The organism is Neptunomonas phycophila (genome assembly GCF_001922575.1).
GTDB classification, from domain to species: Bacteria; Pseudomonadota; Gammaproteobacteria; order Pseudomonadales; family Balneatricaceae; genus Neptunomonas; species Neptunomonas phycophila.
Genome location: NZ_MRCI01000002.1, coordinates 56932 through 114602, shown reverse-complemented (window position 1 = coordinate 114602; position 57671 = coordinate 56932). Strand labels below are relative to the sequence as shown.

The window sequence follows — 57671 nt, the reverse complement described above, 5'->3', positions numbered from 1 at the left end:
GCAAAATAGCCTTACCATTAAATTCATTAGCCAAATCGAGCGCTCGGTTGAGTGTTCGGTTGGCTACGGTAATCTCTTTAACACCCGCATTGTGGAGGTGTCTAGCAACAAGCTCGATTGTCTCACCGGCACCAATTAGTAGAGCGCGACTATCACCTAAATCCGAAAATATATGCTGCGCCAAACTCACCGCAGCATAAGCGACAGACACCGGGTTTTCGCCAATAGCGGTGTCGGTACGCACTTTTTTGGCCACGGAAAAGGTCTGCTGAAACAGCCGGCCAAGCTCAGAACCTAAAAAGCCACTTTCTTGTGATAGCGTATAAGCGGACTTAAGCTGGCCTAAAATCTGAGGCTCGCCCAATACTAACGAATCTAACCCACTGGCAACGCGCATCATATGTCGAGCGGCTTCATCATCCCAATGTGCATAAACACACTGTTCCAAATCGTTATCCGATACGCCGTGATAATTACCTAACCACTGTAGTATAGCCTGTATGCCTTTTTCATCGGTCGAGCAGTAAAGTTCAGTGCGGTTACACGTGGACAAAATTGCTACTTCTTTTACGCGTGCGCTGGCACGCGCCTGCGACAACGCCTCAGCTAACTGCTCAGGGCTGAACGCTACACGCTCCCTGACATCAACAGAGGCGGTTTTATGATTGATACCAAGCGCAAGAAGAGACATGTAAAATAATTAGGACTACATAGCTTAGGATAACGAGCGCGTCATCATACACCTGTTTGCGGTAAAACTTAAAACTACACCTTGCTATTTTAGTACTGAAAGCGCATTAAATACGCGACAAACGTAATGATATTGGTCTATATCAAGGATCAGGGAACCTTTATTGCGCCGCAGTGACAAATTAACCATGTATCACCCGGTGACAAGGGCTATTCAATTACTCTATAGTCAAAACTGTAGTCAAAACAATTGCCATAGCGTGCCATACTGCATGGCTGCGCTGGTTAGTGGCCTGATTCGAACCTAATTACTCTGGATCAACAATTCACTGTGCTTAAACATGCTTTTATTTTAGTTACTCTTGCTGCCGGCGTTTTATCAGGCTGCAGCATAACACCTAGCCACCCACCGAGTTCTCTTGAGTACGCCCCTGTGCCATCCACATACCAGCGTGGCGAACTGAATGGCGAAACATTGTTTGATTTACTGGTTGCCGAATTGGCGGGCCATGACCAAGCGTATGACTTATCTTTTCAAAAATATCTTAAGCAGGCTGAGTTAACCGGCGATCCGGCTATCATCCGCCGTGCCACACGCATCGCTCAATTTAATAAAGACACGCAAGGGCTAGAAAAGGCATCAAAGATTTGGGCTAAGTACGAGCCAAACTCATCGGAACCCGACGAGCTGTTAGCGGGCCTATTTATGCACCAAGGCCGCTTCGAAGAAGCCGTTCCCTACATCAACAATGCATTGAGTAATAACGGCCGCCAAGTACTGTTATTGATGAGCGCTCAAGCACGGAATTTATCGCCAGCCCAAGCCAAAGCATTAATTGAGCCGTTACAACAGCAACTGGCCAGTAATGCGCAACAGGCTGATATATGGCTGACGTTGGGTATTTTACAGCGCCAAGCGCTACTCAAAAGCGATGCTTTAACGAGTTTCACTCAGGCACTAAGCATCAATCCTGATGCCTATGAGGCGAGCATTCAAAAAGCGGATCTACTAAGAGAAACGGGTAAAACAACCTCTGCTTTAGCTATTTTGAACGGATTGCTCAAAAAGCAGCCCGACAACAAGCAAATCAAGCTGTTAAAAGTACAAACCTTGTACAAAGCGGAGCGCCCGGCAAACGCCTTAGCACTCAGCGAAACGCTAATGGCTGATCACCCTGATGATGAACAACTCCAGCTCTATTTAGCACTGCTTGCTCTAGACTTTAATCGTCTTGATGATAGCGAAACCATGCTCCGTGAGATCATCAAACAAAGCACTAATACGGCCCCCTACTTTTATCTGGGCTTAATTGCTGAACAGCAAAACCGGAACGAGGCTGCCATCCGTAACTATTTGCGGGTAGATGAAGGCAAAAACGTTATCCAAGCTTACACCCGCGCCGTCGGCTTAATGGAAAATATTGATAACCAAGAGCGCGTGAGTGAAGCGATTGTGCAAGGTATTGAACAACAGCCTTCCATTGCTCCTATATTAATCAATCTTCACGCAGACTGGCTGCGCAAGCACGGTCTCAATGCCGAAGCAATTGATAAACTGAACCAAGGGGTTGAGCTCTATCCCGATAACCTGGACTTACGCTACATGCGCGCCATGATGCTCCCTGAAGAAGATTTCCCAATCGCCGAACAGGACTTCCGCATTATTTTGGAACAAGACCCTGACAATGCAATGGCGCTGAATGCGTTAGGCTATACGTTGTCGCTTTACACTCAGCGCTACCAGGAAGCGTATGAGCTACTCTCTCGAGCTATTCAGTTAAAGCCCAATGACCCAGCGGTTATCGACTCCATGGGATGGGTTCTTTATAAGCTCAACCGTTTAGATGAAGCCGAAAGCTATCTCAGCAAAGCCTACCAATCCTTTTCTGATGCCGAAGTGGGCAGCCATTTAGTTATTGTCCTTGCCGCTCAACAAAAAACACAACAAGCTCGCGCACTACTTACTGAGCTCGAGAAAAAATTTCCTAACAGCCCGCACCTTAGCGACGCTCAAAATGCACTGAAAGGTATATGATGAAACCTGTTGTATCGCTTATTGTTCTCACTCTTTTTCTAACAGGCTGTAGCCTCGCTCCTAATAAACCTAACATGAGTAACGCGGTTAGCTGGGAAGTATACCAAGAACAAGCATTAGCACTGGAAAACTACTTATTAACCGGAAAAGTCGGTATCAGATCAGCTGAAGACTCTAACTCTGCGACGCTAACATGGGCGCAAAATGGCCAGGAATTCGACATCCGCCTCAAAGGTCCATTAGGCCAAGGCGCTGCGGCTATTAGCGGCGATCAGTACTACGCTACCTTAGAAATACCCAACGAGCCGCCTTTACAAGCCGCAACCCCAGAAGAGTTACTCGATTTACGGTTGGGCTGGGCTCTGCCAGTACGTGAAGCACAATATTGGATCAAAGGCATTCCTGCTCCAGGAAGCACCTATGACGCGACTTTTGATGACAATAAACTTGCCATATTGCAGCAACAAGGCTGGGATATCACTTACGATCGCTACCTAGAACAAGCCAACCAAACTCTTCCAGGCAAAGTGGTATTTACCCGTGGCGAACTCGTAATCACTATTATTGTCCGTTCATGGCAAAAATCTGGTTAAAAAACGACCAGACTGCTAAATTATAGGTTGACCCAAACAGCGCTTTTTAAGAGAATAGCGCCCTCATTTTTCAGGGAGAAAACCTGAGGATATAGGGGTGTTGCTATGCAATACGATAGTGGATTGTAATTTACACGGTAAATTCGGCCCAAACCCCTGCCAAATGTTAACTAAGAACTCCCAACCATGAACTCCAATACCGAACAGTCCAAGAAGGTAGTCTCCATGTCTAAAATGATGGTATTCACCGGGAATGCAAACCCCGAACTGGGCCTTAAAGTCGTAGAACGACTCGACATCCCAATGGGTAAAGCTCACGTAGCCCGTTTTAGCGATGGTGAAGTTAGCGTAGAGATCCAAGAAAACGTTCGTGGTAAAGACGTTTTTATTATCCAGTCAACGTGCGCACCCACCAATGACAACTTGATGGAAATGATTGTGCTAGCCGATGCGCTTCGCCGCGCTTCAGCCACACGTATCACAGCCGTTGTGCCTTACTTTGGTTACGCTCGTCAAGATCGTCGCCCGCGCTCTGCTCGTGTTGCTATCAGTGCAAAAGTGGTTGCTGATATGATGTCAGCTGTTGGCATCGACCGTGTATTGACTGTTGATTTACATGCCGACCAAATCCAGGGCTTCTTCTCTGTCCCTGTTGATAACGTTTACGGCTCACCTGTATTACTTGACGACATTATTGATCAGCAATACGAAAACCCTATGGTTGTTTCTCCAGACGTGGGTGGTGTTGTACGTGCTCGAGCAGTAGCGAAGCAATTGGACTGCGATCTCGCTATCATCGACAAACGTCGTGAACGTGCTAACGAATCACAAGTCATGAACATCATCGGTGACGTCGAAGGCCGTACTTGCATATTGGTAGACGACATGTGTGACACCGCTGGCACATTGTGCAAAGCGGCTAAAGCACTCAAAGCAAACGGCGCCGCTCGCGTTGTTGCTTATGCTACACACGCCGTACTCTCTGGCCCGGCTATCGAAAACATCACCAACTCACAGTTAGATGAGTTAGTGGTTACTGATACAATCCCATTGTCTAAAGAAGCACAAGCATGCGCTAACATTCGCCAATTAACGCTGGCCCCAATGTTGGCTGAAGCGGTACGCCGTGTATGCAACGAAGAATCTATCAGCGCGATGTTCCGTTAAACGAACATCCGCTTAAAGATGCCCACATGGGCACATGCGGTTAACCACCATACAGTGGAAAACCATTTAAAAATCGCTGTAAATCGCTCTGGTCGCGGAGTCTTACAGTTTGTAATTTATAGGTATTCAAATGTCTAACTTTGTATTAAATGCTATCTCTCGTGAAGATCAGGGGAAAGGTGCGAGCCGCCGCCTGCGTCGCGAAGGTCTGGTTCCTGCCGTTGTTTACGGTGGCACAGCAGATGAAGCACCTGTTGCTATTTCTTTGGTTAACAAAGATCTAATCAAGCAACTTGACGATCAAACTTTCTTCTCTTCTATCCTTACTGTTGCTCTGGATGGCAAAGAGACTCAAGTGATCATCAAAGATCTACAACGTCACCCTGCTAAGCCAGCTATCTTACATGCTGACTTCCAGCGTATTGCTGCAGATCAAAAGATCAAAATCAACGTTCCAATCAGCTTCATCAACTTTGAAAAATCGGCTGCTTCTAAAAATGCGGCTAAATTCGCTGTTGAAGCTAACGTAGTAGAAATCCTTTGCTTGCCAAAAGATCTACCAGAAGTTGTAACTGTTGATCTGTCTAACGTAGCTCCAACTCAAATCCTTCACTTGTCAGACATCTCTCTGCCAGAAGGCGTTGAAATCGCTACTCTGCGTCGTGGTGAAGACTATGACCAAGGTATCGGCTACGTTTACTCTCCACGTGGTGCTAAAGCGAGCTAATTCGCCTTAGGACTATATACCCAGCATGAAAGACTCTATTCAGCTTATTGTCGGACTCGGCAACCCCGGTTCCCAATACGAGCAGACCCGTCATAATGCTGGGGCTGAGTTTGTCGAGCAGCTAGCTGCTCGACAACTCACTTCCCTCCAAACGGACAAGAAGTTTTTTGGCCGCTACGGAAAAGCCCAGTTGGGCAATCAAACCGTACACTTGTTGATCCCCACTACGTTTATGAACCTCAGTGGACAATCAGTAGCTGCGGTAGCTAACTTTTATAAAATTCCCCCCGAAAGCATTCTTGTTGCACATGACGAGCTTGACCTACCTCCGGGTATCGCTCGCTTCAAGCAAGGCGGTGGTCATGGCGGGCACAACGGTTTACGCGATATTATTAGCCGTTTAGGGAATAACAAGAATTTTTACCGGCTACGCATTGGCATTGGACACCCAGGCCAAGCAAAAGATGTTGCCGGATTCGTTTTGACAAAAGCTCCCGTCTCAGAACGTTCCAAATCGCAAGCGGCGATCGATGAATCTCTTTTTCATCTCCCCGAAGCGATTAGCGGAAACTGGGCTCAGGCAATGAATAAACTGCACAGCTTTAAAGGCTAATTAAGGTATAACTATGGGTTTTAAATGTGGCATCGTCGGCCTACCAAACGTAGGTAAATCAACGCTTTTTAATGCATTAACAAAAGCAGGCATTGATGCCGAGAACTTCCCGTTCTGTACCATTGAACCAAACTCAGGCATCGTCCCAATGCCTGATAGCCGCTTGGACGCTCTAGCTGAGATTGTCAGCCCTGAACGCGTTGTACCAACGACTATGGAGTTTGTGGATATTGCAGGCCTGGTCGCAGGCGCTTCTAAGGGTGAAGGTCTTGGTAACAAGTTCCTAGCTAATATCCGCGAAACCGATGCCATTGCGCATGTTGTCCGCTGCTTTGAAGACGACAACGTAATCCATGTGGCCAACCGCATTGACCCAATCAACGATATTGAAACGATCAACCTCGAACTTGCCTTAGCTGATTTGGATTCTGTAGAGAAGCAGATCCTGCGCCTGCAAAAGCAAGCAAAAGGTGGCGATAAAGATGCCGTGCGTTCCAAAGAACTACTAGAGCGCATTAAGCCGCATTTAGAAGAAGGCAAAGCCGCACGTTCAATGGCATTTACTGATGACGAGCTAAAGGTTGTTAAAACCTTCCACCTACTCACCATCAAGCCAACAATGTACATCGCTAACGTAGATGAAGACGGCTTTGAAGATAACGCTCACCTTGAGACAGTTCGCAAATTAGCAGCTGAAGAAGGCGCTGAAGTTGTTGCGATCTGCAACAAGCTAGAAGCAGAAATAGCCGAGCTAGATGAAGAAGAGAAGCAAGAGTTCTTGCAAGATTTAGGCATGGAAGAACCCGGCTTAGACCGTGTTATCCGCGCTGGTTATGAACTGCTAGGCTTACAAACCTACTTTACGGCTGGCGTCAAAGAAGTTCGCGCTTGGACTGTACAAATCGGTGCGACAGCGCCAAAAGCAGCCGCCGTTATCCACACAGACTTCGAGAAAGGCTTTATCCGTGCAGAAGTCATCGCTTACGACGACTTTATTGCGTTTAAAGGCGAGCAAGGTGCAAAGGATGCCGGTAAATGGCGTCTGGAAGGTAAAGAATATATCGTGAAAGACGGTGATGTGGTCCACTTCCGTTTTAACGTCTAACCACGTATAAATTCTAGAACTATGAAATGGGCGCTACCTATCAATTAGGTAGCGCCCATTTTTTATGTAGTTTCTGTGCCTGTGAAAACTCAGGCAGCGAATACATGTTCGTATACAATAGCAGCGCCAATTAGTATCAACACAACGCCGCCTACCACTTCTGCTCGCCGCCCTATCGCCCTACCCAGCAAGCGACCAGCCATAACACCAACCGTCACCATAATACAGGTGGCAGAGCCAATCATAATGGCCGCCAGTACAATATTCACATCAACAAAAGCCAGACCCATCCCCACAGCAAGCGCATCAATGCTTGTAGCTACAGCAGTTAGAGCCAATAACATAAAGCTATGTGATTCTGATGCCTTATCCTGCTCACTAGAATCTATTTTCATACCCTCATAGATCATATGAAGCCCAAGCCCTAGCAGCAGAAAAAAAGCGACCCAATGATCCCAAGCTTCAACATATTGTAGCGCTGCATAGCCAACCAGCCAGCCTATTAGCGGGGTTAGCCCTTCAACACAACCAAAAATTACTCCCATACGCAAAGCATCACGCAAACGGGGCTTTTGCAGAGTAGCGCCTTTGCCAAGCGCCGCTGCAAAAGCATCGGCCGACATAGCCAAAGAAAGGAAAAAAAGTGAGATGAGGTTCATAACGTTACTACCGGCTAGGCTGAGTCCACGACAAACCTGTACGCCTAACCGTACTTACAGATTCATCGTTGGTCTCACCAACCTAAACAGGCGACCGCACCATGGCCATGCAGGCCAAGAATGTTGATACGGACACTTCTACCACAATGCAGAAGCAGGTTACTCCCCAAAGAGGGCACCTATGCTAACGACTCAACGCCAAAAAGTATAGACATTGACACGACACAAGAGGCTCCAGCACAGCAGATATACCCGTAAATTTTTAAGACAGCTTCTCTAGGAAAATCAGACACTTTTTTACCGCATTACTGTTGACAGACTTCAAAAAAAAGCGAATAATGCGCGCCTCAAATGGACAAGGCAATGTAGCTCAGTTGGTTAGAGCAACGCATTCATAATGCGTGGGTCGCAGGTTCAAATCCCGCCATTGCCACCATTTGAAGATTTTAGGGGTATAGCCAAGCGGTAAGGCAACGGGTTTTGATCCCGTCATGCGCAGGTTCGAATCCTGCTACCCCTGCCATTTTTATCATCAAGATGGTCTAAAATCTGGCAATGTAGCTCAGCTGGTTAGAGCAACGCATTCATAATGCGTGGGTCGCAGGTTCGAGTCCCGCCATTGCCACCATTTGCATCGCAAGTATGCAATTACAATATAGGGGTATAGCCAAGCGGTAAGGCAACGGGTTTTGATCCCGTCATGCGCAGGTTCGAATCCTGCTACCCCTGCCATCTCTTCATTGCTTTAACACCTTCCTCAATATTTATTACTTTTCTGCACAATTTTATTGCTTCTATTCAGTTACATTTTTATATAATTTCCTTCTTTATCCACTATTTATGCGCCTGACACATGAATTTAAACAAGATACACTTGTCTGAGTTCATTAATGGATTTGGGATAGGATATCATCACATGAAAGAGGCAACGACTACGTCTGATGCACTGCTGCAGCGCTTGTCAAATCAGCGTCAACAGCGCTTGCGCAAAAACGTACAGCTGCTCTTTTTAGGTTTACGTCCAGAAGAGATGGACCCCATCATTTCGCTGCTCCGTGGCGCACGCCTTGCCCCACGCGGCCGCCAAATATTGACACAAAATGATTTTTTAGAGGCCTTGTCTGAGCGCTCTTGGGATTTATTGATTTGCACTCCTGACCGCGAAGACTTTACCGCCAAACAGGCTATTCAGAACCTCAAACGGTTAGACAAAGACATTCCCGTCATTCAACTGGTTACGCACCCCGACAGCCGTCTATTACTCCAAGGCTTAAAGTCCAATATGCAGGCGGTGGTACCTCTCGACGAAAAAGAGTTACTGTTAATCACCATCCGCCGAGAACTAGAACACCTAGAGAACCGACGCCGTATGCGACAAGCGGAGGCTCTGTTAAACGAAGCCGAAAAGCGTTGTCGGCTGCTCATGGAGCGCTCAACACTCGCCATCGCTTATTTCGATGCCTCTCAGTTGCTGTTAGCCAACAACAGCTTTGCTCAAATTTTTGGCTACGAGGCCCCCGAAAAGCTTAAAGGCAAACCTATCGACTTTTTCGTAGTTCACGAAGACCGTGAAGAACTCTTTGAACAGGTCAAAACCTTTACGGAAGGCCGCCTAAAAGAGCTTATTTTCCAACTGACTGCGCGGCGAGCGGACGAATCAAACTTTAACGCTCATATAGAACTTCAAGAGACCCGTTTAAATCACCAAAATTGCGTGCAAGTGACAGTACGGGCTGAGTCACTACCAGAAACGAGCAAAAGCTTTGCTGAACACGACCCCATTACAGGGTTATTCAACACCGAATTTATTCTACGCAGACTCGATGAAACGCTGCAGGCAGCCTTAGATGGCGGCCATGATTGCAATCTAATGTATATTCAGGTCGATAAGTTCCAAAAAGTACGATCAGAGTTTGGAACTGACGCTTGCAATCATCTTGCACGCGACATCGCCGATACGCTCAAACACGAGCTAAACCCCGTGCATATCAAAGCTCGCTTGACCGATGACTCCTTCCTCATCATTTTTAGGGACCCCAGTGCCGATAAGGCTGTGGAGCTAGCAAGATCACTTTGCAAAAAGATAGCCGACATTGAGTGTATTTTTTCAAAAAGCCATCTACCTACATCCTGCTCAATCGGCGTAGCTACCATTACCGATGCCTCACCTGGCACACACAAAATTATTGAACGCGCCCACACCGCTGCCGAAAATGTTAAGAGCGGTAATGGGGTTATGCTCTACGTCCCCGACAAAAGCCCAAGCGAAGCGCCAAGCAGCACTAAATTGGAGAACATGCGCCAGGCGGTCGTCAACCAGCAGTTTAAGCTGCTTTTCCAACCTGTCGTGCCTTTGTCATACTCTAGCTCAATGAGCCATTACGAGGCGCTCTTACGCCTGCTAGACGATGATGACAATGAGCTATCGCCCGCATTATTCTTTGATACGATCGAAAGCCCAGAATTAAGTATCATGATGGACCGATGGGTAATCTTAGAAGTTATTAAGCGCTTGCGACATGAGCTAAACCAAAATGCCAAACATCGCATTTTTATTAGCTTAACGGACCGCACATGGCGCGACCCTGACCTTTTAAACTGGTTAGCCGCTTTGCTCAGAGAATACCGCATACCTGCCAATCATTTAGTATTTCAATTTAGCGAGAGTGATTGCTCAATCAACATTAGCCAAGCCAAAATTATTACCGCTGGCTTACGAAAACTAAACTGCTTGGTATGCATTAAACATCATGGCTCGTCGCCTAATGCAGAGCAAATTGTTAAACAGATCAATGCTGATTACATTAAGATCGACGGAGCGCTAGTACAAGACCTAACAAACGAAGACGATCCTGAATCTCCGTTTGACGCTATGATAGAAAAACTAAACAGTGCAGGCATGATTACCATTGCCCCGTTAGTCGAAAACCCAAAAGTAATGGGCCGACTATGGAAGTCTGGTGTGGGATTAATCCAAGGCTATTATTTACAGCCCCCCATGGATCAAATGAATTATGACTTTTTTGAGGAGTAACTAGCAGAGCGCTTAAAATACTCCCAAATTAAGGCAATAAAAAACCGGCTAGAAAGCCGGTTTTTTTATAACCACTGCGTAACAATACCACTATAGAGCAGCATCCCGATCTCTAAAGCCAATCAGATACAAAATTCCATCAAGACCCAGCGTAGAAATAGCCTGCTTAGCACTCTGGCGCACTAACGGCTTCGCTCTAAAGGCGATACCTAAACCTGCAATGGAAAGCATAGGCAAATCGTTGGCACCGTCGCCCACAGCAATGGTTTGCTCAAGACTAATCCCTTCTTTAATCGCGAGCTCACGCAACAAAGCAGCTTTGCGCTCACCGTTTACGATTTCCCCCGTCACTTCACCGGTCACTACACCATCAACAATATCTAACTGGTTCGCATACACATAATCAAACCCGAGTTTGGCCTGCAAGTGTTCTGCAAAATACGTAAAGCCACCCGATAAAATTGCGGTTTTATAACCTAGCGCTTTTAAGTGCGATACCAACGACTCTGCTCCCTCAGTCATAGGTAAGCGCGCTGCTACAGACTCTAAAACGCTTGCATCCAAGCCCTTGAGCAATCCAACGCGGCGCCTGAAGCTTTCGTTAAAGTCAATTTCGCCACGCATAGCCGCTTCTGTTATTTCAGACACTTGCTCACCGACACCGGCTTCTTTTGCAAGCTCATCAATCACTTCGGCTTCAATTAAAGTAGAGTCCATATCAAACACAACAAGGCGACGGTTGCGGCGGTAAATATTATCTTCTTGAAAGGCTATATCCACATCAAGCTCGCTGGCGGCATGTAGAAACTCGCCCCGCAGCTGAGACATATCACCCGACGCCCCCCGTACCGAAAATTCGACACAAGCTTTATTGCGAGTAGAAGCATCATCGTCTAATGATAGACGACCGGACAAGCGCGTAATTTTATCGATATTGAGACCATGGCGTGCGGCTATATCTGTAACTACAGCAATATGATCAGCGGTAACTTTGCGGGCAAGCAAGGTAATAATATGGCGCGATTTTCCTTGAGCAAGTACCCACTCTTCGTAATCTGCTTCATCGATTGGCTGAAAACGAACTTTCATATCCATTGCATGTGCTTTAAAGAGCAAGTCACGCAAAATTGGAGAGGATTCAGCCGACTTGGGTACTTCGATCAAAATACCTAAGGATAGAGTGTTATGAATAACAGCCTGTCCGATATCGAGTACGTTGACCTGAAAACCCGCTAGAATTTGCGTAATACTAGACGTAACACCCGGCTTATCTTCGCCGGAAATAGTAAGCAGAATAATCTCTTTCATGGACAACCGGTTTTAATTACTCATGTAGTTATAAATTAAAAAACGCGCCGGAGTATAACACCCAACGCGTTACAAATAATAACAAGCACTAACGGCTAACGCTTAGCTGGGCCATTACCCGCAGAAGAGCGGCTTTTTGGCTTTTTAGCCACACGCTTACGTGCTTTATTACTCTTACCTTTCGCTCCTTTAGCGACCGAAGTAACTTCGCGTTCAGCAGCCGACAAATTTGCACCGCTGGGTTTGCTCTTTGTGGCGCTTTTAGCACCACTTTTTGCTCCACCTTTGGCGCTGCTTTTCGGCTTTTTGCTACTATTTCTTGTAGTAGAACGCCCCGAATTCGATCGAGAAGAGCGCTTTTCATCAGACGGTCCTATTTTACCTTCTGCAAGCAACTGCCTTTTACTAACAGGGGCCGCTTTAGACTTACGAGTATCAAGCACTTCGACCAATTCGAAGTCTATTTTGCGATCATCAAGGTTAACACCGGCAACCAGCACACGTAGGCGATCACCTAGTTTGAAGACTTTACGCGTGCGCTCACCCACCAAACGCTGTTTGGCCGCATCGAATTGGTAATAATCACTGGGTAAGCCTGTAATATGGATAAGCCCCTCAATGAAGACAGACTCCAGCTCCACAAACAAACCAAAACCGGTGACTGCCGATACCACACCATCAAACTCTGAGCCGACATGGTTTTGCATAAATTCGCACTTTAACCATGAGACAACATCACGTGTCGCATCATCAGCACGACGTTCAGTCATTGAGCAATGCTCACCTAATTGAATCACCTGCTCTGTATTATAACGGTAAGCAAAATCAGGATTTAAAACAAAATTATCAGGACGTTTAATGCTCCGCTTTTGAGCTCCCGAATGTATCAACGCACGAATAGCACGATGCACAAGCAAATCAGGATAACGGCGTATAGGCGATGTGAAATGCGTATAGGCCGAATAAGCCAAACCAAAGTGACCATTATTCTCTGGCGTATAAACCGCTTGAGCCATCGAACGCAGCATCATGGTTTGGATAATATGTCTATCTGGGCGGTCTTTGATCCATTCTGCTAACTGCTGGTAATCTGTCGGCTCAGGATCATCACCACCGGACAGGTTCAGACCTAACTCCGCCAGATAGGCACGCAAGTTTTCTAAACGGGCAGGCTTTGGTCCATCATGAACGCGGTACAAGGTCGGAATTTCAGCGGCACTCAAAAACCGAGCGGTAGCAACATTGGCACACAGCATACATTCTTCAATCAGCTTATGTGCATCATTTCGCACAACCGGTACTATCTTCTCAATTTTGCGCTGATCACTAAAAACTATACGGCTTTCAGTCGTATCAAAATCCATCGCTCCGCGGATTTCTCGCGTGCGTCGCAATGTATCGTACAAGCTATGTAGCGTTTCTAAATGAGGAACTTGCTCGGCATATTCTTGACGCAGTTGATGGCCTTCTTCTGTATCAGCTTCGGTTAGTATCTTACCCACTTTGGTGTAAGTGAGGCGAGCTTTGGATTGGATAACCGCCTCGTAAAACTGATAGCCAGACATATTGCCTGCATCACTAATCGTCATCTCACAGACCATCGCCAAACGATCAACATTGGGGTTGAGCGAACACAACCCATTGGATAATAGTTCTGGCAACATAGGTACAACAAATTCAGGAAAGTAAACCGAGTTACCTCGCTTGTGAGCTTCCATATCTAGTTCTGTACCCGGCCTTACATACCAAGACACATCAGCAATAGCGACCCACAAACGCCATCCACCGCTGCGCTTACGCTCAGCGTATACCGCATCGTCAAAGTCGCGCGCATCTTCGCCATCAATGGTCACCAAGGGTAAATCGCGCAGATCGATGCGGTTTGTTTTTGCGGACTCTTCAACCTCAGGTTTTAAGTCGCCTATCTCTTGCTTGACCGCTTCTGGCCACTCTTCAGGTATGCCGTAGTTGTGTATAGCCACCGTTATTTCCATACCCGGTGCCATATGATCACCCAAGACTTCAACTACCTTACCTTGCGGCATATTACGTTTGCCAGGTTGTTGAGTGATTTCTAGTATCACTAACTGATCATTCTCATACTTCAAGCCACTGTCTGGATCAGCAATAACCATCACTTGCTGAGCGATTCGCTGATTTTCTGGCTGTAAATTACCAAAGCCATTTTCACCTTTAAACCGGCCTACCAGCTTGTGCGTATTATGCTCAAGCACTTCGATGATTTTACCTTCACGGCGGCCTCGCTGGTCTTTTCCAACCTCTTGAACAACCACGCGATCACCATCAAACACTTGGCGCATTTGGCGAGGGCTAAGAAATAAGTCGTCACCCCCTTTATCCGGCTGTACAAAGCCAAAGCCATCGCGATGCCCAATAACACGCCCTGGGATTAGATCCATTTTACGCAGCAAACAGAATTCATTCTTGCGGTTGGACATTAACTGACCGTCACGACACATCGCTTTTAAGCGCCGAGAGACACCTTCCACCGAATCTTCATCATGAATATTTAATTCTTGGCATACACGAGGGTGCGTAATTGGTTTACCCCACTGCAGCAGAAAATCTAATAAATACTCTCGACTTGGTACCGGATTCTCGTAATTTTGTGCTTCTCGTTGTGCTGCTGGGTCTTTATCCATCCACTCTTTATTCATAGCTTTCTTATTCCGTATGACGCGCTTAATGATGACAGTATGGTTATAAACAAACAGGCCAGCAAGATGCCGGCCTGTTTATTCAATTTAAGGAAGCTCATCAATCGCTTCGTTTTCTTCTTTAGGGGGTGGCATTAAATCTTCTTTGCAGATGCCCAACATAATTAATAAATTGGCAGCTACATAGATCGATGAGTACGTACCCACGGTAATACCCACTAACAAAGAAACCGCAAAACCACGAATCATTTCACCACCAAATACTGCCAAGGCGATCAACACCAGCAACGTAGTGAACGAGGTCATCAACGTCCGGTCGAGTGTTTGAGTTAGTGAAATGTTGATAATTTCCGTTGGTGAACCTTTACGCACCTTGCGAAAGTTCTCACGAATACGGTCATAAACCACGATCGTATCGTTAAGGGAATAACCAATTACCGCTAAGACACCCGCCAATACCGTTAAATCAAAGTCTAATCGGAACAGTGCAAAAAAGCCCAACACAATAATCACATCATGCGTCAAGGCAAGCACAGCACCCAATGAGAACTTCATCTGGAAGCGGAAAGCCACATATACCATGATCATAAACAAGGCGAGCAGCAAGCCAAGCCCACCTTGTTCACGTAACTCTTCGCCGACTTGTGAGCCAACAAATTCATTACGACGAAGTTCGATCGTTTGCGTTTCCCCTTCTTGCAGGGCTTGCAGTACTTTGTCGCCTAACTGAGGGTCATGATCAGCACCCAAGCGAATCAGCACGTCATTAAGCGCGCCAAACGTTTGAACAACGGCATCATCAAAACCCGCAGCACTTAACTGATCATGGATCTTTGACAGATCAGCCTCGGTTTCATATCCAACTTCTACCAGACTACCACCGGTAAAATCCAAACCGAATTTCAAGCCATTAACCGCTAAAGACCCGATTGCGACAATCAACATCGCAGCCGATAAGAAAATGGCTAACTTTCGTAGCCCCATGAAGTTGTACACTTTTGCGTTCTCAGACATCTTCATGCACCTTAAATTGAAAGTTTCTTAATCTGACGACCACCATACACTAGGTTAACCAGTGCACGTGTCACCACAATTGCCGTAAACATCGATGTGATAATGCCCACCGATAAGGTAATAGCAAAGCCTTTAACAGGCCCGGTACCCATTGCAAACAAGATAACGGCCGCCAAAAGCGTAGTGATGTTCGCATCAAAAATCGTGGTAAAGGCTCGCTCAAAACCAGCATTGATTGCCGATTGCGGCGGAATACCGTTTTTAAGCTCTTCTTTTATCCGCGCAAATATCAGCACGTTAGCATCAACAGCCATACCGACAGTTAATACAATGCCTGCGATACCCGGCAAAGTGAGCGTTGCCGATAAAATCGACATAACAGCAACCAACAACAACAAGTTTGTACACAGTGCGATGTTCGCCAAAAAGCCAAACATTCGATACACCGCTAACATGAAGACCAACACGAGTGCGAAGCCTATCTCAACCGAGATAACACCTTGCTTGATATTCTCTGCACCCAAGCTAGGACCGACCGTCCGCTCTTCTACGAAATAAATAGGGGCAGCTAAAGCACCGGCACGTAAAAGTAGTGCTAATTCCGACGATTCGCCCGCGCCATCCAAGCCCGTAATACGAAACTGGTTACCCAGTACAGACTGAATAGTCGCTAGCGAAATAATTTTCTTTTCAACGTAAGGAATACGCTTTTCGACTTGTTGACCATCAACCGTCTCATTAATGATACGCGCTTTGTTTTCTACAAAGATAACCGCCATGCGTCGTTGAACGGCATCGCGCGTGGTACGGTTCATTAATTGCCCACCTTTACTGTCTAGGGTAATAGACACTTGAGGCTGACCATTCTCATCAAAGCTGGCTTGCGCGTTTGCCACACTTGCGCCACTGATGATGATATCTTTCTCTAGCGTTGCACGACGTCCTGGCTCGCTGCGGAACTCATACGTATCGGTAAGCGCACGGTTAGTATTTGGCGTTGCCTCCAAGCGGAACTCCAAGTTTGCCGTTTTACCGATAATACGCTTCGCTGCAGCGGCATCTTGAACACCGGGCAACTGGACAACAATGCGGTTACGACCTTGGCGCTGCACTAGCGGCTCAGCCACACCTAATTCGTTAACACGGTTACGTAAAATAGTTAAGTTTTGCTTAATAGCGTAATCTTCGATGTCTTTAACCGTCTGCTCAGTCAACGTAACGTTAACAAAGTAAGCACCATCGGCTTCTTCTGTTGTTGTCAGAAACTCAACATAATCGCGGCGCAATAAGTTTTGAGCCTCATCACGTGATTCTGCATCTGCAAACTTAATCGACAAGCTCCCATCAGCCTTATGTTCAACTGAACGGTAGCGTAGCTTTTCAGATCGCAATTTTGTTTTGATTTCAGAGACATATACATCAAGACGTTGTGAAACCGCTTGAACCATATCCACTTCTAATAAAAAGTGAACACCACCACGCAAGTCCAAGCCTAGTTTCATCGGGCCAGCACCAATGCTAGTTAACCACTCAGGCGTTGTAGCCGCCAAATTAAGCGCGACCACATAATTCTCGCCGACCACACTCGCCGTGATTGCTTTCGCTTTAAGCTGGTCTTCGCTGTTAGCAACGCGAATCAGTGCACTGCCTTCGGCTACTTCTGCAGATTTAAAGTTTACATTCTCACGTTTCAATGCAGCAGTCACACGGTCTAACGTTGACTGATCTACTTGATAAACATCGCGTGTGCCTGAAACCTGCACGGCATAGTCTTCAGGGAAGAAGTTTGGAGAGGCGTACAATGCGCCAAACAAAACAACCAAAATGATGAGACAATTTTTCCAGAGGGGATAACGGTTGAGCATTGTGCCCGGTCCTTTAAACAAACAAAGCGCCACATTAAGTGGCGCTTAAAAAGAAAACAGCTTAGATACTTTTGATAGTACCCTTCGGAAGAGCTGCCGCTACATGAGCTTTTTGGAACGTTAGCTCAGTACCTTCACTCACTTCCAATACTACGTAGTCGTCATTTGTTTTGACTACTTTGCCTAGAATGCCGCCTGCTGTTAAGACTTCGTCACCTTTAGAGATGCCAGCAATCAATGCTTTATGCTCTTTGGCACGCTTTGCTTGCGGACGCCACATAAAGAAGTAGAAGATCAGACCAAAGCCCAGCAAAAAGATAATGTTAAATAGACCTGAGTCCATTGGCGCTGCAGCAGCGCCTTCAGCGTACGCAGGGGAAATTAAGAAGCTCATCATTACTCCAAAGATGTGTTTATTCATTTTAGTTTTCTGCTAACGGCGGCACTTCCATACCCCGTTTGCGGTAGAACTCGGTTACAAAGGCGTCCAATTTACCTTGTTCAATTGCCTCACGCAAACCTGTCATCACCCGCTGGTAAAAGCGTAAGTTATGAATGGTATTTAGCTGAGACCCCAGAATTTCGTGGCACTTATCAAGATGGTGAAGATAAGCCCGACTGAAGTTCTGACAGGTATAACAATCACAGGTTTCATCCAATGGACGTGTATCTGTTTTATTGGAGGCATTTCTGAGTTTTACAACCCCCGTATCCGTAAACAGGTGACCATTTCGGGCGTTACGTGTTGGCATAACACAATCGAACATATCGACACCACGGCGCACGCCTTCTACTAGATCTTCTGGTTTACCCACACCCATCAAATAGCGCGGTTTATCCTCAGGCATCTTATACGCCAAATGATCCAATACATTGATCATTTCGTCTTTAGGCTCACCTACCGACAAACCGCCAATGGCATAACCATCAAAGCCAATATCCGTTAAGCCCGCCAACGATTCATCCCGTAAGTGTTCGTACATACCGCCTTGGATAATACCAAACAACGCTGATGGGCTATCGCCATGTGCCTCTTTTGACCGTTTCGCCCAACGTAATGATAAGCGCATTGACGCGGCCGCTTCAGTTTCGGTCGCAGGGTAAGGCGTACACTCATCAAAAATCATAACGATGTCTGAACCCAGCTCGCGCTGAACCTGCATTGAGCGTTCAGGGTCGATAAACACCTTGGAGCCATTAACTGGTGACTGAAACGCGACGCCCGCTTCGGTGATCTTGCGCATTTTACCAAGACTAAAAACTTGGAAGCCGCCGGAATCCGTTAAAATAGGCCCTCTCCATTGCATAAAATCATGCAAATCACCATGTTGCTGAATAATTTCAGTGCCAGGGCGCAGCATCAAATGAAAGGTATTACCTAAAATAATATGCGCACCTGTCGCCTCAATATCACGAGGCAACATGCCTTTAACCGTGCCATAAGTCCCCACCGGCATAAAAGCTGGAGTCTCCACAACACCACGAGGGAAGGTTAAACGCCCACGACGCGCTTTACCGTCTGTCGCTGTCGTTTCAAAATTCATAAAGCAGGTACGGCTCACGATGCCTCCAACTGTTTTGTATTATGTGTAATAAACATCGCATCACCGTAACTAAAAAAACGGTACTGCTCGTCAACGGCGGTTTTATAAGCCGCCATCGTATAATCATAGCCAGCAAAAGCGCTCACCAACATGAGCAATGTTGACTCGGACAAGTGAAAGTTAGTGATTAAACAATCAACACTTTTAAACCTATAACCCGGGAAAATGAAAATAGACGTATCGCCATAAAAAGGGGCGATTTCTCCCGACTGGCTAGCACTCTCTAGCGCTCTGACACTGGTCGTTCCTACGGCAATCACTCGACCACCACGTTCACGTGTTGCTTTCACCGCATCCACAACAGACTGATCAACCTCGATATACTCAGCATGCATTACATGCTCTTCGATTGTATCTACTTTAACCGGCTGAAAAGTCCCCGCCCCCACATGCAAGGTCACAAACGCTTTTTGAACTCCTTTAGCGTCCAAAGACGCGAGCAACTTATCATCAAAATGCAACCCAGCAGTAGGCGCCGCGACAGCACCCGGCTCAGTACCATAGACTGTTTGATAACGTTCGCGATCATCCAACTGATCTTCTCGTTTCATGTAAGGAGGTAACGGAATATGGCCATGCTGTTCTAACAGGTTAAGAACCGTATCGTCGTCTTCAAAACGAAGCTCAAACAGGTTTTCATGACGACCGACCATAGTCGCTTTGATGCCGCCTTCTAAAAACAGCTCAGCGCCTTCTTTGGGTGACCGACTCGAACGCACATGAGCCAACACACGATGCTCATCTAAAACACGCTCTACTAACACCTCGATTTTACCACCGCTGGCTTTTTCACCAAATAAGCGAGCAGGAATAACGCGCGTATTATTAAAAACGACTAAATCATTAGGATTAATAAGATCAAGCACATCGGTAAACACTCGATGCGTTAGCTCACCTGTATTCCCTTCTAGGCATAGAAGACGACTAGCGCTTCGTTCTGGTAGGGGATAACTTGCGATAAGCGACTCAGGTAATTCGAATTGAAAATCTTTAACGTGCATATTTTCTATCAGGCAGGCGGTTACAAGGCAGGCAATTGTACCCAACCCATTAAAAATTATCACTCAATATCGACAAAAGGCATTGACGCGCCCAAGAAGATCCCTATAATACGCCCTCACGAAATGCCAGTGTGGTGAAATTGGTAGACACAGGGGATTCAAAATCCCCCGCCCTTAAAAGCGTGCCGGTTCGAGTCCGGCCACTGGTACCATGCATTTCGATTAGTTATTAGGCACTCGCCAATAACCCACCTGCTACATACTTTACTAGCACAATCGTATATCAAGCCATTCTCAACACTTCACACAGATATAATACAGCCTAAATACCTGCCTGCAGCTCCTTCGGCGACTTGCTAGCAGATAATGAGACTGCTCTACGGAATATTCTCCGCAATGGAAGGAGAAAGCCGCACCCCATCCAAACTTATCCTGCTACTTAACCCAAAAAAAAACACCTAATACTTTACAGAAGCAATGAACCAGTAGTATCTTTTATATTAGAACTTACTAAATTAGCTAATACTGATAAAAATAGGTACACTTAATGAAAGCCAATAAACTCACCGCTCTATTATTCGGATCAATCTTAGCAGCCCCGTTAGCATCACAAGCCAATGATAATCAGATTGATAAAGCACTCATCATAGTGAACAGCGGTTCATTACAAACCCAAGGAATGGCCATGGTCTTAGGTAATGCCATGCAAAACAAAGGAACGCACGTTGACGTTTTACTGTGCGACAAAGCTGGCGACCTTGCGCTTAACGCAACCAATAATAAGCAATTAAAGCCAAAAAATGTAACACCCGAACAAATGATGATGAAGCTACAAAAAGGCGGTGCTAGCGTTAACGTCTGCGCATTATATTTACCCAACAGCTCACACAGCAAAGACGCTCTCCGTGAAGGAGTTGGTGTGGCAGCACCACCAGAAATAGCCCAACAAATGACAGCTAAAAACACACGCGTATTTAGTTTTTAGAAAAGGAATATTTCATGAAAACCTACCTGATCGCTCTACTGTTGAGCATAAATTTACCTCTAAATGCGGCCCATGCAGCCGCTATCGAAGGCATAACACCTAAAGCCACTTATGATCTTGTTCAAATGCAGCGAGCCGACGTCTTATTCATTGATGTACGCGACCCAATTGAAATAATGTTTATCGGATTCACCGATGAGGTTGATGTGAACATTCCGTATTTATTGGTCGATCGCAATCACTGGGACTCTGAACGCAAACGCTTTCGTCTCTATCAAAATCCCAAGTTTGCTGCACAAGTCGAGCAAGCTCTTTTTGAAAAGGGCCTAAATAAAAATGCAACGATTATCACCATGTGTCGCTCCGGAAACGAGCGAGGCTTACCAAGCGCTCAACTTCTGCGTCAAAACGGTTTTCCGAATGCAACCTATATGATTAACGGCTTCCAAGGAAGCCGTCTAAAAAATGGAGACAAGGCCGGTTTTCGCATTCAAAACGGGTGGCAAAACGCCGAACTTCCTTGGAACCCGAAACCCAACCCCAATAAAATATTCCGTATAGATAGCACATTAAACTGATGATAAATCAGCAACAAGACGATATAAAAACTAATCAGGGGAGTCAGTTACCGATGAAACCGGCCAAATCAAGAAAGGCATAACCAAGAATCACATTGAGGGTTATGGATACGATTAACGCAGTTTTTATCACATTAGGGTTGCTAGACATACTTGTAACCCTTTTGCGCGTGGTTACATTTCTCTTTTTCATTTCGTCCTTGTACCAATCTCTATCTTGATATCCCATGACTAATTCCGTTTAACTAGAGTGTTTAAAGACAATTACTTTAGTACAAAATTAATTTTCTGCAATATCACCAATGAATGCTGAACACATTAACACCGGCTCAATATTGCAATAATAGACAACGCCAAAATCAGCGAAACGCTTTTCCAAAACAGCACCGGATTACGATCCATCAACGGCGGTTTTGTTTTGCTGATAAAGGCCTGATTAGGATGGCGTAAGTCATAGATAAATTCTGACAATACGTCATAGCGTTTTTCAGGAAACGGATGCACTGCTTTTTTGATGACGCCGTCAATCCATGCGGGTATTTCACGCTCTTCATCTAATAACGTCTCATAAACTAATTTCCTCTGCGCCGCTCTAGTTTTACAACGAGCGACTTTTGCCCCATAGGGCAACCGCCCTGTAAGCATCTGATAAGCAATCACACCCAGAGAAAAAATATCTGACTGCACCGTGCCACTTTCACCTAAAAAGTATTCAGGCGCTGCATATTGAGCAGTACCCAACAAGTTATGATGCTCAACTGGCGTGGACATTTCCATAATGCCTGCTACGCGAGTAGAACCAAAATCGATAATTTTCACCGTTCCTGTTGTATCAATCATGATATTTTCTGGACGCAGGTCTTGGTGCAGCATTTCAGCACGGTGAAAGGCTCGAAGCCCTTTAGCAATCTGCTCAACAATCCCTCTAACTAGCTCAATATCCGGCTTAGGGTTGTCAATCATCCACTGAGTTAACGTTTGACCTTCGATAAACTCGTTGACTGTATAAGTAAAGTGACGCTTACGCGTATGCGATACTGCTTTAAGGACATGTGCATTATTAACGCGCTTGGCTATCCACTCTTCCATCAAAAAACGTTCTAGATATGCAGGATCATCTCTTAGGTCAACGGAAGGTGTTTTTAAGACTACCTGCTGCTGCGTTTGAGTATCGACCGCCAACAAAACATGACTACGGCTACTTGCATAAAGCTCTCGGATAATGAGATAGCCATCAAACTCCATACGCGCCTCTAACACTGGCGGGAATGGCAACTCAGTCAATTCATGATAGAGCGATTTAACGTCTTGCTCAGGTAGTGAGTCAACTCTAACCACCTGCACCGTTACATTATCATCACTGCCCTGCTCAAGCGCTTCCTCAAGAATCAACTTAGCCGCTTTATCTAAATCATTATGACTACCTTCAATCGCCTGGCGAACAAACTTATCCGCTACAAACTCATAGACTCCATCAGTCGCCAGAACAAAAACATCCCCCTCAATTAATTGATGCGCGCTGTAGTCAACCTCTAGGTGCGAATCCATACCCATAGCACGGCTCAAATAGCTGGTATCTTGCGACACCCAAAACCGATGATCGTCGGTCAGCTGCTCCCAATCATCACCACGAAGCCGATAAACACGCGCATCCCCCACATGAAATACATGAGCCGTGGTGGACTTTACAATCAAAGCACTTAAGGTACAGACATAGCCTCGGTCTTTATCATACCGATACTGACTCTGCCGAGTTTGGGAATACAGCCATGAGTTCGTAGCACCCAATACAGTTTGAGCAGATTTTTTTACCGACCATGCCTCAGAAGTACAGTAATAATCCGCCAAAAAGCCAGTAACAGAAGATTCACTAGCCTCCTGACTTACATCGCTACTACTGATTCCATCAGCCAACACCACAGCCACACCTTTCGCACTCAATTGCGGCTCTTTAGGCACTAACACTCCGTGAAAGTCCTGATTAATTGCTTTAAGCCCTTTATCAGAGCACTGGCCTATTGATACTCGCAGCTGACTCATATGGCGCCTTTTTAACGACGAAAAAGCCTCGGCTGTTTCCAGCCAAGGCTTATTTTTTATTTATCACTGCCACAAACATACTGGCTTTAGTTTTGCACCCACAGCGACAAATCAATTTATCTTGGTGATGACACTCACTTACATTGCTTTACGTTTAGCGCCCGTACGAACATGAGTGCTATACAAGGTCAAGCCTGTAAAAGCCAAACCACCTACAAGGTTACCCAGCGCTGTTGGAATCTCATTCCAAATAAAATAGTCAGCAATCGAGAAATCACCGCCCATGATGATACCTGATGGGAAAAGGAACATATTCACAACCGAGTGTTCAAAACCCATAAAGAAGAAGAGCATGATAGGCATCCACATCGCGATTACCTTACCACTTACCGAGGTTGAAACCATCGCGCCTACAACCCCCATGGATACCATCCAGTTACACAGCATGCCGCGCAAAAAGATAGTAAACCAGCCCGCAGCACCGTGCTCAGCATAACCGACTGTTCGCGCATGCCCTATTTCAGCAATCTTTTGACCCACAGCTCCTGGCTCAATCGAAAAGCCATACGTAAACACAAACGCCATCATAAAGGCGACCGTTAACGCTCCAGCAAAGTTACCGAGGAACACCAAGCCCCAGTTGCGCAAAATACCATTGACGGTCACACCAGGCCGCTTATCAAGCAGTGCTAATGGGCACAATACAAACACCCCTGTCAGCAAATCAAACCCCATCAAATACAGCATACAAAAGCCAACAGGAAACAGTATTGCGCCAATTAAAAACACTCCCGTTTGCACGGCAATAGTTACCGCAAATACAGCGGCCAGCGCCAATATAGCTCCCGCCATAAAGGCGCGAATAAGCGTGTCTCGTGTTGACATAAAGATTTTGGATTCACCCGCATCCACCATCTTTGTCACAAACTCCGTAGGGACTAAATAGGACATAGTTAATCTCTCTCTAAGTAATGCCTGTATTGGCAATTAGCTAATAACAGGAAGGGCGTAAATCATCTTTACCAATCTCTTCCTCACAAACTGTTTGAGCAATAACTATTCCAAACGAGGCCGAAACCAACAAAAAAGCACAAGAAGTACACCTAACCTTTACATAATCACCCTATTTTTAAGGCAATCAGAGAATGAGAGATTAAAAAATAATGCTAGCGAAATACATACACTAAGTTGGTATTTACAACAAAACGCTAAAGTCTAACGCGCTATTCACGCCTCATAAGCGCGCCAACCGCAAAATTTAACGAAGAAAGTGCACAAAAAACGTACACTTTACTCAGCCGACCACACTACTCGCGAATAAAGAACCAAAACCCGACTTCAAGACAAAGCAGGCCTCAAACACAAGCAAGCCGTCATACTTATACCGCCATGATTACCAACTCTTGTAAGGCAGGAATTTACCACTCATGGTCAACACCACACGGTCTCCTTTAGGGTCCTCAACTTTATCGACCTCCATGGTGAAGTCGATTGCACTCATAATTCCATCACCAAACTTTTCTTGGATGACCTCCTTCAACGTCCCGCCATACACCCCCATGATTTCGTAAAGCCGATAAACCAGCGGGTCCGTAGGGACCACTTGATCCCACACTTTGGTCGGGAAAGCCGTTAATGCTTCTGCAACCTCGCAAGACAACTCGAGATACTCAGCTATAGCAGCCGCCTTTTCCACAGAGGCACTATTCATCCCAAGACACGCCGATGTAAGCCATACAGGCGAACAACCAATTTCGTTGGCGATGCCCTCCCATGTCAGCCCCTTTTCTGCCTTTTTAGCCATTATTGCTTCAGTCATTGCTAACTTATCCATGTTACCTCCGGTAGGTTCTAGATGATTGCTAATTAGGCCGTAGATGATTAGCTGCGATAAAGCCGCCTATGACCGCAACAATAAGCACTGCAAATTAGATACCGAAATACCAGAACAGAAACGAACTCGGAAAAAAGCCGAAATGTAGAAAATAGAAAATAGAAAATAGAAAATAGAAAATAGAAAATAGAAAATAGAAAATAGAAAATAGAAAATAGAAAATAGAAAGGATGTATTGCTATAGAAGAAACAGGAAGAATAAGAAAGGATGGTGGGGCGTATAGGATTTGAACCTATGACCAATTGGTTAAAAGCCAACTGCTCTACCACTGAGCTAACGCCCCATCCTATAGGTTTACTGCTGAATCAAAAGTGGTGGGGCGTATAGGATTTGAACCTATGACCAATTGGTTAAAAGCCAACTGCTCTACCACTGAGCTAACGCCCCACTTTTTGAAACCCTGAAGTGGCTCCTCGAGCTGGACTCGAACCAGCGACCAATAGATTAACAGTCTACTGCTCTACCAACTGAGCTATCGAGGAACTTCAGTATCCTTTAATGGCGGAGGGGCAGGGATTCGAACCCTGGGAGCCTCTCGACTCGCCGGTTTTCAAGACCGGTGCTTTCGGCCACTCAGCCACCCCTCCGAAGGATGGGCGCAGATTCTATAGAGTTCAGAGAAAGTGTCAATACACTTCTTTAAAAAAGTTACAAAAAAACCTAAAAAAAGCGTTTTTATTCATTAGCCTAGCTAAAAAAGACAATTTACAGCTGAAATTGATCAGGATTTGTACACATAGCTAACCATCGCTCTATACCTGCACTGCGGTACTTTTGTTTATGTATCACTAAATAAAACTGACGGTGTAGGTTTCTATGCGCCACATTCAGCTCAACCAAGCTCCCGTTAGCGAAAGATTCTTCTAAAGCAATACGTGATAAACACGATATACCCAAACCCGCTTTTACAGATCGTTTAATCGCTTCCGTGTGTTGAAGCTCCAGCAAAATAGTAAAGCGCGGTAGGAATCCTCGCATAGCCCAATCAAATGCCTGCCGTGTACCTGATCCCTGCTCCCGAAGAATCCAGCTAGCTTCTTGTAAATCTTGATCGGATATCACTGATTTCATCGCCAAAGGATGAGAAGGCGAACAAAAAACCACCAGCTCATCTTCAAGCCAAGGGATAAACTCTAAGTTAGAATTATTAGCTTCACCTTCTATCAGTCCTATATCCAGCTCGTAGTTAGTCAATTTTTCTATAATCGCTGAGGTATTGGCCACCTCCAGCGTTACACGTTGACTGGGGTGCTCCGCCATGTAGGCAGCCATTAACTCAACTGCCAAGTAATTGCCAATGGTTAGTGTTGCTCCTAATTTGAGCTGCCCTGGCGTTTGATGCTGCATTAACTCGCTCTCTAAGCCACGCGCTTGATCTAACAAGGCTTCCGCCCGGGGTCTCATCAGCCTGCCCAACTCATTTATTTGCAACCGCTTACCTACCCGATCAAAAAGCTGTATATCAAATTGATCTTCCAAATCTTTCAAAGCACTGCTCGCCGCCGATTGCGACATGGATAAACTATTAGCCGCTTTAGTGATGTTATCGTGGTGCGCTATCGCTAAAAAAACTTCCAACTGACGAAGCGAATACTTCATTATCGATTTTTCCTATTAGGCTTATAAAACAATCCCGCTTTACCGATAATTTAAGTCTTTTATACTGGGATCACAAAGGCACAAAACCTATAACAGATTGAGTTTTTATAACGACTAGCGCTATCACTGACATAAAGCACTAGCTACAGCGAGGTAGATACCATGTCTACAATTGGTCAAGAACAAGTGCTCAGTGTGCACCACTGGAATGACACCCTGTTTAGCTTTAAAACCACCCGAGATGCAGGTTTCCGTTTTAAGAACGGACATTTCACCATGATTGGTTTAGAGCATGAGGGACGCCCGTTAATGCGCGCCTACAGCATTGCCAGTGCAAATCACGAAGAAGAGTTAGAATTTTTTAGCATCAAGGTGCCTGACGGCCCACTGACGTCTAAGCTTCAGCAGATTCAAGCAGGTGATCAAATACTGATTAGTCGCAAGCCAACAGGTACGCTGATTAATGACAACCTACTGCCTGGCAAAAACCTATACCTGATTAGTACAGGTACCGGCTTAGCGCCGTTTATGAGCATTATTAAAGATCCTGAAATCTATGATGCTTACGATAAGGTCATACTAACCCATGGGGTGCGCTACACGTCCGAGCTAGCCTACGCCGATACAATCCTGAACGAATTGCCTAATCATGAGTACTTAGGAGACATGGTACGAGAAAAACTGCTCTACTATCCAACCGTCACACGCGAGCAATTCCGTAATAATGGGCGTCTAACCGACCTAATGATAACCGGCAAGCTAACTAACGATTTAGGCTTACCAAATCTCAATGTCGAAACCGACCGCTTCATGCTATGTGGCAGCCCGAGTATGTTAAAAGATACCTGTAAAATTCTAAACAACATGGGCTTCAGTGAGGCACGCCATGGCGATTTAGGTCATTACGTGATTGAGCGGGCATTTGTCGAAAAGTAAAAACAAAGCACAGGCGAGCAGTTACGCATAACGCTCGCTTGCGCTTGCAGATACAATCCAGCTTAATGCGCGGGGCCCACCAAGGTTGTTAACACCGTTGTAACAGCCAATATCGACATGCCAAGCAGCTTTTCGAACAACAAAGAAGTAGCTAAGCGTTGCGCGTTATTATTAGTCAAAATCGCGGGGACTAGAAACAGTTTGTGTACACCAGCTAATACCAGAATTAAACCAACCAACGCTATTTTTAGTAATAGCCAGAAGCCATACTCGCTGCCTAGCAAGCCAACCCAACCCGTTAATTGATAACTTAAAACACCCCCGCAAACGACTAGCCCAACAACAACCACAACCGCAACCTTCCCAAAGACATGCATCACATGAGAAGACTCTTGAGGCGCCAAACGACGCGCCGCTATCCACAGTGGATATAGTGACCCCATCCACCAAAATGTGAGCAAAATATGAGCGGTTAACAACACGCTTGATAGCAACGTCATTTGCGCTATATGGCCCGTCTTTGTAAAAGAGATGGCAATCAGAACACAACCCAAGCTTGCTACATAGAACATAAAACTAGCGCCTGAATATACGCTTTTCCTACTAGCAACCATTGAAAGGATTAGCACGCCAAACCCTATCAAACGGTAAAGGGTAGCCTCCCCCACGGACGACCCCCACTGCACACTCATCATTAAGGGGTCAAACATGCCACTAAACCCAGTTTCAGCTAAAGCCCCTACCCTTACCAGAAAGTGAAGCCCCGTTACTACAAACCCCATTACACAAGCGGCTATGGTATAGCGCAACAACAAAGAGAAAAGAGACGGAAACCTTTTAAACAAGCAAAAACTGGCTAGCCCCCCTACCGCCCCGGAAATACACAAATAAACAAGCCAGCGGGTCATTAACACGACCCATTCCCAGTCCATAAAAGCCATAAACAGCCCTCGGCAGCTCGGTAAAAATTAGTGCTGCATAAAACCAAAGCTACCCGTCATTTTATGGCCATCGCCGCCCACGATCATCCATTTCACTTGATACTGATCAGACCCCAGTGCCGGTAAAGAAATACTAAAGTTTGCTTTAGGCTCACTGCCAATGGCAAAGTCTGTCTCAACAGGCTCGTTTTTAGAATTAATGACGCTAAACTTTACCAACCGAACAGGATCACCAAAATTAAGCTCTATATGATCGACGGGCTCCATCAACATAGCACCGTCTTTTGGCACCGTATGCATCATATCGCTATGCGCTAACACGGATGCAGATGAAGTAAGTAAGCCTACAACCATTAATCTTTTTAATATTTTCATCGTAAAATCCAACTGTAAGAAAGAGAGCAAGTTAATGTGTTTAGGGAGAAATAAACACACCTTCATTTTATACTTTAGCCCTAACGAGCCGGTGACTCGAATATTACAATCTTGTTATTTAGTTAAGGTTCGCTTTGCGGCGTTATAAATGACAAGGTAAACGTAGAACGATTATTGGCCGACTCTATCTTCATGCTACCCGCATGTGAAACGACAATCGCTTGAGTTATAGCCAGCCCTAACCCAACGCCATTCATATCATTTTTTGTTCTATTTTTATCGGCTCGATAAAAACGATCAAACAGATGCGGTACATCTTTCTCAGGAATAGTATCGCCCGCATTACTGATAGAAAGGTCGATTACACCTAACTTAGGTTGAATCACCACCTGTATCTCACTGCTATCGTAACTATGGCGAATTGCATTGGATAACACATTACTAATGGCACGCCTAACCATCAGGTGATCTCCTTGGATATACCCATTACCTGTAACGTGGATACTCACCTGCTTTTCGGAGGCTAGCAGCTCATAAAACTCAACAATATTATCGACCTCGGCTCTCAAGTTAATAGGCTCATACGTTGGTAAAACCAATCCATGATCGGCTTTTGCAAGAAACAGCATATCGGAAATCATGCGCGATAAACGCTCATACTCCTCCGCATTGGAAATGAGCACGTCCCGGTAACTATCAATATTTCGCGGGCGCGACAGTGCAACATGGGTTTGTGTCATTAAATTGCTCAACGGCGTTCGAAGCTCATGGGCAATATCAGACGAGAACTGCGATAAGCGAGTAACGTTATCTTCCAACCGAGACAACATGTCATTGAGAGCCTGTGCGAGCCCTGCTATTTCAACAGGCACACTATCAACGGACATGCGCTGTTCCAAATGAGCCGCCGTAACATTAAGCGCCTGATCTCTCATAAGAAACAGAGGCCTAAGCCCTCGCTTAGCCGCTAACCAGCCTAGTAAACCACTAACAAGCGTTGCTAAAGCGGAATAGAGCAAGAGCTGTTGTTTAAAACGTGACATGAAGCGCGTGTGATGATCAATATTCAGCGCCGTTAATATAATGAGTGTGCCAAGGTGACTGTACGCTGGCGTAACATCTTGCACAAAACCACGATATGAGTGCTTGTCATCATGCCACATGAACGAATCAACGACTGAGTCGTTTAATGCACGTGTTAACTGCTCAATCGGGATCACAGCCGTATCCGTTTTAAACAGCACTGCTCCCTCTTTAGTCATCACCAATGCTGACATATCAGTGTGATTAGCAAACATAAACGACAAGTCGCTAGCGAGCCGTGCCAAAGACTGATCATCAGAGATGCCCGAGACACGCTCAAAAGTTTGGGCTATTTTAGACGACAATATATCCCTATCCTGAGCAACAAAATGCTGCTCAACTGATGCCGTAATAACCCAGTTCAGCACTAACAGCACGCTAGCTGATAACAGCGCAAAATAACTCGTCAAGCGCCAACTAAGTGATAACTTACGCTGCACTCTATACCGCCACTTCTAAAACATACCCCATTCCACGCAGGGTGTGGATAAGCTTCACGTCGAACGGATCATCTACCTTAGCGCGCAATCGTCTAATAGCGACCTCAATCACATTGGTGTCGCTATCAAAATTCATATCCCACACATGAGATGCAATCAACGAACGCGGCAATACTTCGCCCTGTCGTCGTATCAACAGTTCCATCAAGGCAAACTCTTTCGCGGTTAAATCAATACGTTGGCCATCACGTGTTACACGACGGCGGATAAGATCTAATTCCAAGTCGGCTATCGATAACGATGTCGACTCTGCACTTATGCGATTACGCCGTAACAACATGCGTACCCGCGCCAATAATTCAGCAAATGCAAACGGCTTAACTAGATAGTCATCAGCACCCAGCTCGATGCCTTTAACTTTGTCTTCAACTTGGTCGCGAGCCGTTAAAAACAACACCGGCATGTCATGACCACTCACACGCAATGCTTCTAACAACCGCCACCCATCAACTCCCGGCAGCATGATATCCAGTATAATTAAATCGTAAGCACCTTCTTGCGTCAGCGCCAAATGCAGCCCATCACCACCGGTACGTGCCAAGTCAACATTAAAGCCCGACTCGGTCAAACCCTGCTTTAAAAAGTTGCCCGTTTTTACTTCGTCTTCAACAATTAGTAATTTCATAAATTAGCCATAAATACGCACCGTATTAGCCAGTATTGGACGACTACTCACTCACACGTAGCGTGCCCTTATACATTTTCATTTGGCAATGAAATTCATATTCTCCAGTAGGCATAGCCGGTAAATGAACACGAGTATGCTGGTTCAACACCAAGGATTCACTAATATTAAATTCCGGAATGAGTAACTGCTCCGCACAAGGCGCCGGATCTTTTCGGTTAAATACCAAACTCACCGCTTGATTAGGGGGTACCGTGATGTATGACGGAGAATACACGCCGTTCTCTACGGTGATGATTAAATCTTTATTGGCTTTTACTTCATTCGGTTTGTAGAGCCAAAACCACCACACAATGAGCCCAACAAAAACAACACCGACAAGATTTATAATCCACATAGTCATTACCTCTAGTGCTCTTTTACCTTAAAAAAGCGCAACCGGTTAGCGTTGGTTACTACGGTCAATGATGAAAATGCCATCGCAGCGCCGGCCACAACAGGACTGAGCAGAATACCAAATACAGGGTAAAGTAAGCCTGCCGCGATCGGCACTCCGGCGACGTTATAAATAAAAGCTCCAAACAAGTTCTGTTTGATATTACGAATGGTCGCTTTACTAACGGCTACCGCATCCGCTAATCCATGCAACGACCCTCGCATAAGGGTAATGTCAGCACTTTCTATCGCTACATCAGTCCCCGTACCGATAGCAAAGCCAACATTAGCTTGGGCAAGTGCAGGCGCATCATTGATGCCATCTCCTGTCATACCTACGATTTCGTTTTCGTCTTGGAGGACTTTTACCTTATCCACTTTATCCTGAGGCTGAACTTCAGCGTAAAATTCGTCAATGCCTACTTTATCGGCTACCGCTTTTGCCGTCGCTTGGTTGTCACCCGTTAACATGACCACTCGGATACCATTACCTTGCAGGCGTTTGATCGCAGCTACTGAGTCATCTTTAATTGGATCGGCCACGGCGACTATACCTGCTAAGGTGTTGTCGACAGCAAAATACATTGGGGACTTGGCCTCACGAGCAAACACTTGTGCCTGCTCGATCACCTGCTCAGATAATTCAATGCCGCGCTCCTTCATCAGCTTTTTATTACCGAGCAATAACGACTGTTCACCCACTCGAGCTTCGACACCCTGCCCTGTAATGGCATTAAAGTCAGACACATCCGATAACGCTATGTCGCGGCTTTTAGCTGACGCTACAATCGCTTCGGCTAACGGATGTTCTGAATTGGACTCTAGACTGGCCGCCAAGCGAATAACATCTTCTTCGCTATAACCTGAGATTGCCACGATATCAGTGACCTGCGGACGCCCTAAGGTGATTGTGCCCGTTTTATCCAACACCATGGCCGTAATCTGCGATGCTGTTTGCAAGGACTCACCGTTGCGGATTAACACACCCGCTTCTGCCGCTTTCCCCACTCCCACCATGACGGACATTGGTGTCGCCAACCCTAATGCACAAGGACACGCAATAATCAGCACTGTAGTTGCTGAAACAATCGCAAAGGCGACGGTAGGCTCGGGGCCTACATTCAACCAGATGAGTGCACTAATCACGGCGATGATCATAATGGTAGGTACAAAATAGCCGGCTATCACATCGGCTAACCGACCAATAGGCGGCTTAGAGTTTTGCGCTTTTTTAACCATGTTGATTATGTTCGCAAGGGCCGTATCTTTACCGACGCGTTTAGCCACAAATACTAACGAGCCTGATTTATTAATAGTGCCTGCAGACACCAAATCACCCTGCGTTTTCTCAACGGGTATAGGCTCACCGGTTAACATGGACTCATCAACAGAGCTGCGACCCTCTAGCACCTCTCCATCAACCGCTATACGCTCTCCAGGGCGAACTCTAACTTGATCATTTATGCGCACCTGCTCGATGGGGATATCAACCTCATTACCGTCACGAATCACTCGTGCGGTTTTGGCTTGCAAATTGATTAAGCGCTTAATAGCTTCAGACGTGCGGCCTCGCGCCTTGAGCTCTAACGCTAAACCGAGATTAATCAGACCAATGATCATTGCGGTAGCCTCAAAGTACACATGACGCGCCATGTCAGGCAACAGTGCCGGCACAATAATCACCACCATAGAATAAAGCCATGCGGTTCCTGTACCTAAGGCTATCAGGGTGTCCATATTGGCCGAATGGTTTTTAAATGACTGCCACGCCCCGGTATAAAAATGCTTGCCAGAAAAGTACATAACAGCCAATGTAACGATTCCCACCACTAACCAAGCAAAGCGTTCTGCAGGTGATGATACCGACATATCACCGATAAACAGCCCATATAGCATTAACGGAATACCAACGCCTAAACTGATACTCATATCTCGCATGAGCTTTTTGTAGTAAGCCTGGTCGGAGGCTTCCTTTTCAGTCATGGCCGCTTCATCATTTTCCGCCACGCTTTCTTTGGCGTGATAGCCGGCTTGCTCAACGGCATTGATCAACGGCTCAACGCCACTTGAGCCAGACACTAAGACCGTGCGCTGGGCAAAGTTCATCTCTGCATGATCAACACCTTGGACATTGCGTAGCGCCGTTTCAATTTTTTTAACGCAACTACCGCAATTTGCACCATCAATGAGTAACTCATACTCGGCAGAAGAGTCACATCTATGATGAGAAACAGAGGGTTTCATAGCGATACCTCATCATTAGTGGGTTCGGTAAAATTTTCAATTAAATGACAGACTGTCGGTGAGCTCGGCAATTGATCTGGCTGGGTAGACCATTGCTCTAACGCACTTTTCATACGCTGGCGCAATAACAACATTTCCTTTATGCGAGCTTCACTTTCTTCTAAACGCTGCTCAATTAAACGGCGAGCCGTACAGCAGGGAGATTTTTCATCATCGGCTTCACTGAGTATTTGAGTGACATCTTCTACCGTAAACCCAATATGTCGGGCGGCAAGAATGAACGTCAAACGTTTGTATTCTTTAACACTATATTCTTTGTATCCATTATCAGGATTCTTAACAGGGTTCAGCAAACCGATTCGGGTATAAAACCTGACGGTATCGGCCGTAACCGATGCTTTCTTGGCTAACTCGTTCACTAACATACCCACCCCCAATGATGCTTGTGCGGACGCTCTTTGCTTTTCACTTATATAGACCATACACCTATGTCTTACACACAGGTCAAGCATCAACATCTACTTACTCATCCACTATCTCATAGCGAGACCTTCAATCACCGTAAATAACAAAAATGTAATCTTGATATCAGCTTAGCGACAGCCCGCCTCCGTAGCATGCAAACCTATGACTACAGTTTATGAACATGGCAGAGACCATTTACACGTTAATAAGAGCATTAACTCGATGAACAAAATGAAGGTTACACGACGTACATTTGTCACAGGACTGACCTTAGGAGGGCTAACCGCTGGACTGGGGCTTCGCTCAAGCCAACTACTCGCGACACCTCGCGCCCCAACTCAGCAACCAGACGTGCTAACTGGGCAGAATTTCAGCTTAAAAATCAGCGAACAAGCCGTTAACTTTACCGGTAAAGAGCGTATCGCGACTACGGTAAACAATAGCCTCCCCGCTCCTATTTTACGTTTTAAAGAAGGAGAAAGGGTCACATTACACGTAGCTAACGCATTAACTGAAACCAGCTCGATTCACTGGCATGGGCTTATCCTCCCTACCAACATGGACGGCGTGCCCGGCCTCAGCTTTGATGGAATACCATCAAACGGCAGCTACACCTATGAATTCGATGTTAAACAATCAGGTACTTATTGGTACCACAGCCACTCGGGTTACCAAGAACAAACCGGCATTTATGGTGCGATTATCATTGATCCTATCGAGCCGGAACCTTTTAGCTTTGATCGAGAGTTTGTTATGTTGCTGTCGGATTGGAGTGATGAAGACCCGCACCAAATCTACACTAAACTCAAAAAAATGAGTGACTACTACAATTTTAGTGAACGTACCCTGCTCGATACTACAGCCGATATTAAAGATAAAGGTATCAGCAATACGTGGCGGTCTCGCAAAATGTGGAACGAGATGCGTATGAGCGATGCCGATATTTCCGACGTCACTGCCTATACCTATACCTACCTAATGAACGGGTCCACTCCCGATGACAACTGGACAGGGTTATTCAAGAACGGCGAGCGTATTCGCCTTCGCTTTATTAACGGCTCCGCGATGACTTTTTTTGATGTGCGTATACCCGGCTTAAAAATGACCGTAGTTGCTGCTGATGGGCAATATGTTAAACCCGTAACGGTCGATGAGTTTCGCATAGGTATAGCTGAAACGTATGACGTGATTATCGAACCTGACGACGACTCAGCCTACACAGTATTCGCACAATCTATTGACCGCTCAGGCTACACTCGTGCCACGCTAACATCCGATCCCGATATATCCTCACTGGTACCTGAGCTAGATCCTGCTCCAACACTAACCCATGCAGATATGGGAATGGGTGGCATGACAATGGCTAACATGAATACGAAGCAAAGCATGGATCATACAAAAATGGATATGTCTGCGCCGGTAATGGACCGCTCAATGATGGATCATTCCACAATGGACCATTCAGCAATGCCTATGGCTAATACGGTGACTCATTCGACAACAGAGTATGGTCCGCATGTGGATGAAAGAGCCAATAATCCGCAGTACCGTTTAGACGATCCCGGCGTTGGCCTACGTAACAACGGCAGGCGTGTATTGACCTACGCCGATTTACGTAACCTACATAACACCACTAATGACCCCGAACCCACCCGGGAAATAAACCTGCACTTAACGGGCAATATGAGTCGTTACATGTGGTCTATCAACGGGGTCAAATATTCTGAAGCCAAACCGATTGAGCTTAACTATGGTGAGCGCGTTCGTATTAATTTTGTGAATGACACCATGATGAATCATCCTATGCACTTACACGGAATGTGGAGTGATTTGGAAACTGGCGACAATGACTACATGCCCCGTAAGCACACTATTATTGTTCAACCTGGATCCAGAATTAGCTACCGAGTTACCGCTGACGCTAAAGGAAAATGGGCATTTCATTGCCACCTACTCTATCACATGGGCGGTATGTTCCGCGAAGTGCACGTTAGCTAATGAGGAGTCCATCATGCTGAAATACACAACACCATTAACGAACAATCTGCGTCTGATTAGCAGCCTTATGATTGCCAGTCTTATGGCTAGCCCGCTTGCACTTGCAATGGAAACAGACGATCCACTTGTAACCCAATTAACAGTCGATAAATTCGAAAAAAGACATTCAATAAACGACAAAAGCGCTCAACCTTTTGCTTGGGAAGCTGAAGCTTGGCTTGGTTATGACATCAACAAACTAGTATTTAAAACAGAGGGAGAGCGCGCATCAGGCAAAACAGAAAGCGCTGAGTTGCAAGGGCTGATCCGCTCAGCAATAGCCCCCTATTGGAATATACAAATGGGGATGCGCCACGACTTTAACCCAGAACCCAGCCAAAATTGGGCCGTCATTGGCCTTCAGGGCATGGCTCCCTATTTCATAGAAACAGACCTGAACTTATTCATTACTAACGGCAAACAAACCAACTTACGCCTATCAGCAGAATACGAAGCCATGATCACTCAACAGCTAGTGCTGTCTCCTTCGGCAGAAATAAACCTATATGGGAAAAATGACGAGGTACGCGGCATAGGCTCAGGTATCAGCAGCATGGAATTTGGCGTACGCCTTGCTTATGAAATACGGCGGGAATTTGCACCTTATATAGGTATAAACTGGGAGCAAACTTTCGGAAAAACCGCCGATTATGCTCGCCATGAAGGAGAAAGCACAAACGACATACAGCTTGTTGCAGGGGTACGTTTCTGGTTTTAACGACTATGCCAGAGCGTTGTACACTCATAAAAAGGTAGCTGTAAACGCTACCTTTTTTGATTCAATAACGCCTCAAGCATCACATGGTGGCCGACATATTAACAATACCATCATGCACAAACTGAATCGCTAACGCCGCTAATAACACCCCCAAAAAACGACGCAGGATATCATCACCTGTACGGCCAATCACACGCTTCACATAACGCGATAAAATCATCATTGCTAACGTACTTACGCTAATGGTCAAAATAGCTAAGGTAATCGATAACTGAGTGACCGACTCATCCGCTTTGGAGTACAACAGAATTGCCAGTGTTAATGATCCCGGCCCGGCCAACATAGGAATCGACATCGGAAAGACGGCAATATCACGACGCTCGCTGGTATTGGTGTACTCAATATCTTTAGTAATCATGTGGAAGGCGGTATAGAAAAGCAAAATACCCCCAGATATGCGCAATGCATCAATGCTGATACCTAGCTTGTGCAGTAAAGGTTCACCAAAATTACCAAATAAAATAAGTAGAGTTGCCGAGATAACCGTGGCTTTTGCCGCCATTTTTACACGATGGGCAACATCGTTAGGAGGCACTAGCGAGTGAAAAATTAACGCTGCACCAATTGGATCTATAATAACAAACAAAGCAATAATTGCGTTTAAGTAAACCGCGATATCCATATTAAGCCTCTAAAACGGGAACCAGCTAATTCCTGACTCTGATGTTAAAAACGAGGCATAGTAATATGAAACGTTGCATTAGCCCATAAAAAAACGGCTGAGTGGTTAGTTCAGCCGTTTTCTTTGCTTTGTATCATTTAGCTCAAATATCCCTATGCAAGCTAAGCTACTCAGCGAAGGTAGAACATTAAGCGCTTTACTGAACTTCAGCTAAGTACTTTGTTAGACGCTTCTTTTTCATCGCGAAAGTAGCAATGAAAGGCTCAGCATCTGTTTTGATCTGTTCTAAGTTAGTAGGCTCTCCTGCCACGATAACTCCGACCATCGCCATGATTGCGTGCGGTAAGCATTTGTAAACATAAACGCCTTCTTTATCCACAGTCACAGTGATTGCTTGTCCGTTTTCACCCTTCCAAGGTGTTGCACCCTCAGGCATAAGTCCATCTACTGATTCACTGTTATGACCGGCATCGGTTGGCACAAATGTAACTGTATCTCCAACAGCTACATGTAAAACGGCCGGTTCAAATACCATAATGCCGCCTTCACCTTTGTTCTTCATTTCTACGGTATGTTCTGCAGCCACAGCAAAGTTTGCTGCAACTATCATTAACAATGCCAATAAACGTGACTTCATAATAACCTCTTATTTTACGTAACCTAGTACGGATCACATAAGACTACATACAAGGCTATGAAAACATTGTTCTTTTAGGCGGCACTCAAGTATCAAGGACATTCTTTAGTACTAGTTCTAGTGGACATTTACGCCAGAACAACCCCAAACACGTATAAAAAATCCCCGTAGCCAAAGGCATACGGGGATGAAAGTGCCTGTAAACAGGCATCAGGAAGACTGGTGAGGTCAATCATATCTGTGCAAACTTACATATTCGGGTAATTAGGCCCTCCACCGCCTTCTGGAGTCACCCAAACAATGTTTTGAGACGGGTCTTTTATATCGCACGTTTTACAGTGCACACAGTTTTGCCCATTAATCTGAAACGTTGGCTCACCTTCATCATTTTCTAACACTTCATATACACCCGCTGGGCAATAACGTTGTGCAGGTTCAGCATAAAGAGGCAAGTTAGTCCCCAGAGGAATACTGCTGTCTTTTAACGTTAAGTGGCATAACTGATCTTCTTCATGGTTGGTATTCGATAAAAATACCGAGCTTAGTTTATCAAAACTTAACTGACCATCTGGTTTCGGGTAATCAATTGTCGCACTCGTTTTAGCATGGCGCAGTTGGGCATAGTCCTCTTCCGTATCATGCAAGGTAAAAGGCAACTTACCTTTAAAAATATTCTGATCAATAAAGTTAAACGCCCCGCCTAAATACGCGCCATATTTATGTAAAGCAGGCCCAAAGTTCCGCGCTGCGTGCAACTCTTCATATAACCAGGACTTTTCAAAAGCCGATTCAAAACCTGTCAGTTGCTGGCCTCCTTCATCACCCTGTTTAATCGCATCGAAGACGGCTTCGGCAGCTAACATGCCCGATTTCATAGCCGTATGCGTGCCCTTAATTTTAGCGAAGTTAAGCGTGCCAGCATCACACCCAATCAACAAGCCACCTGGGAAAACCATACGCGGTAGAGAATTAAGCCCACCTTTGGTGATGGCGCGCGCACCATAGCAAACTCGCTTTCCACCTTCTAAATACTGCTTTAAAACAGGGTGGTGTTTCATGCGCTGAAACTCATCAAACGGGCTTACGTATGGATTGCTGTAATTAAGGTCAACGATTAAACCCACCACTACTTGATGGTTAGCCGCGTGATATAAGAAGAAACCGCCACTCGTGCCGTCCGACAGTGGCCAGCCAGAGCCATGAACAACGAGCCCTTCTTGGTGCAGTTCTGGTTTGATATCCCACAACTCTTTAAGACCTAATCCATAGTGTTGCGGGTCGGCATCCTTAGACAAGTCAAAACGCTCATTAAGCTGCTTTCCTAAATGCCCACGACAGCCTTCTGAAAATAACGTGTATTTAGCATGCAGCTCCATACCTGGCATATAACCGTCTTTATGTTCGCCTGCTGCCGAAATCCCCATATCGCCCGTCGCTATGCCTTTAACACTACCATCTTCATGGTAGAGGACTTCGGCAGCGGCAAACCCCGGAAAAATTTCGACTCCCAAACTTTCCGCTTGTTCAGCTAACCAGCGCGTTAGGTTACCCACACTCACAATATAATTGCCTTTGTTATGCATGGTTGCAGGGATCAGCATATCGGGAATCTGAGTGGCCTTTTCATGATCTTTTAGCAGAAAAAGCTGATCTTTTGTAACAGGCGTGTCTAATGGTGCTCCCATCGTTTTCCAGTCAGGAAACAGTTCATCAAGTGCTCGCGACTCAATCACAGCGCCCGATAAAATGTGCGCGCCCACTTCAGAGCCTTTTTCCACCACGCACACCGTCAGCTCTTGATCGGACTCCGTTGCTTGCTGCATCAAACGGCATGCAGCAGACAAACCGGCGGGGCCAGCCCCCACGATAACAACATCAAACTCCATCGATTCACGTTCAATAACTTCCGGTTCTGCCCCAGTATGATCTGACATAGTTATCTCCTTAGAACTGCGCTTCATCAATTGCCATAAGGCTCTCGCCTCCAGCGTTGATAATGGCCAAATGCATGGCGATACGCGGTAAATAGTGCTCGCAATAAAAGTGTGCCGTTTGTTGTTTTGTCATTAAAAACGCTGTGTCTGCGCTAGGCTGTTTACTCAATTCTTGTGCTTTTCCCGCCGCGCGCAACATGAGCCAACCACCGAGCAGATAGCCCAACAACATCATTAAATTTACCCCTATAGCTGGGGCTTGCTTTGGATTAGCTAACAAATACGCTAACGCTTCTTTGGCATTATCTACACCCATTTGACAACGCTCTAGCGCGCCAGATAGCGTGTCCGGCAACACCATATTAGCTAATTCAGTCTCTACTTCTTGCAACAATAACGTCAGCGCTTGCCCTTCGTCACTTAACGTTTTTCGTCCCACCAAATCCAGTGCTTGAATACCGGTTGTGCCCTCATAGATCGGTAAAATCCGTGCATCACGTAAGAACTGTGCCGCTCCAGTTTCTTCAACAAAGCCCATCCCCCCATGAATCTGAACACCCAGCGAGGTTACTTCTTGAGCCAGCTCAGTCATCCATCCTTTAACAATAGGGGTATATAAGTCCACACGTGCTTGCAGTGCGTATGCCTCATTCTCTGAGGCATGTTCTAATTGATCGCCCGTTGCCGACGCTAGGTACATCAATGCACGCATGGCCTCAACGCCCGACTTCATTAGCATCAGCATGCGGCGTACGTCAGGGTGCTTCATCAAATTAACCCGGCTGCCGTCGCGAAGCGTGCCTTGAATTCGTTCCTGTGCATAAGTCCGCGCATGCTGATAGGCACGCTCGGAGATAGCTAAACCTTGTAGCCCCACACCCTGACGAGCATCATTCATCATCGTAAACATACAGGCTAAACCTGTATGAGGCTCACCGACTAAGTACCCAATGGCCCCACCTTCATCGCCAAAGCTCATGACGCAAGTTGGACTCGCATGAATGCCCAACTTATGCTCTAGCGATACCGCTTTAGCGTCATTACGCTCACCTAAAGAACCATCAGCATTGACTAAAAATTTAGGCACTACAAATAAAGAGATACCTTTCACACCTGCCGGGGCGTCCGGCAAACGAGCCAACACCAAATGGATGATATTATCGGCCATCTGGTGATCACCCCAGGTGATAAATATTTTTTGCCCGGTAATACGGTAATGGTCGCCTTCAGGGACAGCACGCGATTTAATGGCAGCCAAATCAGAGCCAGCATCAGGCTCGGTAAGGTTCATCGTTGCCGTCCACTCACCGCTTACCAATGGCGTTACATAGGTCTCTTTTAACTCATCACTGGCGTGTGTTAGTAATGCTTCAATCGCTCCTTGAGTGAGCAATGGACACAGGGCAAATGCCATATTCGACGACTGCCAGACTTCATTCACGGCTGTGGATATCACTTTAGGCAACGCTTGCCCCCCAAAAGCTTCGGGGGCGACTAAAGAAGGCCAACCGCTTTGCGCAAACTGTTTGTATGCCTGAGCAAAGCCTGCCGTTTCTTCTACGCCTTTTTCGCCCAGTACCGCACCTTGTTGATCACCCAACTTATTTAAGGGAGCGAGGACCTGCTCACCTAAACGTGCTGCTTCATCTAAGATAGCGTCGCTTAACCCTGAGGCTAAATCATCATGGCCGATCTCAGCACAAAGACCAGAAAAGTTAACAATGTGATCAAGTACAAACTGCGCATCTTGACGTGGAAAACGGTATTCGCTCATAACGCGGGCTCCTGATGCTCGTTGTACGGAATATTAAGTCCGGAGCATTATTCTTGTTATTTCAGTAGCGTAATCATTGCCTGCAGCGGTCATCATCACAATAACAAAACATGCCTGAAACTATGACAAAAATAGTCAGACACCTATCTAGCCTAGTCAAACTGGCGATTATAGTCCTCACTTTTTCGGTATTCGCCAGGTGTCATACCTGTCCATTTTTTAAAAGAGCGAAAGAAAGCAGAAGGCTCATCAAACCCCATCAAACCTGCCACATCATTAATCGACAACTGGGGGGAATTCATATAATTGATCGCCGCACCTTTTCGGCAATCATCTTTTATTTTTTGATAGGAGGTGCCTTCGTCTAATAGTCGACGACGAAGTGTAGATACCGACATGTGCAGCACATTCGCCACTTCATCTGCACTGGGCATTTCGCGACTAAAATCTTTGCCAATCATCGCGATGACCTGTGACTTCAAGCTTTTGTCATCATCAACCATCACCAAAAGCTGATAAGGCGCTGTTTTTAGAAAGCCGTGCAGGCTCTCTTCATTTTGTATGATGGGGTAATCCAAGTAACGGGCTGGGAAAACAATCGCGTTATCATGCTGATCAAAGCGTATTTCTGAGCGAAACAAGGTTTCGTAATACTCAGCATTATCCGGTTTAGCAAAAGAGAAATAAGCCGCTTTGAGTTCCAAACGCGTTCCTATTAGCCAGCTGGTAAAATGCTGCCAAACCGACAGTGATGTCCGAATTTGGTCCGGTGTTTCATTACCTAACAGCTGTGAAAACTCATCGTGCGTGAGCTCTTGAGTCGGCGCAAAAGATATTTTTGCATAACGCCCTTTGCGTATGACCACAGGCTTCACTTTAGAACCGCGGCAAATTTCGTAAAAATCGCTACAACGCCTGAGCGCCTTCTCCAACGTTTTACAATGAATGATCGAATGGCACATCATACGGAATGTACCATTTGGCACGCGGCCTCCACTGAGCATCCCAAACGATTCATCTTGGGTAATCCAGATAATACGCTGATAAAGTTGCCCGAATTTGTCAGCCGGGAACTCTGTCTGCTTTTCGATATCTTCAGGATTAATCCCAACATGGGATAGCAAATTATTAAGATCGTAACCTTGCAGCCGTGCGTGACTAAGAAGGTGCTTCACATAACCATTGGGTACAGTAATCATCCGCTCCATAGAGCCTCCCGAAGGTGTGACGTTTTTTGTTATTGTTAACTCCATTCTAAAGCCTGTTTCCTATAGATCAATTGAACTTGCGCACTCTTTTGTCATAAAAAATGGCGAGTTTTGCTATTGTTGTGCATTTGTTCAGTGTAGATGATTATTTACACGCTATACTTACCCGCAACACTCAACAAATCAAAGGGATTATTGATTTAGCAGCGTGTGCGGGTCATTTAAAAGTTGAGCGCTAAACACCCAAGGCGCTCAACTGTGCAGTATTTGAGCCGTTGCTAAAAACAATAAAAATTTTAGGTGAACGAAATGGCAATAAAAAATCTCCCTGCGAGCTCATCGGCTCCTCATGCAGCATTTAACATGCGGCGCAAGCTCTTCCCAGCACTACTAGCCACAACCATTGCAGGCCAAGCATATGGGCTAGAATTCCAACTAGGCGAAGTGGAAGGACGTTTTGACTCACAGCTATCGGTAGGCGCTAGCTGGCGTTTAAATGACGCCGACAATGACCTTATTTCTCAACCGAATGGTGGTTCAGGATCAGGTTCGGGTAGCTTTGACGATGGTACCCAGAACTTCAAACAGGGTGACACTTTCTCTCGTACCCTTAAAGGTTTTCACGAGCTATCTCTCGACTATCGCAACTTTGGCGCACGTATCAGCGGTAAATACTGGGCTGATTTTGAGCTAATGAACGGCAAACGTGGACATGGAAATACAGTCAACGGATACAGTTCTAACGATCAACTCGACGATAGTGGGTTCAACGATTATGCCAAATTTAGTGGCGCTGAGATCCTCGACGCTTACGTATACGGCTACTTCGATGTGGGTAACATGCCTTTGGACGTTCGCGTGGGCCGCCAAGTCATCAACTGGGGTGAAAGCACCTTTATCCAAGGCGGCTTGAACTCCATCAACCCTCTGGACGTAAGTGCATTCCGCCGCCCTGGAGCAGAAGTAAAAGAAGCCTTATTACCTTCCACCATGGCATTCGCCTCTTTGGGCGTAACTGACAACCTCAGTATCGAAGGTTTTTATCAGTTTGGTTGGGATCAAACAGTCGAAGAAGGATGTGGTACTTATTTTTCGGCAAACGATTTTGCATCTGAAGGGTGTAACGGCATTCGTATTAACTCGGGCGCTCTCAATGCAGTAAACGACAGCACTTATTACAATCAGCTAGGCCTCACATCACCTTGGAGCCTTACAGGCATTAGTCCTGTGGTTGAGCGTAATAGTGACGGAGTGCGTGAAGGCAGCGATAATGATCAGTTTGGTCTAGCCGCCCGCTACTTCTCCGAATCAATGAACAATACCGAATTTGGCTTTTACTTTTCCAAATACAACAGCCGCTTACCTATCGTAAGTGGTGTAAAGACTAATCTTGTGCCCACGGACCTAGCTGCTTCGGTAACACCAGCGATTACCAGCTTAGTTACTCAACAGTTTGCAAATAGCGGTGCAGATGTAACCAATCCAACCGTCCAAGCACAGATCCAAGCAACAGTGGCGGCTAATGTTTCTGCTGTCGCCAACACAGCCCCATTAAATAGTGAATATTTCACTGAATACCCTGACGATATCAAAATGATTGGCGTGAGCTGGAACACTAACTTGGGCGATGTAGCGTGGTCTGGTGAAGTTAGCCACAAACGCGATGTCCCTATTCAAATGAATGGTCCAATGCTGGTTTCTGCCATGCTAACACTGGGTACTGACCCATCTAACCCAGCAAGCGGTATTGTTGCAGCCACACCTTATGGTGGAGTAATCCATGGCTATGAGGAATTTAATGTTACTCAGGCACAAACCACTTTCATTAAAACCATTAACAATGTCATGGGCGCTAGCCGCATGGCATTAGTCGGTGAACTAGGCTGGACTCACATCCATAACTTCGATGAAGGCCGCAATGCTATCAAATATGGCCGCAGTGGCGTATTTGGTTACACTTCATCCGATGATGATGGCTTTGTGACTCAGGATTCATTTGGCTATGTAGTTCGCTCTTCCCTTTCTTACCCGAATGCATTCTCCGGTGTGAACTTAACACCGCAAGTAAGCTTCAAGCACGGTGTTAAAGGTTATGGCCCTCAGCCGGGCGCAACCTTCAGTGAAGGTCAAAAATCACTTAACTTAAGCCTAACTGCCGACTATTTGGAACGTTACTCTGCGCAGCTGTCTTACACTAACTTCTTTGGTGGTAAGTACAACGAACTAGAAGATCGTGATTTCATCTCATTAAGTGCATCTGTTGCGTTTTGATTGTGAGAAGCAGGAGTTTATTTATGTTACTACGTACCCGTAAAATGCTGATCGCATCAGCTATCTCTTTAGCCATGAGCGGTGCTGCTTTGGCTGGTGTTTCAGCCGATCAAGCTGCCAAACTTGGTCAATCACTCACGCCATTAGGCGGAGAAAAATCAGCCAATAGTGATGGAACAATCCCAGCATGGAGCGGTACCCTTAGTGGTACTGACCGTTACTCAGATCCATTCGCTAACGAGCAGCCTTTGTTTACCATTACCGCCGCTAATGTTGATCAATACAAAGCTCACCTTTCAGACGGTCAAATTGCCATGCTGAAAAAGTACCCTGATACTTTCAGAATGCCAGTTTACCCAACGCATCGAACAGCATCTGTGCCTGCAAAAATTAATGAGGGCACCCTTAAAAATGCGACTCAAGCGAACCTAACTAGCGACGGAAATGGCATTACCGGCTTTGCCGAAGGCATCCCATTCCCAATACCGCAAAACGGCTTAGAAGCCATTTGGAACCACATCACGCGCTATCGAGGCGGGTCTGTTGAGCGTACTTTCGTGCAAGTACCCGTTCAAGCAAACGGTGCTTATACGGCAGTAAAAATTAATGAAAAAATGGCATGGCCAAGCTATTTAGCCGAAGGCTACGATGAAAAAAGCGATAACAACATCCTCTTCTACTTTGTGCAAGAAGTTCAGGCACCGGCACGCTTAACCGGTAATATCTTGCTCGTTCATGAAACCATGAACCAAGTTGAACAGCCACGACAAGCATGGAGCTATAACGCAGGACAACGCCGCGTTCGTTTAGCGCCGCAAATTGCTTATGACGCCCCCGGCACGGCTACCGATGGTCAGCGCACAACTGACAACTTGGATATGTTTAACGGGGCTCCTGACCGCTACAATTGGAAACTAGTGGGCAAGAAAGAACTGTACATCCCGTATAACAGCTTCAAGCTGGCGGACCGTAACTTAAAATACAGTGACATCCTACAAGCGGGCCACCCAAACCCTGATCACTTGCGATACGAACTACATAGAGTGTGGCAAGTTGAAGCCACACTAAAAGAAGGCGCACGCCACGTTTACGCAAAACGTACTTTCTTTATTGATGAAGACACTTGGCAAGCCGCCATTGTCGATCATTACGATGGCCGTGGAGAATTATGGCGAGTAGGCGAAGCTCACGAAATGCAATTCCGTGATGCTCAAACGCCTTGGATTGCCGGCGAAATGCTCTACGATCTGCAATCAGGCCGTTACCTAGCCAGTGGTTTAACTAACGAAGAAGGCCAAGGCTTAGACTTTAAAGAAGTATTCAAACACAGCGACTTTACGCCGCAAGCGATTCGTCGCATGGGACGCTAACCCCTTTCCTGCAACATCCCTTTCAGCCCTGCCTATGCAGGGCTTTTTTATATCTAGCGCTGGCCTTCCCTTTTACCTAGTAAGTGTGTTGAATAGGCGCACTTTTCTTAGCAATTACAATCCAACCGCCATGGAATACTTTACCGAGCTGGGATACACCGGCTTATTCATTGCTGCTTTTTTATCCGCGACAATCCTACCCTTAGGGTCTGTGGTCGTGCTCGCACCACTATTACTCAGCGGTTTATCGCCTAGTATGTTGGTTGTCGTTGCTACTATAGGCAACGTATTAGGATCGATGACCAATTATGCGTTGGGGTATTGGGCAAGCTTAAGCCTGATAAAAAAATGGCTAAGAATGAGCGAGGAGGAGTTTGTAAGAGCCGAGCAACACTTTAAGAAATACGGAATTATTGCCCTACTCTTTACATGGCTCCCTTTTATAGGAGACCCGCTCACTGTGTTAGCGGGTATATTACGTATTCGTTTACACTGGTTTGTTGTGCTAGTCACTGTGGGTAAAGCAGCGCGTTATATTATTGCCAGTTATTTAATCTTAAAGGTGGGCTAACCGTTATTCGTCAGCCGCTTCTCGCATGCGCTCTTGGCGAGCTTGTTCTTCGTCAAACGCATCTTTAATAGCCAGCATCACACTATCAATATCAGCACTGACATTATCATCGGTAAACTCACCGGTTAACTCTGACTGCGGCGTCAAATCCCCGGCTTCAAAAAGAGCCCACATTTCTTGCGCATAACGTGTAGCGAGTAACTCTGGAGCAAACTGTCCATAATAGTTCGTGATATTTTCTATATCACGCGTCAACATCGCTTCGGCGTTATTATTGGCAGCCGCATCAACCGCTTGAGGCAGGTCGATGATAACAGGACCTCCTTCATTGACTAACACATTAAACTCAGACAAATCACCATGTACCAAGCCAGCACACAGCATGAGCTTTACGTAGTGCATCATTACGGCATGGTCTTCAATCGCTTGCTCTGCACTCATACTCACATCGTTTAAGCGCGGCGCAACGTCACCGTCTTCATCAGTAACCATTTCCATAAGCAGCACACCGTTAAAACAACCAAACGGTTTAGGCACACGTACACCGGCTCTATCAAGTGCATATAAAGCATTTACTTCAGCGTTTTGCCACGCCTCTTCTTGCTGGTCTCGGCCAAACTTGGAATGTTTTTCCATCGCGCGTGCACGTCGACTATTGCGGACTTTGCGGCCTTCTTGGTACTGAGCCGCTTTTTTAAAGCTGCGTTTGTAGGCTTCTTTATATACCTTAGCGCAACGTACTTCGTCGCCACAGCGTACCGCGTAGACACTTGCTTCCTTACCGCTAAGTACAGCATGGAGCACTTCATCGACGATACCATCGTCTACTAATGGTTGTATTTCTTTAGGGGTTTTCATGCTGCACTTTATACCCTAGTTAAGCGTGAGGTGATAGCGTGCTTACTAAATAAGCACATTCAAGTCCTTATATTTACGCATAAAAAAACCCGATTCAAGATCGGGTAAAGAAAGCGACATGATCGCCAGCAATAAAGCGCCTAACAGCTTATCGACAGGCGCGCATCACGTGATCATCCCGACAGAAGAAGATCAGCACACAATACTTACTCAGATTTTCCATCCATCAAACGACGTAATTTAAGAGGATTTCCATCTTTAAGCGCTTCGGGCAACAGAGCCTGCGGCAAATCCTGATAACTCACTGGGCGAATAAAGCGATTAATCGCTGCACTACCCACCGATGTACTGCGGCTATCAGACGTTGCTGGAAATGGCCCACCGTGAACCATCGCGTGACACACTTCTACGCCAGTAGGGAAACCGTTACACAGGATACGACCCGCTTTACGCTCTAATGTAGGCAGCAGTTGAGCAGCATCGCCATAGTCTGCTTCGTCTAACTGAATCGTCGCCGTAAGCTGACCTTCTAAATGCTCTGCTACTTTTATAAACTCCGCAACATCATTACATTTTATAACCAACGAGCTAGCGCCGAAGACCTCTTCGGTTAGGCTATCATCGGCTAAGAATTGCGCAGCCGTTGTAGAGAACAAACCGGCTTGGCATTGGTTAGGGTTAGCACTGCCTTGACCTTCACCTACCTGCTCAACATTGGCGTTGTTTTTTAACGCATTAACCCCGCTTGAATACGCTTGGAAAATACCCGGTGTAAGCATGGTCTGAGTCGTTACGTCTTTTAACGCGGCTTGAGCCGCCACCAAGAAGCCATCAAGCTCAGGGCTATCAACGGCAATGACTAAGCCCGGATTAGTACAGAATTGACCAGCACCCATGGTTAATGAGCCTACAAAGCCTTTACCCAGCGCCTCACCACGAGCTTTTAATGCCGCAGGCATCAAAAACACCGGATTTATACTGCTCATTTCGGCATAGACAGGAATAGGCTCCGGACGATTTGCAGCAATATTCATCAACGCCGTGCCGCCACTGCGAGATCCGGTAAAACCAACGGCTTTAATCAGCGGATGTTTCACCAACTCGGCGCCTACTTCACGGCCAGAGCCAAACAATAACGAAAACACACCTTCAGGCATGCCGGATTTCTTAACGGCAGTCTGAATCGCTTTACCCACCAGTTCTGACGTACCGGGATGTGCCGAATGTGCTTTTACGACAACAGGGCAGCCTGCTGCTAGGGCTGACGCCGTATCACCTCCGGCTACTGAAAAAGCGAGAGGAAAGTTACTTGCGCCAAAAACAGCCACAGGTCCTAACGCAATAGTGCGCAAGCGCAAGTCATTACGTGGCAGTGGGGCACGATCAGGCATCGCTGGGTCAATGCGTACATCTAAATAGTTACCGGTACGCACAACATTGGCGAATAATTTTAACTGCCCCATTGTACGGCCACGCTCACCTTCGATACGAGCTTGCGGCAAACCACTTTCGGCCATTGCTCGCTGCACAAGAGTATCACCCAGCGCTAAAATTTCATCAGCAATGCATTCTAAAAACTGGGCACGCTGTTCTGGGGCTGTTTCGCGATAAGCATCAAATGCTGCCCATGCGAGTTCGGCAGCCGCGTTGACATCGGCTTGCGTTCCACCATGGAAGGCTGGCGATAACTGCTCGTTGGTTGCAGGGTTGATTGCATAAATTGTTTTGCTAGTACCAGTCACGCTTTGTGAACCGATCAGCATAGAGCCTGTAATATCCATCAGCTTCTCCAGTCAGATTAGGGGGGTGCTGGAAAACCAGCAGTTCAATAACCGGAAAGCGATAGGTACCACCTAACTGAAAAACCTAACTGACACGACAAGAGCCAAAACTACCTAACTCGTTATCTACTCAGAACCCCATTCGCTGCTTATTCGAAGCGATTATGGGTTTGGTATTTTTCATAGAGGTGATAAGCACGGTAAAGGTGCTTATGCATCGCCTTCCGGGCGAGTTCAGCATCTCTAGAGCGGATAGCCGATAAGATCTCTTCGTGTTCTTCTTTAACACGCTGTAGATACGCATCGGTTGCTACCTGATCCAGATTGGTATTCACCAACTTTGCTCGTGGGATAACGTTTTTATTGAACTGCTCATAAAACTGACGGAAGAACGGGTTCTTAGTCGCTAGGCTTATCGCAAGATGAAAATCATAATCTTCTTTGCGGGCCTGCTCGCCTCGTTCTAGCGCGTTATTGAAGGCAGCTAAGCTCTGCTCCATCCGCTGCATATCTGCACTATCGTGTCGAATGGCCGCAAATTCGGCGGCGGCGGTCTCAACACTCAAACGCATTTCAAGGATATTTAAAATATCCTCTACAGCCGTTGGGTTAATGGTATAAGCGTACATGGTTTCAGTTGGCTGACTGCGCATAACAGTCGTACCGACACCGCGTCGTGTCTCGACTAAGCCCAATGACTTAAGCTGGGTGATCGCTTCACGTATCACGGTTCGGCTCACGCCAAACAATTCACAGAGTTGATTCTCTGTAGGTAATTTTTCACCAATACCAATTGCGCCAGTCGTAATCTGACTTTCCAGTTGCTTCGCTACATGAGACGCAAGACTACCCGTTTGGCCTACGCGCTCAAATTGAAACGTCGATCCTGACTTTTCCAGATTACTCATGACACACTTATCCACAGATTACATTAGCAGTGCGTACATTACCCCAGCGTTACTTAGCGAGCAAGCGCCGGTTTTTTAGGGTCAAACGTCCAGCCTGGTATTAAGTACTGCATCGCCATGGCATCATCACGCTGACCTAAAGTTAATGTTTTATAAAGCGCATGCGCCTCTTCTAGCTTTTCACGATCGAGTTCAATGCCTAAGCCCGGCTTATTAGGAACCGTCAGCTTGCCACCCCGTATTTTTAAGGGATCTTTCGTGATTCGTTGCCCGTCTTGCCAAATCCAATGGGTATCAATCGCTGTGATTTCGCCAGGGCAAGCAGCGGCCACGTGCGTCATCATCGCCAACGAAATATCAAAATGGTTATTACTGTGCGACCCCCACGTCATGCCCCATTCGTTGCATAACTCGCCAACCGCAACAGCACCTTGCATTGTCCAGAAATGACAATCGGCCAACGGAATATCCACCGCATCCAAGCGCACCGTATTACGGAACTGTTGCCAGTCTGTGGCGATCATATTAGTGGCTGTTTTAAGACCCGTTAATCGCTTAAACTCGGCCATCGTTTCACGGCCTGACCAAGCGCCTTCTTGACCACACGGATCTTCGGCGTAACTAAGCATGTGTTTAATTGGCGTGAGATACTCGACGGCTTGTTTAAGTGTCCAAGCGCCATTAGGGTCTAGCGTCAAACGAGCTTCGGGGAAGGCATCATATAAAGCAGCTATACACTCAGCTTCCTGATGGCCATCTAGTACACCACCTTTGAGTTTAAAATCTTTAAAGCCATATCGATCAAACGCAGCCTTAGCCAAGTTCGCAATGGCCTCTGGTGTTAAGGCTTCTTGCGTTCTAACAAGGTCCCATTCATCGGCGGGATTAGTACAAACAGGGTAAGGCAAATCAGTTTTCTTGGGATCGCCGAGCAGAAACAGGTAACCCAGCACTTCAACTTCATCGCGTTGCTTGCCAAATTGCCCTAACAAGTCAGCAACCGGTAAACCCATGTTTTGACCGGCTAGGTCCAACAACGCCGACTCAATACCCGTAATTACGTGCACAGATGTGCGTAAATCGAATGTTTGATTACCGCGCACATCATCCGCTTGACCAGAGGTTGCAGCTCGGACTTGACTGATGATCGATTTCCACTGCATTACGCTTTGGCCTTCGACCAACTCGCGACATTTTTCCAGTGTATTGATAATCGACGTCGTTGCTGGAATTTCACCCAAGCCTATGTTGCCTGCATCATCTTCTAAAACAACTACGGTTCGAATGAACCAAGGAGCATGACCACCACTTAAATTAAGCAAAAAACCATCATATCCGGCAACCGGAACTACCTGCATTTTTGTTATCGTAGTAAACATGGTGAACTCTCTTACCGATAATTATGTTTATAAATTTGCGTCGATAATTTTTTTCAACGCTGCGTAATGTGCATCGCTAGGATCAGTTAAGGGTGCGCGAACTGAACCCGCAGGGCGGCCGATAATAGCGGCGCCCGCCTTTATTAAGCTCACGGCATAACCTTTCTTCTCGTCGCGTAATCGACAAAATGGAATAAAGAAATCTTGAATAATCGAAGTAACCGTCGCTTTATCGCCTGCACGTAACGCTGTGTAAAACTTCATAGCCATCTCTGGCATAAAATTAAAAACAGCCGATGAGTAAGTATTTACGCCAATCGATAAGTAGCCCTCAGCAAAAATCTCAGCTGTTGGCACGCCACCTATGTAAACCAAGCGGTCGCCAACCGTTTTAATGGTGTCGTTTAGCATCGCAATATTGCCCACGCCATCTTTGAGTGCGACCAAATTAGGATTTTCGTCAGCTAGTTTTTGGACAGAGTCCGTCCCCAGAATACCGTTTCCACGGTTATAGTAGATAAACTGAATTGAGCTGCTTTGCATAATTTCAGTAGCGTATTGCACGATACCGTCTTCTGGACATTCAGTTAAAAATGGAGGCATTAACAAGATACCGTCACAACCAGCTTCTTCTGCCACTTTTACGTAACGTTTAGCATCCGCCACACTGCGTCCTGCTGATGCGATCACCGGTACCCTTCCAGCGACCGTTTCTACTGCCACCTTCACGATTTGCTCATAGTCAGACATATCTAACGAAAAGAACTCACCCGTGCCACCAGCAACAAAAATTGAGGATACACCCTGTTCTACAAACCATTCCAAACGCTGACGATAGGTGTCGGCGTTAAATTGGCCATTGCTATCAAAGTCAGTGACTGGGAACGATAAAAGACCATCACCTAACGCTTGACGAATGTTCTCTAAAGAAAAGCTCATATTTTCTATCCTCAATTTTTATTCAGATTTTTCAGCCGCTCACATTAGCGACTGTGAGTCAGTCGGAATCATTGGTGCTAGACCAATATATTATGTTATTTGTAATACATCATACAACATACAATCCAAGTTACAAGATGAAACATCGATATTTCGTGCTTTAAGTCACCGGAGCAGGGTTAAAAAGAACCAAGTCGTTATGTAAACCCAGTTTATCGGCGGCGACTTGCTGGCGACCGCTAGCGACCTCAATAATCATATGAAAGAGCTCCCAACCGGCCTCTTCCAGCGTGATCTCTTTGGTAGCGATTCGTCCCGCATCCAGATCGATCAAATCATGCCAACGCTTACCTAATGTCGAGTTGGTTGACACTTTAATGACTGGCGCTACTTCAAGGCCGTACGGTGTGCCACGCCCCGTAGTAAAAACTTGAATATTCATACCTGAAGCAAACTGCAAAGTACCGCAAATAAAGTCACTGGCCGGTGTGGCCGCAAAGTTCAAACCCCGTTTGCGTATCCGCTCACCAGGACTTAATACATCAACGATTGAGCTATTACCGGATTTAGTGATCGACCCCAACGATTTTTCAACGATGTTATTCAAGCCACCCTTTTTATTTCCGGGGGTTGTATTAGCGCTACGATCAGCCTGACCTTGGCTTAAATAGTCATCAAACCACTGCATTTCACGCAACAGGGCTTTTCCAACCTCCACGGTTTCTGCCCGTGGCGTTAATAAATGGATAGCATCACGTACTTCGGAGACTTCTGAAAACATGACAGAACCGCCGGCACGCACGATTAAATCCGATGCAATACCAACGGCAGGATTGGCGGTAACCCCCGAAAAGGCATCACTGCCACCACATTGCATGCCGACCACCAGCTCGGATATCGGACATGTTTCTCGACGCCGCTGATTTAAACGCTCAAGGTGAGATTCAGCCATTTCCATAATGTGATCAACCATGTCTTGAAAGCCATGGTGGTTTTCATCTTGCAAACTTACAACATGGTCTTGCAGCATTTTTGCTGCATCCGAGTTAGGTAATAAGTTAATCGTTTGGGCCTCGTCGATTTCTAATAACCGCGAAGGTGATAACTTCTCACAACCTAAGCCAACGACCATTACCTCTCCACCAAAATTAGGGTTCTTGGCGATATTCTGTAGCGTTCTAATCGGCACGATAGCCGCCGGTGCCGTTATGGCAACCCCACAACCATAGGTATGATTCAAGGCGACGACACCATCCACATTGGGGAACTTGGGCAAGAGTGTTTGCTTAATGAGCTTCACCACATACTCAGTGATACCCGCCACACATTGCACACTGGTACTGATACCGAGTAGGTTTTTTGTTCCCACACTACCATCCGCATTGCGATAGCCTTCAAAGGTATAACCCTCAAGCGGCTCTACGTTTGGCTTGGCACGGGTGGCTAAAGGCAAATCGGCCAACTTAGGCGGCGTTGGCATATCCACAACGGCCTCTGAAACCCAAGACCCTTGTTGAATATCATGCTTGGCGTACCCTACCACCTCGTTATAGCGTCGCACTTCCCCCCCTTTTTTGATGTGGCTAAGGGCTAATTTATGGCCTTGCGGAATCGCTTCTACCAATGTGATCCCATCATCCAAAACGGCACCCGCAGGCGCACCGCCTTGGTTAATTACAATAACGACGTTGTCGTTTGGGTGAACCTTGATTGTTGAATAAGGGCTCGTTACTTCACTCATGGTCATTATTCCTATGTCATCAAGGTTAAACAGACGCTTTTGCTGCTTTGGATTTACGATGAACCAAAATAGAAAAGACAACAGATGCTAAAATCAACAGCCATAGAGCAACTGCAATGGGGCTTTTGGTGAAAAAGATCGTTAACGTGCCGTAAGACTCTAAACTCTTAACAAAGTACACCTCAGCTGATCCACCTAAGATAAAGCCAATCACTAAAGGCGCTATTTCTAAGCCGATCTTCGTCGCGACCCACCCAAATACACCAAAAATCAACAAGGTCCACACATCAAACATAATGCCGTAATTAATGGCATAGGCACCCACAACACACATCATGATAATGATGGGATAAAGAATGAACTTAGGCACTAAAACGACTTTAGCGATATAGCGAATGGCGTAAAACATCACTGCAAACATAACTAGGTTTGCAAACAGTAAAGCCGTGATCATGGCGTACCATGTATCGATATTTTCACCGATAAACAATGGCCCTACTTGTAACCCTTGCAGGGTAAACGCACCGATCAATACCGCCGTTGTGCTATCGCCAGGGATGCCCAGTGACAATAAAGGAATCAGTGCACCACCAGTTAACCCGTTGTTAGCCGACTCAGATGCAACCAAACCTTCTGGCGCACCTTTACCCATTTTCTCAGGGTTTTTAGATAAGTTCTTTTGCTGTGTATATGCCAATACAGAAGCGGCACTGCCTCCAATGCCTGGCAACATGCCAATGAAGGTCCCAATGGTGGATGAACGTACTAAATTGACGAACTGATTACGGAACACACGAAACTGGAACGGCGCGCCATTGGATAGCTGCACTTTACGTTCAGCACTTTCTTCTTTCACGCCTTTCTCGGCTTGCTCGATAATGGTCGCAATACCGAATAAGCCGATTAACACAGGCAGCAAAGAAAAACCGGATTCTAAATAAGGTTCCATGAATTCGAACATTAAACGGTATTCGCCATTGCCTCCGTTAGACACGTCGTAAGTACCAATCAAGCTCAAGAACACCCCAATAAGACCACTGAATATACCGACCAGCATGTTTCTTGATAATGATGCTATGACAGTAAGTGCGAACAAAATCATCAAAAACTTCTCAACATACGAGAACTTGATCGCAAAGTCTGATAACAGTGGTGCAAAGAAAAACAGCACAACCGCACTGAACAAGCCGCCAAATAAAGACGCCACTATACAAATCTTAAGCGCTCGCTCAGCTTCACCTTTTTGCGCCATTGGATAGCCATCAAACGTGGTGGTAATAGAAGACGGCGTACCAGGGATATTCAATAGTATGGCCGGAACTAGGCCGCCAGATATCCCGCCCACGTACAAACCAAGCAGCAGAGCCAACCCTTCTTGTAAGCCTAACGAATAAGTTAACGGCAAACACACAGCCACAGCCATGGTTGCTGTCATACCGGGTATCGCACCGAAGATAATACCAACCACAGCACCCGCTGCCGCTAGTAAAAAAAACACCGGCGATAATAGATCAAAAAATTCCATATGAGTCTCCTGTGCCCTACTTTACGGTAACGATATGTTGAACATTTGCCCCAAGAGGAACCATACAAATAGCGGTGCGATAATCGCATTGGCGCCAATAAGCATGATGAGCTTGGGTGTTCGTTGATGCAGGTATACAAAAGAGAGTAAGAACATAAACGGTATAGAGGCCAGCAAGAACCCCATCCCCATATTAGGTATTAGTTGGCCAATGGAATCCATGGACACAAAATATAAGGGGATTAATGCAAGCGTCGCGACTAAACGTAACTTGTCAGCATGAGGTTCGAAAAATTGAAAGCGCGTTCCTTCACCTGATAATGCAGCGCGTATACGGCCCACATTACTTACTACAATCCAGAGCAACAACACCGCCAAAAGCACCATTACAATCCGAGGAAAGTAGAGATGAGACTGGTCAAAATCGATCGTTATCTCTAATAAGGAAGAGAGTGACTGAGCCATACCCACTCCAAATACAGTTAAAGTCATTCGAAAAGAAGTAGAGCAGCCCAAAAGCTAACTCTACTTCCTACAACTAGCG

At 46.0% G+C, this 57671-nt stretch carries 48 protein-coding genes, 9 tRNA genes and 1 riboswitch (1 of these 58 running past the window's edge); of the genes, 20 read left to right on the top strand and 37 right to left on the bottom strand.

All coding sequences use genetic code 11. The annotated features are described in order from the left end of the window. Positions 1-691 carry the 5' portion of a glutamyl-tRNA reductase gene (hemA, locus tag BS617_RS14480; protein WP_075173697.1) on the bottom strand. It extends 575 nt beyond the left edge of the window, so 691 of the gene's 1266 nt are visible here — the first part of the coding sequence; the start codon lies at positions 689-691; the stop codon falls past the left edge of the window. 432 nt (positions 692-1123) lie between these two features. Between hemA and BS617_RS14475 the strand changes: the two genes are divergently transcribed. From BS617_RS14475 to ychF, 6 genes are all read left to right on the top strand, one after another. Next, positions 1124-2725, top strand: coding sequence for a tetratricopeptide repeat protein (locus BS617_RS14475; protein ID WP_170870367.1), 1602 nt, complete (start codon positions 1124-1126; stop codon positions 2723-2725). Then, positions 2722-3318 carry a lipoprotein insertase outer membrane protein LolB gene (gene lolB, locus BS617_RS14470; RefSeq protein WP_075173695.1) on the top strand — a complete coding sequence of 199 codons (597 nt, stop codon included), beginning with the start codon at positions 2722-2724 and terminating at the stop codon, positions 3316-3318. The genes BS617_RS14475 and lolB overlap by 4 nt, the downstream gene beginning before the upstream one ends. Positions 3319-3543: 225 nt before the next feature. Then, a complete protein-coding gene (locus tag BS617_RS14465) occupies positions 3544-4485 on the top strand; it encodes a ribose-phosphate pyrophosphokinase (RefSeq protein ID WP_075173694.1) in 942 nt (313 codons plus the stop codon). Positions 4486-4615: 130 nt separating this feature from the next. Next, positions 4616-5212 carry a 50S ribosomal protein L25/general stress protein Ctc gene (locus BS617_RS14460; protein WP_075173693.1) on the top strand — a complete coding sequence of 199 codons (597 nt, stop codon included), beginning with the start codon at positions 4616-4618 and terminating at the stop codon, positions 5210-5212. Between the two features lie 25 nt (positions 5213-5237). Continuing rightward, positions 5238-5825, top strand: coding sequence for an aminoacyl-tRNA hydrolase (gene pth / locus BS617_RS14455; protein WP_075173692.1), 588 nt, complete (start codon positions 5238-5240; stop codon positions 5823-5825). Positions 5826-5838: 13 nt separating this feature from the next. Beyond that, the gene (gene ychF, locus BS617_RS14450; protein WP_075173691.1) at positions 5839-6930 is read left to right on the top strand and encodes a redox-regulated ATPase YchF; all 1092 of its coding nucleotides are present in this window, start codon (positions 5839-5841) and stop codon (positions 6928-6930) included. Positions 6931-7019: 89 nt separating this feature from the next. On the opposite strand, the gene BS617_RS14445 is transcribed toward ychF, so the two are convergent. Next, entirely contained in the window at positions 7020-7589 is a 570-nt protein-coding gene (locus BS617_RS14445; RefSeq protein ID WP_075173690.1) for a manganese efflux pump MntP, read from the bottom strand. A gap of 33 nt (positions 7590-7622) precedes the next feature. Then, a riboswitch (yybP-ykoY riboswitch) is annotated at positions 7623-7773 on the bottom strand. 175 nt (positions 7774-7948) lie between these two features. On the opposite strand from BS617_RS14445, the gene BS617_RS14440 reads away from it, so the two are divergent. The 5 genes from BS617_RS14440 to BS617_RS14420 all read left to right on the top strand — a co-directional run bounded on the left by BS617_RS14440 (position 7949) and on the right by BS617_RS14420 (position 10623). After that, positions 7949-8025, top strand: a tRNA-Met gene (locus tag BS617_RS14440). Between the two features lie 12 nt (positions 8026-8037). After that, positions 8038-8112 (top strand) — tRNA-Gln (locus BS617_RS14435). A 28-nt stretch (positions 8113-8140) separates the two neighbouring features. Then, a tRNA-Met gene (locus BS617_RS14430) sits at positions 8141-8217 on the top strand. A 29-nt stretch (positions 8218-8246) separates the two neighbouring features. After that, positions 8247-8321, top strand: a tRNA-Gln gene (locus BS617_RS14425). A 184-nt stretch (positions 8322-8505) separates the two neighbouring features. After that, complete coding sequence (locus tag BS617_RS14420; protein WP_075173689.1) at positions 8506-10623, top strand: EAL domain-containing protein; 2118 nt, start codon at positions 8506-8508, stop codon at positions 10621-10623. 90 nt (positions 10624-10713) lie between these two features. On the opposite strand, the gene serB is transcribed toward BS617_RS14420, so the two are convergent. From serB to queA, 7 genes are all read right to left on the bottom strand, one after another. Continuing rightward, entirely contained in the window at positions 10714-11931 is a 1218-nt protein-coding gene (gene serB / locus BS617_RS14415) for a phosphoserine phosphatase SerB (protein ID WP_075173688.1), read from the bottom strand. A 95-nt stretch (positions 11932-12026) separates the two neighbouring features. Further along, entirely contained in the window at positions 12027-14609 is a 2583-nt protein-coding gene (rnr, locus tag BS617_RS14410; protein WP_075173687.1) for a ribonuclease R, read from the bottom strand. Positions 14610-14696: 87 nt separating this feature from the next. Next, positions 14697-15623, bottom strand: coding sequence for a protein translocase subunit SecF (gene secF, locus BS617_RS14405; protein WP_075173686.1), 927 nt, complete (start codon positions 15621-15623; stop codon positions 14697-14699). Between the two features lie 11 nt (positions 15624-15634). Further along, the gene (secD, locus tag BS617_RS14400) at positions 15635-17488 is read right to left on the bottom strand and encodes a protein translocase subunit SecD (protein ID WP_075173685.1); all 1854 of its coding nucleotides are present in this window, start codon (positions 17486-17488) and stop codon (positions 15635-15637) included. 61 nt (positions 17489-17549) lie between these two features. Continuing rightward, entirely contained in the window at positions 17550-17882 is a 333-nt protein-coding gene (gene yajC, locus BS617_RS14395) for a preprotein translocase subunit YajC (RefSeq protein ID WP_075173684.1), read from the bottom strand. A 28-nt stretch (positions 17883-17910) separates the two neighbouring features. Further along, on the bottom strand, positions 17911-19032 hold the full coding sequence (gene tgt / locus BS617_RS14390; protein WP_075173886.1) for a tRNA guanosine(34) transglycosylase Tgt: 1122 nt from the start codon (positions 19030-19032) through the stop codon (positions 17911-17913). A gap of 14 nt (positions 19033-19046) precedes the next feature. Then, on the bottom strand, positions 19047-20093 hold the full coding sequence (gene queA, locus BS617_RS14385) for a tRNA preQ1(34) S-adenosylmethionine ribosyltransferase-isomerase QueA (protein WP_075173683.1): 1047 nt from the start codon (positions 20091-20093) through the stop codon (positions 19047-19049). A gap of 125 nt (positions 20094-20218) precedes the next feature. On the opposite strand from queA, the gene BS617_RS14380 reads away from it, so the two are divergent. From BS617_RS14380 to BS617_RS14370, 3 genes are all read left to right on the top strand, one after another. Then, a tRNA-Leu gene (locus tag BS617_RS14380) sits at positions 20219-20305 on the top strand. A gap of 335 nt (positions 20306-20640) precedes the next feature. Continuing rightward, a complete protein-coding gene (locus BS617_RS14375; protein WP_075173682.1) occupies positions 20641-21078 on the top strand; it encodes a DsrE family protein in 438 nt (145 codons plus the stop codon). A gap of 14 nt (positions 21079-21092) precedes the next feature. Beyond that, positions 21093-21656 (top strand): rhodanese-like domain-containing protein, encoded by a 564-nt coding sequence (locus BS617_RS14370; RefSeq protein WP_075173681.1) that lies wholly within the window; start codon positions 21093-21095, stop codon positions 21654-21656. 318 nt (positions 21657-21974) lie between these two features. On the opposite strand, the gene BS617_RS14360 is transcribed toward BS617_RS14370, so the two are convergent. From BS617_RS14360 to BS617_RS14325, 8 genes are all read right to left on the bottom strand, one after another. Next, entirely contained in the window at positions 21975-23696 is a 1722-nt protein-coding gene (locus tag BS617_RS14360; protein WP_075173679.1) for a bifunctional protein-serine/threonine kinase/phosphatase, read from the bottom strand. Between the two features lie 138 nt (positions 23697-23834). Then, a complete protein-coding gene (locus BS617_RS14355; RefSeq protein WP_075173678.1) occupies positions 23835-24647 on the bottom strand; it encodes a formate/nitrite transporter family protein in 813 nt (270 codons plus the stop codon). Positions 24648-25089: 442 nt separating this feature from the next. Further along, positions 25090-25530 carry a cyanase gene (gene cynS, locus BS617_RS14350; RefSeq protein WP_075173677.1) on the bottom strand — a complete coding sequence of 147 codons (441 nt, stop codon included), beginning with the start codon at positions 25528-25530 and terminating at the stop codon, positions 25090-25092. A 269-nt stretch (positions 25531-25799) separates the two neighbouring features. Continuing rightward, a tRNA-Lys gene (locus BS617_RS14345) sits at positions 25800-25874 on the bottom strand. Positions 25875-25903: 29 nt separating this feature from the next. After that, positions 25904-25978 (bottom strand) — tRNA-Lys (locus BS617_RS14340). A gap of 19 nt (positions 25979-25997) precedes the next feature. Further along, positions 25998-26073: transfer RNA gene (locus tag BS617_RS14335), tRNA-Asn, on the bottom strand. Between the two features lie 17 nt (positions 26074-26090). Further along, positions 26091-26178 (bottom strand) — tRNA-Ser (locus BS617_RS14330). Between the two features lie 118 nt (positions 26179-26296). Next, complete coding sequence (locus tag BS617_RS14325; protein WP_075173676.1) at positions 26297-27190, bottom strand: LysR family transcriptional regulator; 894 nt, start codon at positions 27188-27190, stop codon at positions 26297-26299. 162 nt (positions 27191-27352) lie between these two features. Here BS617_RS14325 and BS617_RS14320 point away from each other — a divergent pair, with 162 nt between their 5' ends. Beyond that, positions 27353-28126, top strand: a complete 774-nt coding sequence (locus BS617_RS14320) for a ferredoxin--NADP reductase (protein ID WP_075173675.1) — start codon at positions 27353-27355, stop codon at positions 28124-28126. A gap of 62 nt (positions 28127-28188) precedes the next feature. On the opposite strand, the gene BS617_RS14315 is transcribed toward BS617_RS14320, so the two are convergent. The 7 genes from BS617_RS14315 to BS617_RS14285 all read right to left on the bottom strand — a co-directional run bounded on the left by BS617_RS14315 (position 28189) and on the right by BS617_RS14285 (position 34811). Next, on the bottom strand, positions 28189-29067 hold the full coding sequence (locus BS617_RS14315; RefSeq protein WP_075173674.1) for a CopD family protein: 879 nt from the start codon (positions 29065-29067) through the stop codon (positions 28189-28191). A gap of 27 nt (positions 29068-29094) precedes the next feature. Then, a complete protein-coding gene (locus BS617_RS14310; protein WP_075173673.1) occupies positions 29095-29442 on the bottom strand; it encodes a copper resistance CopC family protein in 348 nt (115 codons plus the stop codon). Between the two features lie 122 nt (positions 29443-29564). Further along, positions 29565-30965, bottom strand: coding sequence for a heavy metal sensor histidine kinase (locus BS617_RS14305; RefSeq protein ID WP_075173672.1), 1401 nt, complete (start codon positions 30963-30965; stop codon positions 29565-29567). Position 30966: 1 nt separating this feature from the next. Then, complete coding sequence (locus BS617_RS14300) at positions 30967-31650, bottom strand: heavy metal response regulator transcription factor (protein WP_075173671.1); 684 nt, start codon at positions 31648-31650, stop codon at positions 30967-30969. Between the two features lie 43 nt (positions 31651-31693). Then, on the bottom strand, positions 31694-32047 hold the full coding sequence (locus BS617_RS14295; RefSeq protein WP_075173885.1) for a cupredoxin domain-containing protein: 354 nt from the start codon (positions 32045-32047) through the stop codon (positions 31694-31696). Between the two features lie 11 nt (positions 32048-32058). Next, positions 32059-34329 carry a heavy metal translocating P-type ATPase gene (locus BS617_RS14290; protein WP_075173670.1) on the bottom strand — a complete coding sequence of 757 codons (2271 nt, stop codon included), beginning with the start codon at positions 34327-34329 and terminating at the stop codon, positions 32059-32061. Beyond that, entirely contained in the window at positions 34326-34811 is a 486-nt protein-coding gene (locus BS617_RS14285) for a MerR family transcriptional regulator (RefSeq protein ID WP_246813362.1), read from the bottom strand. Before BS617_RS14285 ends, BS617_RS14290 begins: the two co-directional genes overlap by 4 nt. A gap of 205 nt (positions 34812-35016) precedes the next feature. Here BS617_RS14285 and BS617_RS14280 point away from each other — a divergent pair, with 205 nt between their 5' ends. Continuing rightward, positions 35017-36792: a copper resistance system multicopper oxidase gene (locus tag BS617_RS14280; RefSeq protein WP_075173669.1), complete on the top strand. Its 1776-nt coding sequence runs from the start codon at positions 35017-35019 to the stop codon at positions 36790-36792. A 13-nt stretch (positions 36793-36805) separates the two neighbouring features. Continuing rightward, positions 36806-37549: a copper resistance protein B gene (locus BS617_RS14275; protein ID WP_075173668.1), complete on the top strand. Its 744-nt coding sequence runs from the start codon at positions 36806-36808 to the stop codon at positions 37547-37549. Positions 37550-37628: 79 nt separating this feature from the next. Here BS617_RS14275 and BS617_RS14270 read toward each other — a convergent pair whose 3' ends face one another. The 5 genes from BS617_RS14270 to BS617_RS14250 form a co-directional block, all read right to left on the bottom strand. Further along, complete coding sequence (locus tag BS617_RS14270; protein ID WP_075173667.1) at positions 37629-38231, bottom strand: MarC family protein; 603 nt, start codon at positions 38229-38231, stop codon at positions 37629-37631. A gap of 196 nt (positions 38232-38427) precedes the next feature. Continuing rightward, a complete protein-coding gene (locus tag BS617_RS14265; protein WP_075173666.1) occupies positions 38428-38868 on the bottom strand; it encodes a pseudoazurin in 441 nt (146 codons plus the stop codon). A gap of 248 nt (positions 38869-39116) precedes the next feature. Further along, positions 39117-40802, bottom strand: coding sequence for an electron transfer flavoprotein-ubiquinone oxidoreductase (locus BS617_RS14260; protein ID WP_249263624.1), 1686 nt, complete (start codon positions 40800-40802; stop codon positions 39117-39119). A gap of 10 nt (positions 40803-40812) precedes the next feature. Next, entirely contained in the window at positions 40813-42576 is a 1764-nt protein-coding gene (locus BS617_RS14255) for an acyl-CoA dehydrogenase family protein (RefSeq protein WP_075173665.1), read from the bottom strand. 152 nt (positions 42577-42728) lie between these two features. Beyond that, on the bottom strand, positions 42729-43829 hold the full coding sequence (locus BS617_RS14250; RefSeq protein ID WP_246283268.1) for an AraC family transcriptional regulator: 1101 nt from the start codon (positions 43827-43829) through the stop codon (positions 42729-42731). A gap of 264 nt (positions 43830-44093) precedes the next feature. On the opposite strand from BS617_RS14250, the gene BS617_RS14245 reads away from it, so the two are divergent. From BS617_RS14245 to BS617_RS14235, 3 genes are all read left to right on the top strand, one after another. Beyond that, a complete protein-coding gene (locus BS617_RS14245) occupies positions 44094-46055 on the top strand; it encodes a DUF1302 domain-containing protein (protein WP_083610109.1) in 1962 nt (653 codons plus the stop codon). A 23-nt stretch (positions 46056-46078) separates the two neighbouring features. Next, positions 46079-47425 (top strand): DUF1329 domain-containing protein, encoded by a 1347-nt coding sequence (locus BS617_RS14240; protein ID WP_075173664.1) that lies wholly within the window; start codon positions 46079-46081, stop codon positions 47423-47425. A gap of 130 nt (positions 47426-47555) precedes the next feature. Continuing rightward, entirely contained in the window at positions 47556-47996 is a 441-nt protein-coding gene (locus BS617_RS14235) for a YqaA family protein (protein ID WP_075173663.1), read from the top strand. Positions 47997-47999: 3 nt separating this feature from the next. Here BS617_RS14235 and BS617_RS14230 read toward each other — a convergent pair whose 3' ends face one another. The 8 genes from BS617_RS14230 to BS617_RS14195 form a co-directional block, all read right to left on the bottom strand. Then, entirely contained in the window at positions 48000-48854 is an 855-nt protein-coding gene (locus BS617_RS14230) for a PA4780 family RIO1-like protein kinase (protein ID WP_075173662.1), read from the bottom strand. A gap of 206 nt (positions 48855-49060) precedes the next feature. Then, positions 49061-50635 (bottom strand): aldehyde dehydrogenase (NADP(+)), encoded by a 1575-nt coding sequence (locus tag BS617_RS14225; RefSeq protein WP_075173661.1) that lies wholly within the window; start codon positions 50633-50635, stop codon positions 49061-49063. 149 nt (positions 50636-50784) lie between these two features. Then, the gene (locus BS617_RS14220; RefSeq protein WP_075173660.1) at positions 50785-51543 is read right to left on the bottom strand and encodes a FadR/GntR family transcriptional regulator; all 759 of its coding nucleotides are present in this window, start codon (positions 51541-51543) and stop codon (positions 50785-50787) included. A gap of 53 nt (positions 51544-51596) precedes the next feature. Next, positions 51597-52922 (bottom strand): enolase C-terminal domain-like protein, encoded by a 1326-nt coding sequence (locus BS617_RS14215; protein WP_075173659.1) that lies wholly within the window; start codon positions 52920-52922, stop codon positions 51597-51599. 27 nt (positions 52923-52949) lie between these two features. Next, the gene (gene kdgD, locus BS617_RS14210) at positions 52950-53861 is read right to left on the bottom strand and encodes a 5-dehydro-4-deoxyglucarate dehydratase (RefSeq protein ID WP_075173658.1); all 912 of its coding nucleotides are present in this window, start codon (positions 53859-53861) and stop codon (positions 52950-52952) included. A gap of 160 nt (positions 53862-54021) precedes the next feature. Next, positions 54022-55602, bottom strand: coding sequence for a galactarate dehydratase (gene garD / locus BS617_RS14205; RefSeq protein WP_075173657.1), 1581 nt, complete (start codon positions 55600-55602; stop codon positions 54022-54024). A 25-nt stretch (positions 55603-55627) separates the two neighbouring features. Then, complete coding sequence (locus BS617_RS14200) at positions 55628-57127, bottom strand: tripartite tricarboxylate transporter permease (protein WP_075173656.1); 1500 nt, start codon at positions 57125-57127, stop codon at positions 55628-55630. Positions 57128-57148: 21 nt separating this feature from the next. Next, entirely contained in the window at positions 57149-57592 is a 444-nt protein-coding gene (locus BS617_RS14195) for a tripartite tricarboxylate transporter TctB family protein (RefSeq protein ID WP_075173655.1), read from the bottom strand. Between the last annotated feature and the right edge of the window lie 79 nt (positions 57593-57671).

Coding starts and splice junctions, on each gene's coding strand:
- lolB (WP_075173695.1), top strand. CDS start 2,722: ATGATGAAACCTGTTGTATCGCTTATTGTTCTCACTCTTTTTCTAACA.
- BS617_RS14465 (WP_075173694.1), top strand. CDS start 3,544: ATGTCTAAAATGATGGTATTCACCGGGAATGCAAACCCCGAACTGGGC.
- BS617_RS14460 (WP_075173693.1), top strand. CDS start 4,616: ATGTCTAACTTTGTATTAAATGCTATCTCTCGTGAAGATCAGGGGAAA.
- pth (WP_075173692.1), top strand. CDS start 5,238: ATGAAAGACTCTATTCAGCTTATTGTCGGACTCGGCAACCCCGGTTCC.
- ychF (WP_075173691.1), top strand. CDS start 5,839: ATGGGTTTTAAATGTGGCATCGTCGGCCTACCAAACGTAGGTAAATCA.
- BS617_RS14445 (WP_075173690.1), bottom strand. CDS start 7,589: ATGAACCTCATCTCACTTTTTTTCCTTTCTTTGGCTATGTCGGCCGAT.
- BS617_RS14420 (WP_075173689.1), top strand. CDS start 8,506: ATGAAAGAGGCAACGACTACGTCTGATGCACTGCTGCAGCGCTTGTCA.
- serB (WP_075173688.1), bottom strand. CDS start 11,931: ATGAAAGAGATTATTCTGCTTACTATTTCCGGCGAAGATAAGCCGGGT.
- rnr (WP_075173687.1), bottom strand. CDS start 14,609: ATGAATAAAGAGTGGATGGATAAAGACCCAGCAGCACAACGAGAAGCA.
- secF (WP_075173686.1), bottom strand. CDS start 15,623: ATGTCTGAGAACGCAAAAGTGTACAACTTCATGGGGCTACGAAAGTTA.
- secD (WP_075173685.1), bottom strand. CDS start 17,488: ATGCTCAACCGTTATCCCCTCTGGAAAAATTGTCTCATCATTTTGGTT.
- yajC (WP_075173684.1), bottom strand. CDS start 17,882: ATGAGCTTCTTAATTTCCCCTGCGTACGCTGAAGGCGCTGCTGCAGCG.
- tgt (WP_075173886.1), bottom strand. CDS start 19,032: ATGAATTTTGAAACGACAGCGACAGACGGTAAAGCGCGTCGTGGGCGT.
- queA (WP_075173683.1), bottom strand. CDS start 20,093: ATGCACGTTAAAGATTTTCAATTCGAATTACCTGAGTCGCTTATCGCA.
- BS617_RS14375 (WP_075173682.1), top strand. CDS start 20,641: ATGAAAGCCAATAAACTCACCGCTCTATTATTCGGATCAATCTTAGCA.
- BS617_RS14370 (WP_075173681.1), top strand. CDS start 21,093: ATGAAAACCTACCTGATCGCTCTACTGTTGAGCATAAATTTACCTCTA.
- BS617_RS14360 (WP_075173679.1), bottom strand. CDS start 23,696: ATGAGTCAGCTGCGAGTATCAATAGGCCAGTGCTCTGATAAAGGGCTT.
- BS617_RS14355 (WP_075173678.1), bottom strand. CDS start 24,647: ATGTCCTATTTAGTCCCTACGGAGTTTGTGACAAAGATGGTGGATGCG.
- cynS (WP_075173677.1), bottom strand. CDS start 25,530: ATGGATAAGTTAGCAATGACTGAAGCAATAATGGCTAAAAAGGCAGAA.
- BS617_RS14325 (WP_075173676.1), bottom strand. CDS start 27,190: ATGAAGTATTCGCTTCGTCAGTTGGAAGTTTTTTTAGCGATAGCGCAC.
- BS617_RS14320 (WP_075173675.1), top strand. CDS start 27,353: ATGTCTACAATTGGTCAAGAACAAGTGCTCAGTGTGCACCACTGGAAT.
- BS617_RS14315 (WP_075173674.1), bottom strand. CDS start 29,067: ATGGCTTTTATGGACTGGGAATGGGTCGTGTTAATGACCCGCTGGCTT.
- BS617_RS14310 (WP_075173673.1), bottom strand. CDS start 29,442: ATGAAAATATTAAAAAGATTAATGGTTGTAGGCTTACTTACTTCATCT.
- BS617_RS14300 (WP_075173671.1), bottom strand. CDS start 31,650: ATGAAATTACTAATTGTTGAAGACGAAGTAAAAACGGGCAACTTTTTA.
- BS617_RS14295 (WP_075173885.1), bottom strand. CDS start 32,047: ATGTGGATTATAAATCTTGTCGGTGTTGTTTTTGTTGGGCTCATTGTG.
- BS617_RS14290 (WP_075173670.1), bottom strand. CDS start 34,329: ATGAAACCCTCTGTTTCTCATCATAGATGTGACTCTTCTGCCGAGTAT.
- BS617_RS14285 (WP_246813362.1), bottom strand. CDS start 34,811: ATGGTCTATATAAGTGAAAAGCAAAGAGCGTCCGCACAAGCATCATTG.
- BS617_RS14280 (WP_075173669.1), top strand. CDS start 35,017: ATGAACAAAATGAAGGTTACACGACGTACATTTGTCACAGGACTGACC.
- BS617_RS14275 (WP_075173668.1), top strand. CDS start 36,806: ATGCTGAAATACACAACACCATTAACGAACAATCTGCGTCTGATTAGC.
- BS617_RS14270 (WP_075173667.1), bottom strand. CDS start 38,231: ATGGATATCGCGGTTTACTTAAACGCAATTATTGCTTTGTTTGTTATT.
- BS617_RS14265 (WP_075173666.1), bottom strand. CDS start 38,868: ATGAAGTCACGTTTATTGGCATTGTTAATGATAGTTGCAGCAAACTTT.
- BS617_RS14260 (WP_249263624.1), bottom strand. CDS start 40,802: ATGTCAGATCATACTGGGGCAGAACCGGAAGTTATTGAACGTGAATCG.
- BS617_RS14255 (WP_075173665.1), bottom strand. CDS start 42,576: ATGAGCGAATACCGTTTTCCACGTCAAGATGCGCAGTTTGTACTTGAT.
- BS617_RS14250 (WP_246283268.1), bottom strand. CDS start 43,829: ATGGAGTTAACAATAACAAAAAACGTCACACCTTCGGGAGGCTCTATG.
- BS617_RS14245 (WP_083610109.1), top strand. CDS start 44,094: ATGGCAATAAAAAATCTCCCTGCGAGCTCATCGGCTCCTCATGCAGCA.
- BS617_RS14240 (WP_075173664.1), top strand. CDS start 46,079: ATGTTACTACGTACCCGTAAAATGCTGATCGCATCAGCTATCTCTTTA.
- BS617_RS14235 (WP_075173663.1), top strand. CDS start 47,556: ATGGAATACTTTACCGAGCTGGGATACACCGGCTTATTCATTGCTGCT.
- BS617_RS14230 (WP_075173662.1), bottom strand. CDS start 48,854: ATGAAAACCCCTAAAGAAATACAACCATTAGTAGACGATGGTATCGTC.
- BS617_RS14225 (WP_075173661.1), bottom strand. CDS start 50,635: ATGGATATTACAGGCTCTATGCTGATCGGTTCACAAAGCGTGACTGGT.
- BS617_RS14220 (WP_075173660.1), bottom strand. CDS start 51,543: ATGAGTAATCTGGAAAAGTCAGGATCGACGTTTCAATTTGAGCGCGTA.
- BS617_RS14215 (WP_075173659.1), bottom strand. CDS start 52,922: ATGTTTACTACGATAACAAAAATGCAGGTAGTTCCGGTTGCCGGATAT.
- kdgD (WP_075173658.1), bottom strand. CDS start 53,861: ATGAGCTTTTCTTTAGAGAACATTCGTCAAGCGTTAGGTGATGGTCTT.
- garD (WP_075173657.1), bottom strand. CDS start 55,602: ATGAGTGAAGTAACGAGCCCTTATTCAACAATCAAGGTTCACCCAAAC.
- BS617_RS14200 (WP_075173656.1), bottom strand. CDS start 57,127: ATGGAATTTTTTGATCTATTATCGCCGGTGTTTTTTTTACTAGCGGCA.
- BS617_RS14195 (WP_075173655.1), bottom strand. CDS start 57,592: ATGGCTCAGTCACTCTCTTCCTTATTAGAGATAACGATCGATTTTGAC.